A 41,814-nucleotide genomic window follows, 5' to 3' on the forward strand; every position below is an offset into this window, starting at 1 on the left:
ACCCGCCGGACCCGTCGGGCCCATGGGTCCCGTCGGGCCGGTGTCGCCCGAGCCCGGGAAGTCGTCACAGAACGGCACTGTGGTCTGCGTCGAGATGTAGCGGGCGCTCATCCAGCCGCTGCCATTGGACAGCAGGTACCAGAACGAGTTCCCGTCGACGTTCTGGCCGACCACCTTGCAGGCGATGGAAACCACGCCGCCGGACGGCACGCTGCCCACGATCTGCGACTGGGTGGTGGGACCGCTGCGGATGTTCTGAGAGATCTGGGAGGTGACCGTCCCGGACACGCTGGCCGCCACTCGGCTGGCCATCAATCGGTTGGCCGCCTGCGAACCCGTGGGGTTCGGCGCTGCGTGAGCGATGTCCATGGGGCACAGCGCCAGGGTCATACCCAGCGACATGGCACCCAGGGTTGAACGGGACAGAATGTCCCAGCTTCTCGATTTGTGCATCTTCGGATTCCTTACCGGGTCTGCGTGGATCGGAGCCGTGACTGTGACAGCCGCAACGGGGCAAGGGCATATGCGCCACGCCGATGATCTACCGTCCGAGTGCTGACAGCTCCCCTTGTGAGTGAGTAAAGCTTCGACCATCTGCCCCTATTCGCATATTAGTTAGGCACGTTGGTTATTTGGCCCGGCCACCTACGCACCCCCGAGAATTCCGTGTCGCGTCGCGACCACCGGATTCCGGCGCACTAGCGTCGCTTTTCTCGGTGACCGGATCGGCCGATCCCGTACACCGCACCAATTCGCCATGGAGTGTTACTCCACAGAAAGCCAGATTGGGAGATGTATATGACAAATCTGATCGACCGTCCTACCGAAGAACGGCCACCCGCCCTGCACCGCAAGCCGTCGATCTGCCTGTGCATGATCGTCAAGGACGAGGCGAAGGTCATCGAGCGATGCCTGAACTCCGTACGCGACCTGGTGGACACATGGGTGATCTCCGACACCGGCTCCCATGACGGAACACAGGAGCTGATCCGCGCCACGATGAAGGGGATTCCGGGAGAACTCCACGAGGACCTCTGGGCCAACTTCGGCCACAACCGCACCCTGAACATCCAACGCGCACGCGGCAAGGCCGACTATCTCCTGCTCATCGACGCCGACATGGCCGTCCGACGGGAGGGCCCACTGTCCGAACTGTCCGAACTGAGCGCCGACTCCTACATGTTGCGCCATCTCGGTGCCCTCGAATACCGCATCCCCCGGCTGGTCAAAGGGGACATCCCATGGCGCTACGAGGGCGCGACCCACGAATTCCTGACCACCGCGCAACAGCACACCGTTGCCGATCTCTCGGCCCTCAGCATCGAGCATTTCGCCGACGGCGGCTCGCGCGGGGACAAGTTCACCCGGGACGCCCGCCTGCTGCGCGAAGACCTCAAGCGCAACCCGGACAATCCCCGCACGGTCTTCTACCTCGCGCAGACTCTCCGCGACATGGGTGAGACCCGGGAAGCGATCGCGTCGTACGAACGTCGGGCCGGCATGGGCGGATGGGAGGAGGAGGTGTATTACGCCCTGCTGCAAGTGGGAGTGCTCAAGGCCGACTCCGGTGACTGGCCCGGCGGCATGGACGCTCTCACCCGCGCATGGGAGAGCCGACCGCAGCGATTGGAGGCCTGCTACGAACTGACCTGCCGGCTAAGGAAGATGGGGCGCTATCAAGCGGCCAACGCGGTCGCCGTCGCCGGTCTCAATCGCCCTGTCCCCGAGGACTGGCTGTTCATGGAGCCCTGGATCTACAGCTGGGGCCTGCTCTTCGAGCACTCCATCACCTCCTACTGGACCGGCGACGCGCGCGGATCACTGGCTTCCTGCGATCGCCTCCTCGCCCTGCCGGACCTTCCGGCCGAATACCGCGAACAGACCATCAACAACCGGAAGTTCGCGGCCGACCTGGTCGCCGCACGCTCCCGCCGGTCGGCACCCGCCACCTTTGCCCGCCCGAAGACCGCATGACAGGCGCGCGGGACGGCTGAGGGGAAACCGGGAGAGGCGCGGAACAGGTCCGGCCCCGGTGACCATGTGCCGCCGCTCGCGCGGTCACTTCCGGTACAACGCCTCGATCTCCTTCTCGAAGTCCCGTGCGATCACATCCCGTTTCAGCTTCAGCGACGGCGTCAGGTGCCCGCTGTCCTCCGTGAAGTCCCCCGGCAGCACAGCGAACTTGCGGATCGATTCGGCACGCGAGACCAGACGGTTGGCCTCGTCGACCGCGCGCTGGAGCGCGCTGTGCAGCTCCTCGTCCGCCACCAGTTCGCGGATCGGCACGTCCTGCTTCTTCTTCATCTGCCGCCAGTGGGCGAGCCCGTCCGGCTCCAGGGTGATCAGGGCGGTGATGAACGACCGGTTCTCACCGACCACCATGCACTGGCTGACCAGCGGGTGGGCGCGCAGCCAGTCCTCCAGCGGTGCCGGGGCGACGTTCTTGCCGCCGGAGGTGATGATGATGTCCTTCTTGCGGCCGGTGATCGTGAGGTAACCGTCCTCGTCCAGCGCACCGAGGTCGCCGGTGGCGAACCAGCCGCCCTCGTGTACGGGTACGGCCTCGCCGCGTTCGGTGTCCCAGTAGCCCTGGAACACCTGGCCGCCGCTGAGCAGCACCTCGCCGTCGTCCGCGATCCGTACGGCGGTGCCCGGCAGCGGCCAGCCGACGGTGCCGAGGCGCGGTTTGAGCGGTGGGGTGACGGTGGCGGCCGCGGTGGTCTCCGTCAGGCCGTAGCCCTCGAAGATCTCGATGCCGGCGCCCGCGTAGAACGAGGCGAGCCGGCGGCCCAGCGGGGAGCCGCCGCAGATCGCGTACCGGACGTGTCCGCCGAGTGCGGCCCGGATACGGCGGTAGACCAGAGGGTCGTACAGGGCGCGGGCCGCCCGGAGGACCGGGCCGGGGCCGGGGCCCGTGCCGTGTTCGGCGGCCTCGACGGCCTGTCCGTACCGCTGGGCGATTCTCGCGGCGCGGTCGAACGACGATGCGCGGCCCATCTTCTCGGCCGTGGCGCGGCCGGTGTTGTAGACCTTCTCCAGTACGTACGGGATGGCCAGCAGGAACGACGGCCTGAACCCGGCCAGGTCGGCCAGGAGGTCCTCGGTCTGGATGGACGGGGCGTGGCCGAGGCGGACCCGGGCGCGCAGACAGCCGATCGCGACCATGCGTCCGAAGACGTGGGAGAGGGGGAGGAAGAGAAGCGTGGACGCGGGGTATTTGCTGACCGACTTGAAGACCGGGTGGAGGAGTTCGATCGCGTTGTCGACCTCGGCGAAGAAGTTGCCGTGGGTGAGGACGCAGCCCTTGGGGCGGCCGGTGGTGCCCGAGGTGTAGATGAGGGTGGCGGGGGTTCCGGGTTCCAGCGTGGCGCGGCGGGCGGTGACGGCGTCGTCGGGGACGTTCCGGCCGAGGCTCTTCAGCCGGCCGAGCGCGCCCGTGTCGAACTGCCACAGGTGGGTGAGGTCGCCGAGCTGCTTGCGTTCCTGGCTTATCAGCCGGCCCTGGTCCGCGGTCTCGACGGCGCAGGCGACGGCGCCGGAGTCCTGGAGGATCCAGCGGGCCTGGAAGGCGGAGGAGGTCGGGTAGATGGGGACGGTGACGAGTCCGGCGGCCCAGGCGGCGAAGTCGAGCAGCGTCCATTCGTAGGTCGTACGCGCCATGATCGCGATCCGGTCGCCGGCGCCGAGACCCTCCGCGACAAGGCCCTTGGCGACTGCGAGCACCTCGTCGGCGAACTCCGCCGCCGTCACGTCCTGCCAGCTGCCGTCCGGCTGCTTGCGGCTGAGGACGGCGTCGGCGGGGGCCTCGCGCGCATTGTCGAACGGGATCTCGGCGAGGGAGCCGCGGCGGACGGGGGGTGCGGCGGGGGGAACGGAGACCTGTTGCACCGAGCCGTCGGCGGCTCTGACCTTGGTCGGCTCGACGAGGGTGGGGGCGGCGGCGGTGGGTGGCGTGGACATGTGCGGCTCCTCAACGTGGGTCGGGCGGGGCGCCGGGTCCGTCCGGCGGCCGGTTCGTCCTCAATCGCCGGACGGGCTCGAAAGATGTCCTCAATCGCCGGACGGGCCGGAGTTCGGCGCCTGTCCGGTTCGGTGCGTCACGGGCGTTCGAGAATGGCTGTGACGCCCTGGCCGCCGGCTGCGCAGATCGAGATCAGGCCCCGGGACGGGGCGTCGCGTTCAGCGAGGAGTTCGGCGAGGGTGGCGACGATTCTGGCGCCCGTTGCGGCGAACGGGTGGCCGGTGGCGAGTGATGAGCCGGTGATGTTGAGCTTGTCCCGGTCGACGGGGGCGAGGCCTTGTTTCTCCCAGGCCGCGAGGGTGGCCAGCACCTGGGAGGCGAAGGCCTCGTGGATCTCGAACAGGTCGAAGTCCTCGATGGTGAGCCCGGCGCGTTCCAGCATGCGCGGTACGGCGTACGCGGGTGCCATCAGGAGGCCGTCGTCGCCGTTCACGTAGTCGACGGCGGCCGTCTCGTGGAGCGAGAGGTAGGCGAGCGGTTCCAGGTCATGGGCCCGGGCCCAGTCCTCGCTCGCCAGCAGCACGGTCGCGGCGCCGTCCGTGAGCGGGGTGGAGTTGCCCGCGGTCATCGTCGCGTCGGGGTGGTCGGTGCCGAACACCGGCTTCAGCGTGGCGAGTTTCTCGACCGTGGAGCCCGGGCGCAGGTTCTGGTCGCGGGTCAGGCCCCGGAACGGGACGACCAGGTCGTCCAGGAAGCCGCGTTCGTACGCGGCCGCGAGGCGCTGGTGGCTGGTGGCCGCGAGGAGGTCCTGGTCCTCGCGGGTGATGCCCCAGCGGCGGGCGGTGACCGCCGCGTGGTCCCCCATCGAGAGGCCGGTGCGGGGTTCGGCGTTGCGCGGGATGTCCGGGACGAGGTGCCGGGGACGCACCCCCGCAAGTGCCTTGATCCTGGCTCCTGCTGATTTTGCCCGTCGGGCGGTGAGCAGCAGTTTGCGCAGCTCGTCGTTGACGCCGAGGGGAGCGTCGCTCGTGGTGTCCGTCCCGCCCGCGATTGCCGAGTCGATCGTACCGAGCATGATCTTGCCGGCGGCGGCGATGACGGCCTGGAGGCCCGTACCGCAGGCCTGCTGGATGTCGTACGCGGGGGTGCGCGGGTCGAGTGCCGAGCCGAGTACGGTCTCGCGGGCCAGATTGAAGTCGCGGCTGTGCTTGAGGACCGCGCCCGCGACGAACTCGCCGACCCGTTGCCCCTGGAGTCCGAACCGCTCGACCAGGCCGCCCAGCGCGGCGGTGAGCAGCTGCTGGTTGGAGACCTGTGCGTAAGGGCCGTCGGAGCGCGCGAACGGAATGCGGCTGCCGCCGATGACCGCGACCCTGCGGGGCTGCGGGAGTGCGAGGGGGATCATCTCGACCAGCTCCTGACTCTTGAGTAACCTTACTCTGGAGTAAATCTACGACCGAGCAGGGAGTCTGGACAATGGCCGACCGCTATCTGCACTTCACCGGCACAGCACCCGGCCGTTTTCTGACCCGGAGGCTCGGCCTGCCGCAGCCCGCTCCGTTGCGCCGCTGGTCGTTGGAGACCCGGTCGCTCGACGGCCCGCTGCTGCACCTCACCGCCGGGGACTCCGCTGTCACGGAGGAACTCGGCGCACTTCTCGCGGCGACCGGACTCGAAGTCACCGGGCGCGCCGAACGTCCTGCGGGGATTGTGCTGGATGCGACGGCCGTTGGCACCCCCGGCGGCCTCGGTGATGTCCATGCGGCCCTGCACCCGGTGGTCCGCTCACTGGCGCCGGGCGGGCGCATCGTGGTGGTGGGGGTGCGGCCGTCGGCCGGCGACCATCACCAGGCCGCCGCCCAGCAGGCCCTCGAAGGGTTCGTACGCTCACTGGGCAAGGAGATCGGCAGGGGCGCCACCGTGCAGCTGCTCCGTATCGCACCGGATGCCGTCGCCTCCGCCGGGTCCACCCTCCGCTTCCTGCTCTCGCCCCGGTCCGCGTACATCAGTGGTCAGGTGATCGAGCTGACCTCGGCCACGCCCGATCCCGTGGCCGACTGGGCGGCACCGCTCGCCGGGCGCACCGCGCTGGTCACCGGTGCGGCGCGCGGCATCGGTGCCTCGGTCGCCTCGGTGCTGGCCCGGGACGGCGCCCAGGTCATCTGCCTCGACATCCCGCAGGCAAAGGACGAGCTGACCCGTACCGCCGACCGGCTCGGCGCCACCGCGCTGCCGCTGGACATCACCGCGGCGGATGCCGCGGAACGGATCGCCGCCGCGGCCCCCGGCGGTCTCGACGCCCTCGTCCACAACGCGGGCATCACCCGCGACCGCCGGCTCGCCAACATGCCGTCCGACCGCTGGGACTCGGTCATCGACGTCAACCTCGACAGCGTGCTGCGCACCACGGACGCCCTGCTCGGGGCGGGCACCGTCAACCGCGGGGGCCGGATCGTCGCCACCGCGTCCATCGCCGGTATCGCGGGCAACAACGGCCAGACGAACTACGCGGCGAGCAAGGCGGGCATCATCGGCCTGGTCCGTTCGCTGGCTCCGCGCGCCGCCGCCGACCACGGTGTCACGGTCAACGCGGTGGCCCCCGGCTTCATCGAGACGAAGATGACCGCGGCCGTCCCCCTCTTCATCCGGGAGGCGGGCCGCCGGATGAACTCCCTCTCGCAGGGCGGCCTCCCGGTCGACGTCGCCGAGACGACCGCCTGGTTCGCCCAGCCGGCGTCGACGGCCGTCAACGGTCAGATCGTGCGGGTCTGCGGCCAGAGCCTGCTGGGTGCGTGACCCCATGCCGAATCTGAACGTGACACTCGTACGGGCAGCCGTCACGTCCCCGTTCAAGAGGGCCGGCCGGCCGGGCGCCACCGCGCCCGGCGACCGGGCGGTGCTCCCTGCCGCACCGATCGCCCCCGGCCCCCTCGCCTCGTACAGCCGGATCTGCGGCTTCTCCGAGTCGGGCACGCTGCCGCTCACCTATCCGCATGTACTGGGCTTCCCGCTCGCCATGCGGCTGATGACCGCCCGGAGGTTCCCGCTGCCGGTCGTCGGGCTCGTCCACACCTGGATCGAGATCACCCGCCACCGGGCCCTGCACTCGACCGATCCGCTCGAACTCACGGTGTACGCCGATGGGTTGGCCCCTCACCGGCGCGGCACCGAGGTCACGATGGTCACGGAGGCGCGGCTGGCGGGCGAGCTGGTCTGGGAGTCCCGCAGCGGCTATCTCTCCCGGCATGCGACAGGCGCAGCCCCCACCGCGGGGGACGCGGCCCCGGCCGTGGAGCTCCCCGCCGTTGCCGAGTGGCGGCTCCCCGGTGATCTGGGGCGTCGTTACGGCGCCGCGTCGGGCGACCGGAACCCCATCCATCTGTATCCGCTCACCGCCCGGCTCTTCGGCTTCCCCCGGGCCATCGCCCACGGCATGTGGACCGTCGCCCGCTGTCTGGCCGAGGCGCCGCAGCCCCATGAGATCCGTCGGGTACGGGCCGACTTCAGGGCCCCCGTCCTGCTGCCGGCCACCGTCACCTACGCGGCGGACTCCACCGGCTTCCAGCTGCGCGGCGCGGGCCGCATCCACCTCACCGGGACGACACTCAGCGCGCCCGGCCCGCAGACGGGGCCGGCGGCTGCCACGGACGGCCGTTCATAAGGTTCTCCAGGCCCGCCCAGGAGAAGTTCATCAGGGTGGCCGCGGCCTCCTTCGCCGAGACGCCCGGGGTCTCGTTCGCCCACCCGGCGAGCGACTCCGCGGCCCCCACGAGCGCCTGCGCCAGCCCTGACACATCGCGGTCGGGGAGCGCCGGATCGTGGTGCGCCTCGCGTGCCGCGGCCCCGATCAGACCCGTCACGAACGCAACGATCTCGTCCCGCATCACCGTGACCTCGGTGGCGAAGGGCTCCCCGTGCGTGCGCGCCTGGCGGTGCAGCACCGCCCAGCCGTCCGGATGCTCCGCCGTGTGCGTGAAGAACGCGCGCAGCCCGGCCCACAGCTGCCGATCGGCCGGAAGCCCCGGCTCCGCCCCCGCCCGCACCGCGTCGACCAGCGCTTTCGCCTCGCGCCGGATACAAGCGGTGAAAAGTTCCTCCTTGGAGTTGAGGTACAGGTAGACCAGTGGCTTGGAAACCCCGGCCAGCTCGGCGATCTCGTCCATCGAGGCGGCACGGTATCCGCGCTGACCGAAGGTCTGCACGGCGGCGTCCATCATCTGCTGCTCACGCACGGCACGCGGCATCCGTTTGCTCTTCACAGCACCCACGTCGGTTTCCTCCCACCCCCGCTGTCCTGCTCCTCGGCAAGAGTACGGCGCAGGCCCCTCGCGCGTCGTACGGAGAGGGCTTCCGCAACCGCCGAGTGGCCGGTTCGTACCCTCGACGAAAGTCATGTCTCTCAAGGCCCGGGATCACCCTGTGGTGGGACAGCGGTTCCCCCCTGCGCGCGATGCTCCCGCACGGCCGGATCCGTAGCGTCTTCACCATGATCAGTCTTCGCAGCCGGATCACGGCCACGGCGATCACCCTGGCCGTCCTGCTCGCCTCACCCACGACCGCCTTAGCCGCCCCAGGTCCCGGAACCCGTCCCGATACGACCCCTGCGGCGCACGCCGCCACCGGACCGTCACTCGAAGTCCCCCGGCCGACCGGACCTTACGCAACGGGCCGGGACACCTTGCATCTGACCGACCGGAGCCGCCCGGCCCCCTGGGTCCCGGCGGCGGGCGCCCGGCAGTTGATGGTGTCGGTCCACTACCCGGCCCGGCCCGGCAGCGGCACGACGACCGCGCCGTACATGACCACGGACGAAGCCCGGCTGATGCTGGCGGCCCGCGGTCTGGAGGACGTGGTCCCCGCGACCACGGTCAGCGCCACCCTCACCCACGCCCGCCTGGCCGCCCGCCCGGCACCCGGCCGGTTCCCGCTGGTGGTGCTCTCCCCCGGCTTCGGCACGCCGCGGACAACACTGACCGGCCTGGCCGAGGACCTGGCCAGCCGTGGATACGTCGTCGCGACGGTCGACCACGCGTACGAGTCCACCGGCACCACCTTCCCCGGCGGGCGCCTGCTCACCTGTGCCGCCTGCGAACAGACCGCGACGACGGGGATTGCAGCCGTGGCCACGGGGCGGGCCAAGGACCTTTCCTTCGTACTGGACCGGCTGACCGGCCGTCACCCGACCTGGCGTCACGCCCACATGATCGACCCGGGCCGGATCGGCATGGCCGGTCATTCCATCGGCGGCAACGCCACCGCCTCGACGATGGCCGTCGACCACCGGGTGCGCGCCGGGGTCGACATGGACGGCACGTTCTTCGACCCGGTCCCCGCCGGCGGACTCGGCGGCAGACCGTTCCTGATGCTCGGCACCGCCTCCGACCACCGTCCCGGCGGTGAGGACGAGAGCTGGGACGAGGGCTGGGCGCGGCTGGACGGCTGGAAGCGCTGGCTGACCGTCACCGACTCCGGCCACTTCACCTTCACCGATGTCCCCTCACTGGGAGGCCAGTTGGGCATTGTCGACCCCGAGGCACCGCTCTCCGGCGAACGCTCGATGCGGATCACCCGGGACTATGTCGCGGCCTTCTTCGATCTGCATCTGCGGGGCACGCCCCAGCCTCTCCTGGACGGCCCGACACCGGACAACCCCGAGGTCGGGTTCCAGCACTGATCCGGCCTGGACGGGACAAGGCACGTCGCGTCGCGTACGCACCTGGTGCTCGGAGCCCGAGTGCCACGTGCGTGCGGTAGTGCGGGCACCGGGTGGAGCCGCCGTGCTCACAGCCCAGCGCACTCGCCCAGGTCCAGCGAGGCCTGCACGGCAGCGGTACGGGTCCGCAGCCGCGCCGCCTCACCGCGGAGCACCGCCCGCCGCTGCCGCCCTCCGGCACCACGGCTGCGAACCGCTCCGGGCAGGAGCGGGCACCGCCGTCCCGGCCGGAGCCCGCGCAACGGCGAGCGCCCCCGGTCCGTCGACGGACCGGGGGCGCTCGCCGCAAGCCGAGTCGTTACGCGGCGACCGGCACGCGCTGCGGCTCGGCGTCACGTACCTCGGTGTCTTCCACCGGGGAGGACGAGGCCGAGTTGTACGCGTCGTGGTCGAGGATCTTCTCGCGGGCCGAGACGATCACCGGGACCAGCGCCTGACCCGCCACGTTGGTGGCCGTACGCATCATGTCCAGGATCGGGTCGATGGCCATGAGCAGACCGACGCCCTCCAGCGGGAGGCCCAGCGTCGACAGCGTGAGGGTCAGCATGACCGTCGCACCGGTGAGACCGGCGGTGGCCGCGGAGCCGATCACCGAGACGAACGCGATCAGGACGTAGTCACCGACACCCAGCTGGACGTCGAAGATCTGCGCGATGAAGATCGCCGCCAGCGCCGGGTAGATCGCGGCGCAGCCGTCCATCTTGGTGGTCGCGCCGAACGGGACCGAGAAGGAGGCGTACTCCTTCGGGACACCGAGGCGCTCGGTGACCTTCTGGGTGACCGGCATCGTGCCGACCGAGGATCGGGAGACGAAGGCCAGCTGGATCGCCGGCCAGGCGCCCTTGAAGAACTGCAGCGGGCTGAGCTTGGCGACCGTGACGAGCAGCAGCGGGTACACCCCGAACAGCACCAGGGCGCAGCCGATGTAGACGTCGGCGGTGAACGTCGCGTACTTGCCGATCAGGTCCCAGCCGTAGTCGGCGATCGCGTAGCCGATGAGGCCGATGGTGCCGATGGGGGCGAGGCGGATGACCCACCACAGGGCCTTCTGGAGCAGCTCCAGGACTGACTCGCTGAGGGTGAGGATCGGCTGGGCCTTCTCGCCGAGCTGGAGAGCTGCGATACCGGCGACGGCCGCCATGAAGACGATCTGGAGCACGTTCAGCTCGGTGAACGGCGTGATCACGTTGTCCGGGATGATGCCGGTCAGGAAGTCGAGCCAGGAGCCCGCGTGCTCCGGCAGCTTGCCGTCCTTCGGGGTCAGTCCCGTACCGGAACCCGGGTTGGTGATCAGGCCGATCGCGAGGCCGATGGCGACCGCGATCAACGAGGTGATCATGAACCAGAGCAGGGTACGGGTGGCCAGCCGGGCGGCGTTGTTGACCTTGCGCAGGTTGGTGATCGACACCAGGATCGCGAAGAAGACGAGCGGCGCGACGGCCAGCTTCAGCAGCTGGACGAAGATGTGACCGACCTTGTCGAGCGTGGTGTAGAGCCAGTTGATGTCGTATGTACGGGCAAGCCACCCGAGTACGACACCGAGTACGAGACCGGCGACTATCTGGGCCCAGAACGGGACCTTGGGTATACGGAAACCGGAGCCGGAGCCGGACGGACTGTCGGTCTCGGCGGCGGACGCGGGATTCGCGGACACGGACACACTCCTGACGTGACGCATCGGGGCGCACGGGGACGCCGTGCGGGGGGACGGGGGTGCGGCGCCCGCGTCAGGGGCGGCGCCGCTGCATGGTGCCGGTTCAGACGTTGCGGCAACAGACCGCGGACATACAGCGGCATAGATCGACGTGCAGGCGCTCCACGAGCGGGACGCTCGCGGCGAATCGATGGCGCACTGCTGTCTTCATGTCGAACACGTTAACACTTGAACTTTGAGAACCTCAAAGGTCTTCTTTGGGCGAGAACACAGGCCCGGCGCACCCGGCGCACCTGCGGGAACGACGAAACCCCAGTACAGGAGCGCTTGCTCCGGCACCGGGGTCTCATACGGAAACCGTGCGGGGTGTGAGGAACCTTACGTAGCCCTTACGTCACCCTCACCGGGTCGTCACTGGGTGACGTGGTCCTCGCGGGTCCGGTTCGCTTCGAGCCGCGCCTTCGTGCGGTCGACCGTGGACACGATCTGCGCGGACATCTCGTCACGCTGCTTGCGCAGCAGCACATAGCTGAGCGGCGCGGACAGGACCAGCGCGAGCAGGATCACCCAGACGAAATTGGAGCCACCCGCCCCCGAGGGAAGCAGACCGAAGTGGACGGCCACAGCTGCGAGGGCGAAGCAGCCGACGAAGATGCTGAGGCGCATCGCGGTGTACCGAATCGTCGCGCTCGGCTTGGCAGCGGACACAGTTGGCCCCTCTCTACGTACGACAGTCCTGCGATCCTGCCCGACCAGTGAAGCATGCCCCGGAATCGATCACTTCGGAGGGCTGCACCAAAAGGGGGTCCGACGGGGCCGCCCGCCTGTCCGGCGAATCGGGGCCGGGGCCTCAGCCGAGCGGCAGCAGCATGATGATGTCGTCGCGGTCGTCCCCGTCCGCCACCCGTATCGCGTCGGGCACCCGCCCGACCTCCTTGTACCCGCACGAGGCGTAGAACCGGTCGACACCGGTGCCGCCGCGGCAGGTGAGCCGGATCGCCTCCATCCCCTCCATCCCGCGCGCGGCCTGTGCCGCGGCGTCCATCAGGTCGCGCCCGTAGCCCTTGCCCTGATGGCGGGGGTGGACCATCACCGTGTAGAGCCAGAGCCAGTGGGTCATCAGCCGGTGTGTGTTGAAGGCCAGGAAGGCCGTGGCCGCGACGGCGCCCTCCTCGTCGTGACCGACCAGCAGCCGGGTCCGCCCCTCGGCCATGGCGACCAGGTGCTTGACCAGTTCGGGCCGGACGTCGTCGGCCGTGACGGGCGGTACGAAGCCGACCGCACCGCCCGCGTTGGAGACATCGGTCCACAGCTCGGCGATGCCGTCCCGCAGGGTGCGGTCGAACTTGGGGTCCAGCTCAAAAGTAAGCGCCATAGGCGCAGATTAACTATTACCGATCCATCGCCTCAAGCCTTGTCCAGTACGCGAGAAAGCCCCGGCCGGCGGCCGGGGCTCCCACACATCCGAACTACTGACGACGCGACAGGCCGGACAGGTCAGACGCGCATCGGCTGCGGCGACTCGCGCCGCTCCGCGTCCGGGCCCGGGTACTCGCGGATGATCTCGTACCGCGTGTTGCGCTCGACGGGCCGGAAGCCCGCGTCACGGATCAGGTCCAGCAGATCCTCACGGCCGAGCTTGTTCGGCGTGCCGTAGTTGTCCGCATCATGCGTGATCTTGTACTCGACGACCGAGCCGTCCATGTCGTCCGCGCCGTGCTGCAGCGCGAGCTGGGCGGTCTGCACACCGTGCATCACCCAGAAGACCTTGACGTGCGGGACGTTGTCGAAAAGGAGCCGCGAGACCGCGAAGGTCTTCAGCGCCTCGGCGCCGGTCGCCATCGTCGTCCGCGCCTGGAGCTTGTTGCGGACCTTGCCGTCCTTCATGTCCACGAAGTCGTGCTGGTAGCGCAGCGGGATGAAGACCTGGAAGCCGCCGGTCTCGTCCTGCAGCTCGCGCAGTCGCAACACGTGGTCGACGCGATGACGCGGCTCCTCAATGTGCCCGTACAGCATCGTCGCCGGGGTCTTCAGACCCTTCTCGTGGGCGAGGCGGTGGATGCGCGACCAGTCTTCCCAGTGGGTGTTGTGGTCCACGATGTGCCGGCGGACCTCCCAGTCGAAGATCTCCGCGCCGCCACCGGTCAGCGACTCCAGACCGGCCTCGATCAGCTCGTCGAGGATCTCGGAGGCGGAGAGCCCGGAGATGGTCTCGAAGTGGTGGATCTCGGTGGCGGTGAACGCCTTGAGGGAGACCTGCGGCAGGGCCTCCTTCAGCGCACTGAGGGAGCGCGGGTAGTAACGCCACGGCAGAGTGGGGTGCAGCCCGTTGACGATGTGCAGCTCGGTGAGGTTCTCGCCCTCCATCGCCTTCGCCAGCCGGACGGCCTCCTCGATGCGCATGGTGTACGCGTCCTTCTCGCCCGGCTTGCGCTGGAACGAGCAGTACGCGCACGACGCGGTGCACACATTGGTCATGTTGAGGTGCCGGTTGACGTTGAAGTGCACGACGTCGCCGTTCTTGCGCGTACGCACCTCGTGCGCGAGGCCGCCGAGCCAGGCCAGGTCGTCCGACTCGTAGAGGGCGATGCCGTCCTCACGGGTCAGCCGCTCCCCTGCGCGGACCTTCTCCTCCAGCTCGCGCTTGAGCCCAACGTCCATGCGGCTGCCTCCCAGTTGTCGACGCGCTGTACCTTTCCCGGTGCTACCGGGCGAAACCCCCGGCCACCCGGGGGCTCCACCACGTTACGCCTACGCCTCCTCGGGAAGTTCCCCGACCCGGTTCTCCCACTTGGTGGAGAGCACGATCGTGGTACGCGTGCGCGAGACGCCCTTCGTACCGCTGAGCCGGCGGATGGTCTTCTCCAGGCCGTCCACGTCACCGACCCGCACCTTGAGCATGTACGAGTCGTCGCCCGCGATGAACCAGGCGTCCTCGATCTCCGCGAGGTCCTTCAGCCGGCGCGCCACATCCTCGTGATCGGCGGCGTCGGAGAGCGAGATACCGATCAGAGCCGTGACCCCGAGCCCCAGGGACGCGGCGTTGACGGTGGCGCGGTAGCCGGTGATTACACCGGCGGTTTCCAGCCGGTTGATGCGGTCGGTGACGCTGGGCCCGGAGAGCCCGACGAGCCGCCCCAGCTCGGCGTACGAGGCCCTGCCGTTCTCCCTGAGGGCCTGGATGAGCTGCCTGTCCACCGCGTCCATGTGACTGAAACCTTCCATTGTTCAGCAGTACCGCGAGTTTACGTGTAGAATCTAAGGTATGCAGGCTTCAGCACCTGCAAATCTTTCCGAACATCCAAAAAATGCTTTCGAATCTTCAGGAGTGAGAACACCGTGTACACGATCGAGATGGCCTACGCCCGAATGCGCGAGCTGCAGGATCTGGCCAACCGCTCGCGTGCCCACCAGCCCGCCGCCGCGCACCGGGTCGACAAGACCCGCACCCCGCGCGCCAAGAAGAAGCGCTGACCACAGGCTCAGTCTCCGGAGCCGTGAGAGCCGCCACCGAGCTCTCCCTCCCATCGGCGGTACAGGTCGTGCGGCACCCCCGCCGCGTCCAGCACCCGCCCTGCGACGAAGTCCACCAGATCCTGGATGTGCGTCGCCCCCGCATAGAACGCCGGAGAGGCGGGCAGCACGACGGCGCCCGCCTCGTCCAGGCTCACCAGATGCTTCAGCGTCTGCCCGTTCAGCGGTGTCTCCCGCACCGCGACAACCAGCTTCCGCCGCTCCTTGAGCGTCACGCTCGCGGCCCGCTGGAGCAGGTCCTTCGAGAGTCCGAGCGCCACCCCGGCCACACATGCCGTCGAAGCCGGGACGATCAGCATCCCCTTCGCCGGGTACGACCCCGAGGACGGCCCGGCGGCAAGATCACCGGCCGCCCAGTGCTGTACCCCCTCGACGTCCACATCGAAGGTGTGCGGCTTGCCGTCCGCCCCTCGCGCCAGCCAGCTGCGCAGATCCTCCTGCCAGTGCGCGTCGCGGAACGCGATCCCGGTCTCGTCCAGCAGCGTCAGCCGCGACGCCCGGCTCACCACCAGATCGACGCTCTCCCCCGCGGCCAGCAGACCGCGCAGCACGGCGGCGGCGAATGGGGTGCCCGAAGCGCCTGAAACCCCGACAATCCAAGGCTGCCGCTGGTGCTGACTCACTGAAGTCCCGGAATCCACACAGCCGAGCCTATCCGGCTGCCCGAACCCGGAACCGAGTAAGGTGCCTCAGCCGTTCTGAGGGGTGGAAACAGGGGCGACACAGGAGACCGGCAGGGGGCCGCGATGGCCGCATCGTCAGATCGAATTGCACCGGCGTGGAGCACGGGCGACCGCGCGAAGGCTGCGGCCAAGCTGATGCTGGGCTGGGTGGCGTTCCTCTGGATACTCGAGGTCGTCGACGTGTCGAGTGGCCACTCACTGGACACGTACGGGATCGAGCCGCGCCGGCCCGGCGAACTGCTGGACGTCGTGCCCGCGTCCTTCATCCACTTCGGCTTCGGCCATGTCGCCTCCAACAGCGTGCCGCTGCTGGTCTTCGGCTTCCTGGCCGCGCTGGGCGGCATACGCCGGTTCGCGGCCGTGGCCGCGCTGATCATCGTGGTCGACGGTCTCGGGGTCTGGCTGGTCTCGCCGGCCGGCTCCAACACGGCGGGCGCGTCCGGACTGGTCTTCGGCCTCTTCGGCTATCTGCTGGTCCGCGGCTTCGTGGACCGCAGAGTGCTGGACATCGGCGCCGGGCTGGTGATCGGCGCGATATGGGGCTCGTCGATACTGCTGGGGATCTCCCCCGCCAACACCTCGGTCAGCTGGCAGGGCCACCTGTTCGGACTGGCGGCGGGCGTGGCGGCGGCGTTCGTCTTCCGCCGCCGCCGGAGCACGGCGACACCCGCCCAACCGCTCATGCCGTAGGGCCTGTCCGGCTCAGACCGTCAGACCCCGCACCAGCAGATCCAGCAGCGCGCACGCGAACAGCGCTATTCCGATGAACCCGTTGACCGAGAAGAACGCCCGGTTCAGCCGGGACAGATCGTGCGGCCGCACCACCCGGTGCTCGTACACGAAGGCGACGGCGACGATCACCATGCCGATCCAGTAGAACAGGCCGGCCTCCGTGGCCAGCCCGAACCAGACGAGCAGCCCGGTCGTCACCGCATGGCAGACCCGCGCACCCCACAGCGCGGCCGGAATCCCGAACCGGGCCGGCACCGACAGCACCCCGTGCGCCCGGTCCGCCTGGACGTCCTGGCAGCCGAAGATCAGGTCGAAGCCACCGATCCAGATCCCGACCGCGAGACCGAGGATCACCGCGTCCCACGACCAGCTGCCTGTCACGGCCAGCCAGGCGCCGATCGGCCCTATGGCCTGCGCGATCCCCAGGATGGCGTGCGGGTAGTGGGTGAACCGCTTCCCGTACGGATAGACCACCATCGGCACGACGGCGACCGGCGCGAGCGCCAGACAGAGCGGGTTCAGCAGAGCCGCCGCCCCGAGGAAGACGACAACGGCGACGAGCGCCCCCGTCCACGCCGACTTCACGGACACCGCCCCGGTGACCAGTTCCCGGCTCGCGGTGCGCGGGTTACGGGCGTCGATCTCCCGGTCGATGATCCGGTTGCAGGCCATCGCGAACGTCCGCAGCCCCACCATCGCGATGGTGACGAGCAGCAGCGTGACCCAGTGGATGGACTTGTCCGCCTGGAACATCGCGGTCAGGGCGGCGATGTACGCGAAGGGCAGCGCGAAGACCGAGTGCTCGATCATCACGAGCCGCAGAAACGCCTTGACCTTGCTGTTCGGTTGTACGGGCCCTGAGCCCAGTGCTGCTTCGGCGGCGCTCACAGTCCGTATTCCTTCCACCGGCGGTCGACCTTCGCCGCCGTCTGCGGGTCGGACTCGACCATGTCCGGCCAGCCCCCGTCCCGGGTGTAACCCTCCTCGGGCCACTTCTTCGTCGCGTCGACGCCCGCCTTGCCACCCCAGAACTGCTGGTAGGAAGCATGGTCGAGATGATCGACGGGCCCCTCGGTGACGGTGAGGTCGCGCGCGTAGTCCGTATTGCCGAGCGCCCGCCACGCCACCTCGTGCAGATCGTGGACGTCGCAGTCGGAGTCCACGACGACGATCAGTTTGGTCAGCGACATCATGTGCGCACCCCAGATGGCACTCATCACCTTCTGGGCGTGCTTCGGGTACTTCTTGTCGATCGAGACGATCGCACAGTTGTGGAAGCCGCCAGCCTCCGGCAGGTGGTAGTCCACGATGTCCGGCACGATGATCTTGAGCAGCGGCAGGAAGAACCGCTCCGTGGCCCGCCCCAGCGGCCCGTCCTCGGTCGGCGGCCGGCCCACCACGATCGACTGCAGCAGCGGACGCTTCCGCATGGTCACGCAGTCGATGGTCAGTGCGGGGAACGGTTCCTGCGGCGTGTAGAAGCCGGTGTGGTCGCCGAACGGCCCCTCGGGAAGCATCTTCCCGGGCTCCAGCCACCCCTCGATGACGACCTCCGCCTGCGCCGGGACCTGCAACGGCACGGTCTTGCAGTCGACCATCTCGATCCGCTTGCCCTGGATGAACCCGGCGAAGAGGTACTCGTCGATGTCCCCCGGCAGCGGCGCGGTGGAGGCGTACGTCACCGCGGGCGGTGCCCCGAACGCGATGGCGACCGGCAGCCGCTCCCCACGCTTGGCGGCGACCTGGTAGTGGTTGCGGCTGTCCTTGTGGATCTGCCAGTGCATCCCGATGGTGCGCCGGTCGTGACGCTGGAGGCGGTACAGACCCAGATTGCGCACGCCCGTCTCCGGGTGCTTGGTATGGGTGAGCCCCAGGTTGAAGAACGATCCGCCGTCCTCGGGCCAGGTGAAGAGCGCGGGCAGCTGATCCAGATCCACGTCGTCGCCGGTGAGCACGACCTCCTGCACGGGCGCGCTCTCGGACTTCACCTTCTTCGGCGGTACATGCACCATCGAGCCGAGCTTCCCGAACGCCTCCCGCACCCCGACGAAGCCGTGCGGCAGCTCCGGCTTGAGCAGCCCGCCGATCCTGTCGCTGATATCGGCGTACGACTTCAGCCCGAGCGCCTTGAGCAGCCGCTTGTCGGTCCCGAAGACGTTCATGGCCAGGGGCATCGAGGACCCCTTGACGTTCTCGAAGAGCAACGCGGGCCCGCCCGCCTTGTTCACCCGGTCGACGATCTCGCCGACCTCCAGATACGGGTCGACCTCGGCCTTGATGCGCTTGAGCTCGCCCTCGCGCTCCAGGGCCCGGAGGAGGGAACGAAGATCGTCGTAAGCCATGCCGTCCAGTTTGTCATCACCGTTGGCGATCACCCGGGGTGCCCCACCTCAGCACCCCTCACGGAACGCGGATGCGCCCGTGTCCGCCCGGGACGGTACGGCGGAAGGCGGCCTGCGCCGTGTCGAGGAGGTGGCGCAGGCGAAGGCCGTCCGGGGCGACGGCGGTGACCAGCGCGGCGGGACCGGCGAGCGGTGTCAGCACGGCCTGGCCCTCCTCCGGGGAGCCGCCGAGCAGTTGGACTTCGAGGGGCGACTCCTCGAAGTCCGGGTCGACGATCAGGAGCTGTCCGGCCGCGCGGTGGCCGGCGAGGACGGCGGGGCCGTCCCAGCCGGGTGCACCCGGTCCGTACTCGGCCTGTTGGTCCAGCAGAGTCCGCCCACCGCCTCGGACGGTGAGACGCGTCGCCACATGGCCGGGAGATTCGCCCGTGCGTCCCAGGATCTGTTCCTCGCGCAGTACGAGCCGCGCGGTGGGGGCGAGATCGACGGTCCAGGTCTGGCGCAGATCGCTGCCGCCCGCGCAGATCAACGGCTTGGGGAGCCAGTGGAGCTGTGCGTGCTCCCCTGCCGTCAGATGCACGTCGTACGTGGCGTGCTCGGAGGTCGGGCCCCGCAGGGCGAGGGTCGCGGCGGCGGAGGTGATGTGCAGCGCCGCGCCCTGCTGGGCGCTCGCTTCGATACGCAGCCGGTCACCGCCGAGAGGGGCACTCATCGCGCCGACGATGCACACCCGCGCCTCACTACCGTGCGAGCGCAGGCGGCGCAGTTCGAAGGGCCCGTCGCCGTCGAGGACGGGCAGCGTGGTGGTGGTGCCGCCGGCAGTTGCCGCGATGCGGGCGGTGGCACGTACGCCCACGGCAGTCCGCCCGGAAGCCGCCGCGGCCGGCGGGGGTGCGAGGGTCATGCGGGGCCTGCGGTCCAGTCGGTGAGGCGCTCGCGGACCCAGTCGGCAACCGGCTTCGCACCGCCCTCGGTCTTGAGGGAGGTGAAGGCGACGGGGAGGTGACCGCGCTGGACCTCGGCGTCGCGCGCCATGCTCTCCAGGTCGGAGCCGACGTAGGGGGCGAGGTCGGTCTTGTTGATGACGAGGAGGTCCGAATTGGTGACGCCGGGGCCGCCCTTGCGCGGGATGTCGTCGCCGCCCGCCACATCGATGACGAAGATCTGGGCGTCGACCAGACCCTTGGAGAAGGTGGCGGTGAGGTTGTCGCCGCCCGATTCCACCAGGACCAGGTCGAGGGGGCCGATGGCGTTCTCCAGGTCCTCGACGGCTTCGAGGTTGGCGGAGATGTCGTCCCGGATCGCGGTGTGCGGGCAGGCACCGGTCTCCACCGCGGTGATCCGCTCGGCGGGCAGTACCGCCTCGCGGAGCAGGAATTCGGCGTCTTCGCGCGTGTAGATGTCGTTGGTGACCACGGCGATGGAGAGCTCGTCGCGCAGCGCCCGGCACAGGGCTGCGACGGTGGCGGTCTTGCCCGAGCCGACCGGCCCGCCCAGGCCGATCCGCAGGGCACGCCGGGTGCCGTCGGGGCGCCGGGGTTCAGCGCTGTAGGTGTGGCGTTCGGGGAACGTCTCTGCGTGGTCGAGGTGCATACGGGCTCCAGTCGTGCGTGGTGTTCCGTGGTCATGGGTGTCAGGAGGCGAAGAGGCGTACCGGCCAGGCGGCGTGTTGCTGCGCGGTGATGTCCAGCAGCGGCGCGGAGGCGGCGGGCAGGGCGTCGAACCCCTCCTCGGGGATGCGCCCGGCGGCCGCGGCCGCCGCGGCGGCGGTCCGGTCGAGGTCGGGGGCGAGGCGGGCGAGGACGGCGGTGGCGTCGAACGGGTCCAGACTCAGCAGCCGGACCGCCGCCGTGGCCGGCCCGCTGACGGTTTCGTACGCCACCGCATACGCGGCATCCAGCGGTGCCAGCCCGGCCGACCGCGCGGCCAGACCCAGCACCACCGGCTGGTGCGCGCCGCGCGGCCGGGCCGCGGCCAGCGCATCCAGCTCGGCCGACGGCCAGGTCGCGCGGGCGGCCCGCATCATCTGCCGCCCCAGCTTGCGGGCAGTGGTCCGCAGCGCCTGCACCGGAGTACGGGCGTCGGCGGCCTCGTCCAGCGCCGACGGGTCGTGGCCCGCGGCGGCCGCGGCGGCCAGTGCCGCCGCGACCAGACCCGCGGTGTGCAACCGCCCCCGGCAGAATTCCTCCAGCGAGTCCGCATCCTTGATCCGGCCCGCGGCCACGGCCGGCTCGGCTCCGCCGGAGTGCGCGTGCCCTCCGGCGGGGAAGCGGCCGTCGGCCAGGACGAACAGCGCGGCGCGGCTCATATTTCGCAGGTCACCTTTCGTCACTCGTCTTCGAAGCTCACGCTTCACAGCTCGCGGCCCGATTCGTCCCGCGCGGTCCTCTTCCGGGATCTCAGAAGAGGAAGTACCGCTGTGCCATGGGGAGCTCACGGGGATAGTTCCGCTCGACGATCTGGCCATCGATGCAGGTCGTCACGTCCTCCACCTTTGCGCCCCCGACGATCACCTCGAAGGTGTCGGGGTCGATCCGGACATCGGGGGTGGCGCTGTTCTCCTTCATGTCCGCCTTGCCGATGTCACGTGTGCTGCTGATGGCCTTGAACTGCTTGCCCAGCGGGAGACGTTCGGGCAACCCGTTGTCGATGGCCCGTTGGGTGACGAAGTTGAACGAGGTGGAGCGGGGCGCCAGGCCCGTGGCACCCCACATGGCGCGGGGCAGGACCGGCTGCGGGGTCGGGATGGACGCGTTGGCGTCGCCCACCTGCGCGTACGCGATCTGCCCGCCCTTGATCACCTGGTGCGGCTTGACCCCGAAGAACTTCGGCTCCCACAGCACCAGGTCGGCCAGCTTGCCGGGCTCCACGGACCCGACCACTGCGTCGATTCCCTGGGCGATCGCCGGGTTGATGGTGTACTTCGCGACGTACCGCCGGGCTCGCCTGTTGTCGGCGCCCACCGGCCGCCCGCCCTCCGGCTCTTCACCCTCCGGCCGCTTATCACCCTCCAGGAGGCCCCGCCGCGTCTTCATGACGTGCGCGGTCTGCCAGGTACGCATGATCATCTCGCCGATGCGGCCCATGGCCTGGGCGTCGGACGACATGATCGAGATGGCACCGAGGTCGTGCAGGATGTCCTCGGCGGCCATCGTGGAGGGCCGGATCCGGGAGTCCGCGAACGCCAGGTCCTCCTTGATCTTCGGGTTGAGGTGATGGCAGACCATCACCATGTCGAAGTGCTCCTTGACCGTGTTGATGGTCAGTGGCCGAGTGGGGTTGGTGGAGGCGGGCAGCACATTGCCCTCATGCACCATCTTGATCATGTCGGGGGCATGGCCGCCGCCCGCGCCCTCGACGTGGAAGACGTGGATGGAGTGGCCGTCGATGGCCCGAATGGTGTCGTCGACGAAACCCGCCTCGTTCAACGAGTCGGCGTGGAGTGCGAGTTGGACTCCTGTCTGCCGGCAGACCTCCAGACACTTCTTGATGACCGCCGGCGTTGCGCCCCAGTCCTCGTGGATCTTGAAGCCGATGACACCCGCGTCCACCTGGTCGTACATGGACTCCTCCGACATCGTGGCGCCCTTGCCGAGCAGTCCGACGTTGACGGGGAAGGAGTCCAGCGCCTCGAATGTCCGGGCGAGGTGCCAGGACCCGGGTGTGACGGTGGTGGCCGTGCTGCCCTCCGCAGGTCCCGTACCGCCGCCGATGAGCGTGGTCACGCCTGCGGACAGCGCCTCACCGACCTGCTCGGGGCAGATGAAGTGGACGTGCGTGTCGACCCCGCCCGCGGTGAGGATCTTCCCGTTGCCCGCGATGACCTCGGTGTCGGGGCCGATGACGAAGTCCGTGGGGATCGGGCCGACGTCGTTGTGGTTGCCGGCCCCCTCGTGGAGGGGGTCCATGGTCTCGTCGTTGTACGCCTTGCCGAGCGCGGTGATGCGGCCGTCGCGGATGGCGACATCGGCCTTGACGATGCCCCAGTGGTCCAGGACGACGGCACCGGTGATCACCGTGTCCGGGGGCCTGACGACCTCGCCGCCATCGGACCCGCCAGGGCCTCCCGGCTCGTCGGCACCGGCCGGGTCGCGCGGCGCGATGGACTGCCCCATCGACTCACGAATCACCTTGCCGCCGCCGAAGACCATCTCGTTCCCACTGCGCCCGGGGCCGCCCGCCCAGTCGTCCTCGATCTCGATCCGCAGCTCCGTGTCGGCGAGCCGGATGCGGTCGCGGACCGTCGGGCCGAACCGGTCCGCGTACGCGGACCGGGTCAGGGGATCGGAGCGCTCGGGGGGCTCCGGGCAGCAAGGACACTCGGCGAAGTCAGTCATTGGACTCTCCTGCGACCTCACCGAACGGGCCCTCGGTGTTGTCGAGTGAACCGTCGATCTTGCCGGGCAGACCGTCGATCCTTTCGCGCAGGCCATGGACCAGTCGCTTGCCCTCGATGGGTACGAGTTCGACCTCTTCGGTGATGCCGGGTTCGAAGCGTACGGAGCTGCCGGCCGGGACGTGCAGGCGCTTGCCCCAAGCGGCCTCGCGGTCGAACTCCAGCCCGGAGTTGGCCTCGGCGAAGTGGTAGTGGGAACCGACCTGGACGGGACGGTCACACGGGTTCTCGACGGTCAGGGAAGTGATCTCACGGCCCTCATTGAAGGGCACGAGCCTGTCTTCCGGCTTCGTGGAGTAATCGACCTGCCCCGGGGAGACGAGCCCCTCTTCCTCCTCGCCCGCCTCCGGCAAGGGGTCGTGGATGGTGACCAGCTTCGTACCGTCGGGGAACGTGGCCTCCACCTGAACGTTCTTGATCATCTCGGGGATGCCCTCCATGACCTCCTTCCGGGACAATAACTTCCGTCCGGATGACATGAGTTCGGCGACGGTTCTGCCGTCCCGGGCCCCCTCGAGGACATGCACGGTCAACAGCGCAACCGTCTCGGGGTAGTTGAGCCGCACCCCCCGGGCCCGGCGCTTCTCGGCGACGTCCGCCGCCAGATGAATCATCAGGCGCTCTTGTTCATGTGGAGTCAGGTGCACAGCCATTCCCCTGCGTTCGCCCTGCCCAGGGCTTCTGCCGTGGGCGCTTGCGTTGGGACCCGGCCACGCACCATCGGCAGTGCGGACGGAGTCTCCACGACTTCACGCCCGCACCGTCGGCGCGGCACTGCTTCCTCGGCCGTCCCGGCCCCAACCCCTCGTGGAACCATCATGATCACGTCGGTGGAACCGGAAACGAGCACAGCCCGACCGCCGCCGATATGAGTGACAGTCGGGCCGATACGCCCGAACCCGAGACTCCCCTGTGGTTCAATCACGGCCGCCTGGTCACCCAGTGGCCATCAACGCCGGAAGGCTCCGCGCGGTATTCAAGGCACTTACGGCCTGTGAACATCTTCGGGCTCCGTTCCCCGCCCCGCCGACCTGCCCTGCTGGAGCCGTCCACTCCGGCTCTCGGCGATCCGCAGCGCATCGGTCAGGCACTCGGCCAACCGGGCGGCAGCGAAGCGGAGTTCCGTCACCGTCGCGCCTGCGGCGGCAATGATCGGCCTGGCGCAGTCGAGGACCTCGGCCCCCATGCCAAGTTGCACGACCTCCATCTGATCCGCGACGCGCGAAACATATCCATGACCGTCCGTACGCAGATAGCACGGCCCGCCATCCGGCCTGGCCCATGGAAGTAACCGGGCGCTGGTGGAATCGAGTTGCTCTGGGGAGCTCATGAATCGGAGGCTGGACCGGTTGACCGGTCCAGTCAGGTCGGCGGCGTCGACGAGGTGGTACGGCGGTCCGGGAGTCGTCCCGGGCGCTCAGGGACCGGTGGCCTCGTCGCCGCGGCGGGCATCAACCGTTATGCCTCGCTGTTCGAGCACACCGCCTTTGCCCACCTCGACCGCCCGGCCCTCCAGGACGGCATCGGCCGCATCCTGGCCACCGGTTCGCACGACGGGAAGAAGGGATTCACCGAAGCGCACTTCCACACCGGTCCCGAGCTGGAGGCGGAAATGCGCGAGGCCGGCTTCACCGACATCCGGGTATACGGCGTCGAGGGCCCCGCCTGGGCGCTGCTGAAAGCGACCGAGCAGCATACCGGTGAGTCACTCACCGGATCACGGATGTTCACCTCCGCGCTGGCCGCGGCCCGCATGGCGGAGCCGTACCCCGACCTGCTCGCCGCCGGTTCCCACCTGCTCGCCGTGGGCCGTAATTGACACCGGCTACTCTGGGCCCGTCACCGGGGCGGGACAAGCCCCGCCATCTCTCCGCAGGGGGACCTTTCCACCATGTTCCGGGCCCTGATCTATCTCCTGCCTCTGGCGCTGACGATCTACGCGTTCATCGACTGCCTGAACACCCCCGAGGACGAGGCCAAGCACCTGCCGAAGATCGCCTGGGTCTTCATCATCCTGCTGTTCTGGATCGTCGGCCCGATCGTCTGGCTGGCCGCGGGCAAGATGCGCCAGGTGCCCGCCGGGGGACGTACGCCGTCGGAGTGGCACCGCAATCACCGCTCGCAGTGGGTGGCGCCGGACGACAATCCGGAGTTCCTGAAGGCGCTGAAGGAAGAGAACAAGAAGGACGAGTCGCTCCTCAAGGACTGGGAGGCGGATCTGCGCCGCCGTGAGGAGGAGCTCAAGCGTCGCGAGAGCGGGGCGGGGCCGGAGGAGTCGGCGCCACCCGCTTCGTAATCGCGAAGGGCCGGCCGGCCCTTGTCGGCGGCCCGTGCATGTCGTTGGACACGCTGCGGCCGTCGTGGGTGCCGGGAATCGGCTGTCCGCACGGTGCAGAGTGGGCGCGTGAACGACTACCGCGCCATGCTCGCCACCGCCCTGGCCGAGGCCCGTGCCGGGCTCGCCGAGGGCGGCATCCCCATCGGTGCCTCGCTCTACGGGCCGGACGGCAGCCTCCTCGGCCGCGGCCACAACCGTCGCGTCCAGGACGGCGATCCGTCCATGCACGCGGAGACGGCGGCGTTCCGGGCGGCCGGGCGGCAGCGCTCGTACCGGGGCACGACGATGGTGACGACGCTCTCCCCGTGCTGGTACTGCTCCGGCCTCGTGCGGCAGTTCGGGATCTCGCGGGTGGTGATCGGCGAGGCACGGACCTACCCCGGCGGGCGCGACTGGCTGGCTCGGCACGGGGTGGAGATCGTGCTGCTCGACGATGCCGAATGCGTCGCACTCATGCGGGACTTCGTTCGGGACCATCCCGACGTGTGGAACGAGGACATCGGCGTCGGCTGATTTACCGCCCCGCGTCCCCGATCGTTCGAAAATCTTCACCTTGCCCCAACACCCTGCCGATATCCTTCTGTTGACGGCGTGACAGATCGGGTGGGACATCGGCGCTGGGGGTGCTGTGGAGAGAGAGCTGTACGGGCGCGAGGCGATCTTCGGCAACGACGGACTTGCGGCGCGTCTGACAGGTCTCACTCCGTACGGCTCCGCCCGGGTCGCCTACGAGCACCGTGACGATCCGCCGGTCGCCGTGCTGACCGGCGGCCGCGGCATGGGAAAGACGGCCGCGCTCAAGCAACTGCGCCATCTGTACCGGGAGATCACCCCGGTGGCGCTGGTCGACTGCGAGGCCGTCGTGCCGCCCGCGGACCCGGGCCCCGGCTGGACTCCGGTCACCGGGGCGCTGCCGGAGCTCGCCACCCAGCTGACGGCGAAGGTGCGTGCCGCGCGGCCGGTGCAGTTTCCCCGGCTGAGCCTCGGGCTCGTGGCGGTCGCCTCGATCTCCTGGACGCGGGAGGACGAGACGCGGGCACAGCGGGATCTGCAGTCGCTCGGCCCGGTGCTGGCGACCGTCGACACCCGTGGGGACGCGGCGACGGGCTGGGTCACCAAGGTACTGACGAAGCTGGCCGCGAGTGCCTTCGACTCGGTGGTCCCGCTGGCCGGGATGGTCGCCGAGGCGACGATCGAGACGGTGCTGGAGGAGACGTTCAGCCGGTTCCAGCGGCGTTCGGTGGACTGGTACGGGAGTTATCCGCACGCGGGCGGCAGCGGCAGGATCGGGCTGAGGCAGCTGGCGGTCGATTTCGAGCGCGGCGGCGATCTGCGCCGTCGGGCCGAGGATCATCTGGTTCTCGCACTGGTCGCGGATCTGGTGCGGGCGTACGGGGGTCTGGCGCGGGGTGCGCGCCGGGGCCGTCCTGTGCTGCTGCTGGACAACGCGCACACGTTGCTGGGCCGGCAGCTGGTCGAGCCGGTGCTGCGGCAGCGGGCCTCCGGGGTGCGCGATCAGATCGCCCTGTTCGCCTCCTCGCGCGCCCGTGACCACGAGGGGCTGAGCCATGCGGTGCGCCGGCGGCTGCCCGAGGTGGCGCACGGCTCGCACTGGGTCCGCGGTTCGGAGGTGACGTCCGGGATTCTGGCCGTGGAGCTCACCGCGCTGGGCCCGGCACACGTACAGGCGGCGTTCGACCGGCACGATCCGGTGGGCCGTACCCCTGCCGGGCTGGCACGTGGGGTGCACCGGCTGACGGGTGGGCGCCCGCTGGGTGCGGCGCTGTTGGCGCAGGCGGCGGGCGAGGCGCTGGTGCCGGGGACGCCGCGGCCGGGTGCGTCGCAGCCGGGTGCGTCGCAGCCGGGTTCACTGGTGCCGGGGGCGCTGCTGGACCGCACGGTGGAGCTGCGTGAGGACCGGGCGCCGGTGCGGGTCGCGGACGAACTGCTGGCGCGGCTGCTGCCTGGGCAGCAGCTCGACGTACTGAGTGTGCTGGCCGCCGCGCACGGTGAGGAATCGGCGCGGCTGCTGGCCACGGCCCGGCTGCGCGGCCGGTCGCTGGACGGCGATGTGGCACTGCAGGTGCGGGACGTGCTGCGGGCGCAGGACTGGCCGGTCGGTCCCGAGTACTTCGTCGCCGATCCGCTGCTGCGTGCGCTGCTGCTGCACCGGCTGCGGTTCCAGGACGACGACCATCCGTACTACGCGGTGTGGCGTGCGGTGCACGAGACGCTGCGCACCGCGTACGCGCCCGGGGGCCGCTGCCCGAGCGTCCCGCACCGGCTGCACCAGGAGCTGGTGCTGGGCAGGACGAGGGAGTGTGTGACGCATCTGCGGGAGCGGTTCACCGACGGGGATGTCACCGCCTGGCTCGGCTCGTTGCGGTTCATCGCCTCGGCCCCGTATCCACGTCCGCCCGGTTATGCCGGCCCCGATCCACGGCGGGCGGTCGCGCTCGGCCGTGAGGCGGCCGGTTCGCTGCCGGACGGGGAGACGGGGCTCGCGGGGCTCGGCGAGCGCGCCGTGGAGCTCCAGTTGCAGCTGCGCCGGCTGCTGCACGCCGTATGGCTGTTGTCCGATCCACTGGCTCTGCCGGACGAAGAGGTGATCGACAAGATGGCGCACGAACTGCGACAACTGTCCGGCAGGCATCCGACGGGCAACAGCGTGCTGTGGGACGCGGCGACGCACTGGCCGCAGGACATCAGGGCCTGGCGGCCCCTGTCCATGCCGCCGGGCACGGGCGGAAGCGGGCAGAGGCGGGGGAACGGTGGCTCGGATGCTTAATCCACTGCGTTATCGCGTCTGGTACACGGCGAGGCAGAAGGTGGTCACCACTGTGGTGGCCGGCGCCCTGGTCGTCACGTCCGGCTGGTACGGCATCGGCCGGCTCACCGCCCCCGAGGACCGCTCGTGCGCGAAGGGTGTCGAGCGGCCGCAGGGCAGCGACGAGTGCATAGGTGTCTCCGGCGACGGCTACGACTTCGGGCGGCCGAAGCTGACCGAGGTCGCCGCGGCCATCGCCCGGGAGAACGACACCCTGAAGCCCGGCCGGTACGCGACGGTCGCTCTGCTGCTGCCGCTGACGTCGACGGACGAAGCCATGCAGACGAAGATGCAGCGCGAGCTGCAGGGCGCGTTCGCCGAGCAGTACCGGGCCAACCATCTGTCGAACGAGCAGGTGCCGAAGATCCGGCTGGTTCTCGCCAACACGGGGAAGAACAACCTGCTGTGGCAGCCGACGGTGGACCGGCTGAAGAAGATGACCGGGGCCCCGGACCATCTGCGGGCCGTGTCGGGGGTCGCCACCAGCAGTACGCAGGTCAGGTCGGCGGTCAAGGAGCTGACCGCTGCGCACATCGCGGTCGTCGGTACCACGATCACCGCCGACGACATCGCCAACGGCCCGGGCGGCGACCCGTTCCCCGGCCTGGCGCGGGTGTCGCCGACGAACCGGGACGAGGCGCGGGCGCTGGCGCACTTCGGGAAGGTGAAGGCGGACAAGGCGCTGCTGGTGCAGGACACCCGTACCGGGGACCACTACACGGACACACTGCGGGCGGCGTTCACCTCGCTGGTGAAGGGCACGCAGTACGAGCCGCAGCTGTTCACCTCGCGCAAGGACCCCAACGACGAGGGCACCACGGCCAACACGTTCCAGCAGATCACACACCTCATCTGCGACACGGATGCGGAGACGGTGTTCTTCGCCGGACGCCACACCCAGCTGCGGCAGTTCATCAACGCGCTCGGGGCCCGCGGCTGCCAGAGCCGCCCGTTCACGATCCTGACCGGCGACGAGGGCTCGTACCTCGGCAGCGACAAGAAGCTCGACCGGGGCGCGCTGCGCCGCAAGGTGACGGTCCGCTACGCCTCACTGGCACACCCGGACGCCTGGGCGGCGGCGAAGGGGAAGGGCGCAGCGGCGACGGGCGGTTCCCCGGCGGACTACCGGAGCTTCCTGGACCTGCTGGCCACGGTGGCGAAGAAGCCCGTGGGCCCGATCGGTCCGACCGGTCACCAGAATCTGACCGACGGCCAGGTCATCATCGCGCACGACGCGATGTCGCTGGCGGTGCACGGCATCCGGCAGGCGACCCCGGACGGCAAGCGGCTTCCGCAGCTCTCGGATGTGGGTGAGCAGTGGCCGCGGGTGAAGGGTTCGCTGCGGGTGCCGGGGGCCAGTGGCTGGATCTGCCTGGACAACCACGGGAATCCGTACAACAAGGCGGTGCCGGTGGTGGAGCTGGCGCCCGAGGACGCCCGTCAGCGGTTCGTGGCGATCGCCTGGCCCGAGCGCACGCCGCCGGACCCGAAGTGCCTGCCGCCGTCCTCGGCACCGTGACGCCGTGTCACCGCTCGGCCGCCGCGTACTCCTCGCGCAGCCCCGCCCACCGGACCGGGGTCCACTTCGACCAGTCGGCGGGGTATCCGTCGAGCGCGTCGACGAGGTAGCCGAAGTGGTCGTGCCAGCCGGCGAGGCAGTCCATGCGCAGCTCGTCGTCGCCCCGGAACTCATTGGTGAAGCGCAGCAGCACATGGTCGCCGCGCGGTGGCTCCAGATGGAAGCGGATGCGGCCGTGGAGTCCTTCGAGGGTGTATTCGGCGACCCGTTCGATGTCCCAGGCGGTGACGGTGCCGGAGGCGACCGTGGCTTGCCCGTCCCGGTCGGTGTTCAGCCAGCGCAGCGTGACGGCCCCGCCGATGCGCGGTTCGAACGGGTCGGCGGAGGCGAGCCAGCCGGGCAGCCCCTCGGAACTGGCAACGGCTGCCCACACCCGCGGGACGGGGTGGGGCAGCCGTAGCGTGAACCGCAGAGTGTGCCGGTCACCCTGGGTTTCGCTGGTGCCACGCTCGATGACGGGGGTCGCATCGGTCATGGTTCCAGCGTGGCCCGGTGGCGCGGGATCCGCACCCGTACGGGATGGGGGCCGGTCAGACGCCTGCGTAGGAGTGCTTGCCGGTGACGAAGATGTTCACGCCGTAGTAGTTGAAGAGCCAGCAGCCGAAGGCGATCAGTGCCAGGTAGGCGGCCTTGCGGCCCTTCCAGCCTGCGGTGGCGCGGGCGTGCAGGTAGCAGGCGTACGCGACCCAGGTGATGAAGGACCAGACCTCCTTGGGGTCCCAGCCCCAGTAGCGGCCCCATGCGTCGCCCGCCCAGATGGCGCCCGCGATGATCGTGAACGTCCACAGCGGGAAGACCGCGGCGTTGATGCGGTACGAGAACTTGTCGAGCGTCGAGGCGGCGGGCAGCCGGGAGAGCACGGACTGGGCGAACGAACCGGGCTGCACACCGCTCGCCAGCTTGCTCTCGTAGCTGTCGCGGAAGAGGTAGAGCAGGGTGGCGACCGCACCGATGTAGAAGACGGCGCCGCAGATGATGGCGGTGGAGACGTGGATCCACAGCCAGTACGAGTGCAGTGCGGGCACCAGCTGGTCACTGGAGGTGTAGAGCACCGTGGTCGCGATGCCGAGGTCCAGCAGGACGGTGGTGACCAGGAGCAGCCCCATCCAGCGGACGTTCTTCTTCAGCGCGAGGAGGATCAGGTACGCGGCGACCGCCACCGTGGAGAAGGTGATGGAGAACTCGTACATGTTGCCCCAGGGGGCACGCTGCACGGACAGCGCGCGGGCGAGGACACCGCCGGCCTGGACGAGGAAGGCGAGCACGGTCATGGAGACCGCCATGCGTCCGTACAGGTCGCCCTTGAAGGTCCCGCCGGCCGCGCCGGGCCCGTCCGGGACGTCGCGGGTACCGGCCGCGGAGCGCGTGATGATCTTCGGGCGGTCGAGCACGGCGGTGCCGCCGCCCTTCTCCGCGACCTGCACCTTCACCGTGGCGGCGGCCGCGCCCTCGGCACCGGTCAGCGCGGCGGCGGTGCGGCCGACCTTGCTGCGGCTGCCGAACACCCATTCCGCGATGTGCGCGAAGAAGGCCAGGGTGTAGACGGCCATCGACGAATAGATCAGCACATTGCTGGTGTGCGCCAGGTTCTCGTTGGTTGCGGCGGCGAGATTCACTTCTCAGCCCCTTCGGCAGGTTCTTCGGAGGATTCTTCGACGGAGTCGGAATCGGAGTCGGAGCGGGGTTCGGATCCGGGGTCGGTGTCAGGGCCGGGCGCGGTGGGCGCCACGGCGTTGAGCGTGACCGCGAGATCGGCCAGCTCCTCGGGAAGCTTCGCGGACTCGCTGCGACCGAGACCCGCCATTTCGACGACGGTGACGCCGTCCGCACCGCGCACGGCCCGCACCCAGATGCGGCGCCGCTGGATGAACAGCGAGCCCGCGAGTCCGGCGATCGCGGCGATGGCACCGGTGAGCGCCCAGCCGCTGGCGGGCTGCTCGGAGATCTGGAAGCTGGCCCACTCCTCGACGCCCTCGAAGGTGACCGAGCCGGCGCCGTCGGGCAGCTTCATCGTGTCGCCGACCGCCAGGCGCTGCTTGAGCTGGTTGTTCTTGCTGTCCTTGAACTCCTTCATCTGGGACTTGTCCAGCTGGTACACGTTCTGCGGCAGTCCGGAGTCGACGCCGAGGCTGCCGTAGTAGCCGTTGAGGGCGAGCACGGGCATGTCGGCGGCCGGGAACTGCGAGAACATCGTGCCCTTGCCGTCGCCCGCGAAGGTCGGCACGAAGAAGGCCTGGAAGCCCAGCTGGGTCTTCTTGCCGTTCTTGTCGCGGTAGCCGTCCATCACCTTGATCGCACCGGTCGAGGTGACGTTGTTGTCGATGGGCAGCAGCGGCACGGCGTTCCGGTAGACCTCCTTGCCGCTGCCGTCCTTGACGGAGACGACGGGCGCGTAGCCGTGCGCGTTCAGATAGACCTTGGTGCCGTCGACGACCAGCGGCTCGTTGACCTTGATCACGGTCTTCTGCGGCTTGCCGTAGGCGCCCTTCGTATACGTCACATGGGCCTCGTAGGTCCGGGGCGTACCGATCTGGGGGCCGCTGCGCTCGTACGTACCGATGAACTCGTCGAGCTTGAAGCTGAACGGGGCGAGCGAGTCGCTGTCGAACAGCGAACCCGACTTGAAGTCGTCGTACTGCGTCAGCGTGTTGGAGAAGCCGTCGCCCTCGACGATCAGCTTGCCGCCCTCGGACTTGAAGAGCTGCCCGAAGGCGAACGCCACCAGCATCACGATCAGAGCGATGTGGAAGATCAGGTTCCCGGCCTCGCGCAGATAGCCCTTCTCCGCGGCGACCGCGTCCCCCGCGGTGTGCGCGCGGTAGCGGCGCTTGCGCATCATCGCGAGCGCGGCCTCTCGGACCTGCTCGGGCTCGGCCTCGGTGCGCCAGGTGGTGTAAGCGGGCAGCCGGGTCAGCCGCTTGGGAGCGCCCGGCGGGCGGCTGCGCAGCTGGCCCACGAACTGGCCGGTGCGCGGCACGATGCAGCCGATGAGCGAGACGAACAGCAGGATGTAGATCGCGGAGAACCACACCGAGCTGTAGACGTCGAAGAACTGAAGCTTCTCGTAGATCGGCGTGACGGTGGTGTGGGCGTCCTTGAAGGTCTGCACCTTCAGTTCGTCGACGCTGTTCTGCGGGATCAGCGAGCCGGGGATGGCGCCGAGCGACAGCAGGAAGAGCAGGATCAGCGCGACCCGCATCGAGGTGAGCTGCCGCCAGAACCAGCGGACCCAGCCGATGATGCCCATGGCCGGCAGACTGGCCGCGCTCTCCTCGCGCGGGGCGGTGGAGAGCTGGGAGCCGGCCGCACCGAGTTCGCGGGCGTTCTCCCGGTCCTGCTCGTCCCGGATCTCCCGCTCGTCCCGGCGCTCGCGCTCCGGGGCCGGGTTGGACTTGGTGTTGCTCATGGAACTCAGATCCCCACCGTGAAGCCGTCGGACCAGCCCTGCAATTCCTGCATCATGCTGTCCCACACACCGGTCAGCAGGAGCAGCCCGGTCGCGATCATCATGACGCCGCCGATCCGCATGACCCATGCGTAGTGGCGCTTGACCCAGCCGAAGGCGCCGAGCGCCTTGCGGAAGGCGACCGCCGCGAGCACGAAGGGCAGGCCGAGCCCGAGACAGTACGCGACGGTCAGTATCGCCCCGCGTCCGGCAGTGCCCTGTTCCATCGCGAGGATGCTCACCGAGCTCAGCGTCGGGCCGAGGCACGGGGTCCAGCCGATCCCGAAGAGGGCGCCCAGCAGCGGTGCGCCCGCCAGCCCGGTCACCGGCCTCTTGTGGATGCGGAATTCGCGCTGCGTCATCCACGGCATCAGGCCCATGAAGAAGATCCCCATCAGGATCATCAGCACGCCGAGGATCTTGGAGAGCGTCCCGCTGTGCTCCTGGAGGGTCTGGCCGAAGAAGCCGAAGAGCGCGCCGCCGGAGACGAACACGGCGGTGAAGCCGAGCACGAAGAGCGAGGCACCCGCGACCATGCGCCCCCGCTTGGCCTGCGCCAGGTCGGTGCCACTGACGCCGGTGACGTAACTGAGGTAGCCGGGCACGAGCGGCAGGACGCACGGCGAGAAGAACGAGACGATCCCACCGAGTACGGCGATGGGCAGGGCGACGACCAGCGCCCCGTTCAGGACGGTCAGGTTCTCGCCCTGGACCGCGGCAAGGGTGAGCACGGAATCACTTCTCCGCGATCAGCGGGTCGATCATCTTGTGCAGCTTGGTGGCGTCGAGCGCGGTCAGGGAACGGGCGGCGATCTTCCCGTCCCGGTCCAGGACCACGGTCGACGGAATGGACTGCGGACGCAGCGTGCCCTTGGGGAAGCGGAGCATGAGCTTGCCGGTCGGGTCGAAGAAGCTCGGGTAGGTGACCCCGTAGTCCTTCTCGAAGCTGATCGCGGGGTCCTTCCGCGCGTCACGCGTATTGATCCCGACGAACTGGACACCCTTGCTCTGCGTCTCCTTCGCCACCCTCGCGAAGTACTGGGCCTCCAGACGGCAGGGGCCGCACCACGAACCCCACACGTTCAGCACGACGACCTTGCCCTTGTAGTCGGCGACGTCGAGCTGCTTGCCGTCGAGGGTCTCACCGTCGAGCTTCGGGGCGGCCTGGCGGTCGCCCTTGGCCACGGTGGAGATTCCGCCACTGCCCGTGACGAAGTGGGTATTGCCACCACCGCCGGCCTTGTTGCCGTCCCCACCGCACGCGGTCAGCGTGAGTGCGAGTGCGACGGCCGCTGCGGGGGCGGCGAGCAGGGTGAAGCGGCGTCGGGATGCGCGGCCATAGCTCATGTGAAAAGTTTCGCATGGCGGTTCCGGCGATCTCGGGCACCCCCCTCGGTGCCCGTAAAGCCCGTTGTCAGGCCTGTTTAAAGAAGGCGTTCCAGCCACCTTCGGGCGACTGCCCGACTCCCAGCGTACGGAGCTTGTCGAGCACGGCCGGAGTCTGGACGTCGAGCCAGTCGACGAACTGCTTGAAGGAGACGAGCCGCACATCCGGCTTCCCCGCTATTTTCTTGAGCGCTTCCTCGACCGCGTCCATATATATGCCGCCGTTCCACTCCTCGAAGTGGTTTCCGATGTAGAAGGGCGCGCGATTCGTCGTGTACGCACGGTTGAAACCGGCGAGATACGACTGGGTGGCCTGCTTGCGCCAGCCCGGATAGCGCGAAGGCATGCCCTTGGTCGAATTCACCGACTGGTTGGCGAGGATGTTGTAGTCCATCGAAAGGACTTCGAAGGAGTGCCCCGGGAACGGCATGCCCTGCAGCGGCAGATCCCAGACGCCCTGACGCTTCTGGGGCCACACCTGGGTACCACCGGGCGAGCTGGCGTCGTAGCGCCAGCCGAGCTTGCGCGCCGTGGGCAGCAGATTGTCCTGGCCGAGCAGACAGGGAGTGCGTCCGCCGACCAGTTCCTTGCGGTAGTCGAAAGGCAGCGGATCGAGGTCGCTCCAGCCGGTGTTGGTGCGCCATTCGGTGACGAAGGAGACCGCCTGATCGATTTCGCTCTGCCACTGGGAGGCCGACCAGTTCGCGACCGATCCGGAGCCGCCGCAGAAATGCCCGTTGAAGTGGGTGCCTATCTCATGCCCGTCGAACCAGGCCTGCCGGACGCACTTCAGCGTCTCCTTGATGTGGTCATCGGTGAGATAACCGATGTCGGAAGCACCGATCGGGTTGTTGGGCGGCCGGTACTTGGACTTCTTCGACTCGGGCAGCAGATAGAGGCCGGAGAGGAAGAAGGTCATGGACGCATCATGATCCTTGGCGAGTTCCAGAAAGCGCGGGAAGAGCCCGTTGCCGACCTCACCCGCCCCGTCCCAGGAAAAGATCACGAACTGCGGTGGCGTCTGCCCGGGTTCGAGCGGAACCGGCGCGGAAGGCTGGTGCGGCTGCTTCCCGGTGTCCGCGGTGGAACCGTCCCCTATCTCGCGAACGTCCTTCTTCGCAGGCCCGGTTCCCCGAGTGTGCCCGTCGGCACCCTTCTCCCCCGCGGCCCCCGTGTCAGCACCCGGCCGGACCGTATCGGAGGAACCGCACCCCGCCAGGCCGATGGCGGCCGCGGTCCCGAGCCCGGCTCCGAGCAGACCCCTTCGGCTGATGTCGCGCATGAGTTCCCCATCTGCGGTCGTTTTGCCTCAAGTCCATACAAACTGGCAGTGGCTTAGATGAGGGAAGCAGCACAGAGGTTCCGCTGATTAACATATTTTTCTTTGCGCGACCAGACCTCGGCCTTGACCGAATGCATGGCTGAGCAGGCTGGACGCGGCGGGAGCAGGGCTCAACCGCCGACGGAGTGATCAATCACTGAAGGGGACTCAGTCCCCGGCCTCGGGTCGCCGGTCCCGAGGCGGCGGCAGGATCGCCGGCCTTGGGACGGCAGCAAATCGCCGGACGGGCGGAAAATCAAGCCCGTCCGGCGATCGAGGACAGAACGGCAACCGGACGGCCGGGGCCCGGCGCACCCCCACCGGCCCCGGGCCGGCTACGCGCCGAACGCCTTCGACTTCCCCTTCACCGGCTTCGCGCCGGCCCGCAGATGCGCCGGCACCAGATCCCGCGCCGGCTCCGTGTACCCGACCGACACGATCTTGTCGCCCTGGTACGTGAAGCTGGTCAGCGACGCGAGCGTGCACTGCCGCTTGCGCGGGTCGTGCCACAGCCGCCGCCGCTCCACGAAGCTGCGCACGATCCAGATCGGCAACTGATGGCTGACGCACACCGCCTCGTGCCCGCGTGCCGCGTCACGCGCGGCGTCCAGGGCGCCCATCATCCGTACGACCTGCTCGATGTACGGCTCGCCCCACGACGGCCGGAACGGATTCGTCAGGTGCTTCCAGTTGTCCGGCTTGCGCAGCGCCCCGTCGCCGACCCCGAAGGTCTTGCCCTCGAAGACGTTGGCGGCCTCGATGAGCCGCTCGTCGGTGGCCAGGTCGAGGCCGTGCGTCTTGGCGATCGGTGTGGCCGTCTCCTGGGCGCGCTCCAGCGGGGAGGCGACGACATGGGTGATGTCGCGGCCTTCCAGGTGCTCGGCGACCCGGTCGGCCATCTGCCGGCCGAGCTCGGAGAGGTGGTAGCCCGGGCGGCGCCCGTAGAGCACGCCCTCCGGGTTGTGCACCTCGCCGTGCCGCATCAGATGGACGACGGTGATGTCCTTGCGGCTTCCGTTCTCGCTCATGCGGTGGCCTCCGATGCGGCGCGGGCAGCGGCGGGCAGGGCGGCGGCGATGCGCTCGACGGCCTGCGTGTCGTGGGCGGTGGAGACGAACCAGGACTCGAAGGCGGACGGCGGCAGGTAGACGCCCTGGGACAGCAGCGAGTGGAAGAAGGCGGTGAAGCGGAAAGCTTCCTGCTGCTTCGCGTCCTCGTAGTTCCGCACCGGCCGGTCGGTGAAGAAGACGGAGAACATGTTGCTCGCCGCCTGCACGGTGTGCGCCACGCCTTCCTTGGAGAGCGCCTCGCCGACCAGGCCGCGGATCTCCGCGGAGACCGCGTCCACCTTCGTGTAAGCGGCGTCGTCGAGCAGCCGCAGCTGGGCGAGACCGGCGGCGGTGGCGACCGGGTTACCGGAGAGGGTGCCCGCCTGGTAGACGGGACCGACCGGGGCGAGATGCGCCATCACGTCCGCACGCCCGCCGAAGGCCGCGGCCGGGAAGCCGCCGCCCATGACCTTGCCGAAGGTCATCAGGTCGGGCCGCACCCCGTCGATGCCGAACCAGCCGGCCTTCGAAGTACGGAAACCGGTCATGACCTCGTCGGAGATGTAGAGCGCACCGTTGGTGGCGCAGATCTCCTTGAGTCCGGCGTTGAAACCGTCCAGCGGCGGTACGACGCCCATGTTGCCCGGCGACGCCTCGGTGATCACACAGGCGATCTCGCCGGGCTGCGCGGCGAACGCCTCCCGCACGGCGTCCAGGTCGTTGTACGGCAGCACGATCGTGTCGCCGGCCTGCGCACCGGTGACCCCCGGGGTGTCCGGAAGGCCGAAGGTCGCGACTCCGGACCCGGCGGCGGCGAGCAGTGCGTCGACGTGGCCGTGGTAGCAGCCGGCGAACTTCACCACCTTGGCCCGGCCGGTGAACCCGCGGGCGAGACGGATCGCGGACATGGTCGCCTCGGTGCCGGACGACACCAGCCGCACCTGCTCCACGGGCTCGACCCGGGCCACGATCTCCTCGGCGAGCGCGACCTCGCCCTCACCGGGCGTACCGAACGAGGTGCCGCGGGCGACAGCCTCCTGGACTGCGGCGATGACCTCGGGGTGGGAATGGCCGAGGATCATCGGCCCCCACGAGCACACGAGGTCGACATACTCACGGCCATCGGCGTCGGTGAGGTACGGACCGGCACCGGACACCATGAAGCGGGGCGTACCGCCCACGGCCCGGAAGGCACGGACGGGAGAGTTCACGCCGCCGGGCGTCACGAGGGACGCGCGGTCGAAAAGCGTCTGCGAAACTGGGGCGTCATAGGGAAAGCTCACACAAGCCATGGTGTCAGAGCCACGGACGGTCTTGCGGACAGGTGTTTCACCGCACGCCCGTGGGGGAGGTCACTGACACGATGATCGGGTTGCGCGGCGGGGGCTGTGTCTCCTAAGTAGTAGTCGGGTGGATGAGATATGCATCGCGGTGGCGGAGTGGGCGAAGGGACCGACGACCTGGGGCCCGAGCCTGCCCGGCGGGGTCGGCACCGGCGTGAGGCGGAACGCAAGCAGGGCATACAGGCCGGTGGTGCGCAGGGTGTCGGAGCCGGAAGCAGGAGTGGTGGCCGGGTGGGGGTGACCTACAAGTATTTCGGTGCCCCCGACGGGGCGACCGCGGCACGCGTGCCCATTTCGATGCGCCCCGAGGAGCTCGGCGGCGACGAACTGGGCATGGGCGGCATGTTCACCAAGATCAAGCCGGAGACGGTGGCGGCGATGGTCCTCACCGGCATCCAGGGCATACCCCTGCACAAGGTCCCACCGCTGGAATTGGTCGTACTGCACCCCGACTACGCGGTGGTCAAGCTCCCGATGACGGTCGTCGACCCGCTGCGCGGCGTCGGCGAGGAGACGGTGGGTGCCGCAGCCTTCATCTGGTCCACGGTCCCGGACCGCGGCGGCCCGCGCGACGCGTTCAACGTCTACCAACTGCTGCACGAGTGGCAGGATTTCAGCCATCGCCTGCATGACGCGGGACATCAGGCGTACTGCCTGGTCTGGCCCTGAACCGGATTTCCATTCAGTACGGACGGCCCTCCGGAGAGGTTGCCCGGGGGCTGTCCGGGAACGCCCGTCGGGCCGCGTCGCCGACGAACACTTCGAGACGGTGCGGAAGCGACTCGCTGCCGCACCCGCAGCCCACGATCGGACCACCCACACCGCAGGCCGGGCCCAGGGACCGGTCCGGCGTCACTTCCGCGGTGCCGGCCGGGGTGCTGAACACCCGGGCCCGGCCGACGGATTCGGCGTCACCGCCGCTTTTGCGGGTTGGGTCAGCCGGCCCATCGTCCGGAGAGGAAGGTGACGGCGAAGACGGTCATCAGGGGTGCTGCGATGACGAGGTAGGCGGTCTTGATGCGGGCGTTTCGCAGGCTCCAGGCAGCGAGGCCGGTCCACAGGGGCCACCACAGGAGGGTCGCGCGGGGGATGGATGTGTACCAGTAGGAAGTACCCAGGGCCCACAGGCTGAGGCCGATGTACACGGCTTCCGGCCAGCGTCGCTGTCGGATCAGCAGGCCGCACAGGCCGATGCCGACCAGCATGGTGAGGAGTTCGGCCTGGCTCATCAGGGCGTACCCGGTGCTCTGGGAGTGTCCGAAGGCGGCGTGCCAGGTGTTCTGCCAGGCTTCCCAGGGGGCGTGGAAGTCGCGGTACCAGCCGCGTTCCTCGGCGTGTTTCCAGGCCATCCAGTCGCCGGTGTGCGTGTGCAGGTACCAGCTGTAGAGAAACGGCGGGAGCGCGGGCAGGGCCAGCCAGGGAAGACGTCGCCAGTGGGCCGGGGTGCGGGCGGTGACCAGGAAGTGGACCGCGAGGGCCGCGGCGAGGAAGAGGCCGCTGACACGGACGGTGGTGGCCAGGCACGTCAGGGCGGCTGCGAGCGGCCAGTTGAGGCGCTGGGCGGCCAGCCAGGCCGGCAGGGCCAGGGCGAGGAAGAGCGCTTCGGTGTAGCCGGCGGCCAGGAAGACCGCGCACGGGGAGAGCAGGAAGAACAGGGCCGCGCGCCGGCCCGCGTCGTCCTGTGGCAGGTGCAGCCGGGCGATCCGGGCCAGGGCCAGCACGGCGACGCCTCCGGCGACGAGAGAGATCAGCGCACCGGCCGCGGGCCAGCTCGGAATGATGGTGTGGACGGCCCGCAGTACGAAGGGGAAGCCGGGGAAGAAGGCCTCCCTGTTGTCCCAGCCGGATATCCAGGGGCCGGACTGGCCCGGGAAATAACCGTCCTGGGCTATGTGCAGGTAGTGCCACCAGTCCCACCGCTGCCACGGTGAGAAGAACGAGGCGGCGTGGCGGGTCTGACGGTCGTCGGCGAACAGCCAGCGGGTGCAGTAGGCAATGATCCAGATGCCCACGCGGGTCAGCAGGTACAGCCACAGCACCTCGCGGTCGGCGGGCTTGAGCCGGAGGAACAGCCGCCGGAGGAACAGCCGGTCGAAGGATGTCGTGCTCGGTGACGGGGTGTCGCGGGGCGATCCGGGAGCGGTCCCGGTCCGGGCGGGCGGACGCTCACGCTGCCGGTGGGGGGATGAAAGGCTCACAACAGAATCTCCTGGGTCGAATGTGCGCGTACCGAACGGCCCCGGGCAGGCGTCACCCGGGGCACGGAAAGCGGGAGGTCAGCGGGGCGGGTTGCTCTGGCTCCGGGTGGGGGTGGCCGATGCGCTCCGGTCGGGGGACGCGCTGCTCGCCGGCGGCGGGCTGGTGCGGGGCGCGGAGGGCAGGGAGGACACAGGAGAGGGCCGGGGGGTGGAAGGAGTGGTGGCCGGGACGGTGGTTCCGGTGCTGTCGGGCAGGAGTGCGGCCACGGCCGCACCCGTGCCGGAAAAGACCAGACAGACTCCGACAGCCAGCGCAACGATCCGGCGCCTGCGCACCTGCTCCGCGCGCTCGGTGATGAATGAGAGCGGAGCGGAACGGGCGCGGGACTGGCCGGTGGCGGCAGCCTCCTTGAACAGGGACCGCAGCGGGTCTTGGGGTTCAGACACAGGGCCCCTCCTCGGTACGCGGATCCTGCAGACGATGCGAGAGCGTGACCCGGCCCCGGGCCAGATGCGTCTTGACGGTGCTGGCCGCCAGACCGGTCTCCGCGGCGATCTGCTCGACGGTCAGATCGCATACGTAGTACAGGGCCAGCGTGCGGCGCTGTTTGGGTGGCAGATCCCGCAGCACTTCCACCAAGGCCACCGACTCCGGGCCAGGAGCCTCCATATGGGGCGGGGCGCCACTGCGCCGCCAGGCATCCGCCATACGGCGCCGCCCGCGCCACCGGCTCACCGCCAGTCGCCAGGCGACCGTACGGATCCACGCCTCGGGCTGCCCGTCACGGTCGAGCTGACGCCGTCGGCTCCAGCCCTTGACGAAAGCTTCCTGCACCACGTCCTGCGCCTCGTGCTGGTCGCCGAGAATCACAAACAACTGCCCCGTCAGCCGGGCGGCCGTCTGCGCATAGAACTCTTCGAACTCCTCGACGGTCAACAATCAGCTCCTGGATCTCCTCGGTCTCACCGGGCATACGCCCGGCACCCCGCATCCGGACGACACCGAAACCGAAATGATCGGCGTGATGGTCATCACACAGACCCGACGGTCCGGGGTGTCGGATTTCGGTCTACTCGGCCCGCTCCCACAAATGATCGCCTGTGCGCGTTCCGCGAAGACCCGGAGCCCACCCCGTTTCCGCAGGTGCGCGCAGGTCGAAGCCCTCGGAGCCCGCGCGTTGCGCGACGGGGTTCCGAGGGACTGCCGCCATGGATTCGAGGCTCCGGAAGCCCCCTCCGCACCAGGCGGACACCGAAGGGGCGGGCCCCCACCCCAGAGGTGTGTGCGGCCCGCGGGGGGGCGGGGGAGGGCG

40 protein-coding genes are annotated in these 41,814 nt (G+C 69.3%); 12 read left to right on the forward strand and 28 right to left on the reverse strand.

Annotated elements, in window-relative coordinates; translation table 11 throughout:
- A partial coding sequence (locus tag ACFVYE_RS24115) for an SH3 domain-containing protein (RefSeq protein ID WP_389607351.1) occupies positions 1–390 on the reverse strand: 390 nt, incomplete at its 3' end.
- A 408-nt stretch (positions 391–798) separates the two neighbouring features.
- Between ACFVYE_RS24115 and ACFVYE_RS24120 the strand changes: the two genes are divergently transcribed.
- A complete protein-coding gene (locus ACFVYE_RS24120) occupies positions 799–1,974 on the forward strand; it encodes a glycosyltransferase (RefSeq protein WP_383960431.1) in 1,176 nt (391 codons plus the stop codon).
- 84 nt (positions 1,975–2,058) lie between these two features.
- Here ACFVYE_RS24120 and ACFVYE_RS24125 read toward each other — a convergent pair whose 3' ends face one another.
- Both ACFVYE_RS24125 and ACFVYE_RS24130 read right to left on the reverse strand, forming a co-directional pair.
- Positions 2,059–3,960 carry an AMP-dependent synthetase/ligase gene (locus tag ACFVYE_RS24125; protein ID WP_383960428.1) on the reverse strand — a complete coding sequence of 634 codons (1,902 nt, stop codon included), beginning with the start codon at positions 3,958–3,960 and terminating at the stop codon, positions 2,059–2,061.
- Between the two features lie 137 nt (positions 3,961–4,097).
- Entirely contained in the window at positions 4,098–5,366 is a 1,269-nt protein-coding gene (locus ACFVYE_RS24130) for an acetyl-CoA C-acetyltransferase (protein ID WP_383960425.1), read from the reverse strand.
- Positions 5,367–5,437: 71 nt separating this feature from the next.
- Between ACFVYE_RS24130 and ACFVYE_RS24135 the strand changes: the two genes are divergently transcribed.
- Both ACFVYE_RS24135 and ACFVYE_RS24140 read left to right on the forward strand, forming a co-directional pair.
- Entirely contained in the window at positions 5,438–6,757 is a 1,320-nt protein-coding gene (locus tag ACFVYE_RS24135; RefSeq protein WP_383960422.1) for a 3-oxoacyl-ACP reductase, read from the forward strand.
- A gap of 4 nt (positions 6,758–6,761) precedes the next feature.
- Entirely contained in the window at positions 6,762–7,622 is an 861-nt protein-coding gene (locus ACFVYE_RS24140; protein WP_389607353.1) for a MaoC/PaaZ C-terminal domain-containing protein, read from the forward strand.
- Here the strand turns inward: ACFVYE_RS24140 and ACFVYE_RS24145 are convergent.
- Positions 7,567–8,205 carry a TetR/AcrR family transcriptional regulator gene (locus ACFVYE_RS24145; protein WP_389607369.1) on the reverse strand — a complete coding sequence of 213 codons (639 nt, stop codon included), beginning with the start codon at positions 8,203–8,205 and terminating at the stop codon, positions 7,567–7,569. The genes ACFVYE_RS24140 and ACFVYE_RS24145 overlap by 56 nt on opposite strands.
- Before the next feature lie 242 nt (positions 8,206–8,447).
- Here ACFVYE_RS24145 and ACFVYE_RS24150 point away from each other — a divergent pair, with 242 nt between their 5' ends.
- Complete coding sequence (locus ACFVYE_RS24150; RefSeq protein ID WP_389607354.1) at positions 8,448–9,635, forward strand: alpha/beta hydrolase; 1,188 nt, start codon at positions 8,448–8,450, stop codon at positions 9,633–9,635.
- A 337-nt stretch (positions 9,636–9,972) separates the two neighbouring features.
- Here the strand turns inward: ACFVYE_RS24150 and ACFVYE_RS24155 are convergent, their stop codons facing one another.
- The 5 genes from ACFVYE_RS24155 to ACFVYE_RS24175 form a co-directional block, all read right to left on the reverse strand.
- A complete protein-coding gene (locus ACFVYE_RS24155; RefSeq protein WP_383960414.1) occupies positions 9,973–11,328 on the reverse strand; it encodes a dicarboxylate/amino acid:cation symporter in 1,356 nt (451 codons plus the stop codon).
- Positions 11,329–11,739: 411 nt separating this feature from the next.
- A complete protein-coding gene (locus tag ACFVYE_RS24160) occupies positions 11,740–11,994 on the reverse strand; it encodes a DUF4229 domain-containing protein (RefSeq protein ID WP_383960512.1) in 255 nt (84 codons plus the stop codon).
- A gap of 184 nt (positions 11,995–12,178) precedes the next feature.
- Complete coding sequence (locus ACFVYE_RS24165; protein ID WP_383960411.1) at positions 12,179–12,703, reverse strand: GNAT family N-acetyltransferase; 525 nt, start codon at positions 12,701–12,703, stop codon at positions 12,179–12,181.
- 122 nt (positions 12,704–12,825) lie between these two features.
- Positions 12,826–13,989, reverse strand: coding sequence for an aminofutalosine synthase MqnE (gene mqnE / locus ACFVYE_RS24170; RefSeq protein ID WP_383960408.1), 1,164 nt, complete (start codon positions 13,987–13,989; stop codon positions 12,826–12,828).
- A gap of 90 nt (positions 13,990–14,079) precedes the next feature.
- Positions 14,080–14,535 (reverse strand): Lrp/AsnC family transcriptional regulator, encoded by a 456-nt coding sequence (locus tag ACFVYE_RS24175; RefSeq protein WP_327368074.1) that lies wholly within the window; start codon positions 14,533–14,535, stop codon positions 14,080–14,082.
- A gap of 132 nt (positions 14,536–14,667) precedes the next feature.
- On the opposite strand from ACFVYE_RS24175, the gene ACFVYE_RS24180 reads away from it, so the two are divergent.
- Positions 14,668–14,802 (forward strand): hypothetical protein, encoded by a 135-nt coding sequence (locus ACFVYE_RS24180; protein WP_266360696.1) that lies wholly within the window; start codon positions 14,668–14,670, stop codon positions 14,800–14,802.
- 8 nt (positions 14,803–14,810) lie between these two features.
- Here ACFVYE_RS24180 and ACFVYE_RS24185 read toward each other — a convergent pair whose 3' ends face one another.
- On the reverse strand, positions 14,811–15,485 hold the full coding sequence (locus tag ACFVYE_RS24185) for a UbiX family flavin prenyltransferase (RefSeq protein ID WP_383960405.1): 675 nt from the start codon (positions 15,483–15,485) through the stop codon (positions 14,811–14,813).
- 123 nt (positions 15,486–15,608) lie between these two features.
- Between ACFVYE_RS24185 and ACFVYE_RS24190 the strand changes: the two genes are divergently transcribed.
- Positions 15,609–16,235: a rhomboid family intramembrane serine protease gene (locus ACFVYE_RS24190; RefSeq protein ID WP_383960403.1), complete on the forward strand. Its 627-nt coding sequence runs from the start codon at positions 15,609–15,611 to the stop codon at positions 16,233–16,235.
- 12 nt (positions 16,236–16,247) lie between these two features.
- Here ACFVYE_RS24190 and mqnP read toward each other — a convergent pair whose 3' ends face one another.
- The 7 genes from mqnP to ACFVYE_RS24225 form a co-directional block, all read right to left on the reverse strand.
- A complete protein-coding gene (mqnP, locus tag ACFVYE_RS24195) occupies positions 16,248–17,165 on the reverse strand; it encodes a menaquinone biosynthesis prenyltransferase MqnP (protein WP_383960400.1) in 918 nt (305 codons plus the stop codon).
- Complete coding sequence (locus tag ACFVYE_RS24200) at positions 17,162–18,619, reverse strand: menaquinone biosynthesis decarboxylase (protein ID WP_389607355.1); 1,458 nt, start codon at positions 18,617–18,619, stop codon at positions 17,162–17,164. Before ACFVYE_RS24200 ends, mqnP begins: the two co-directional genes overlap by 4 nt.
- A 58-nt stretch (positions 18,620–18,677) precedes the next feature.
- Positions 18,678–19,523, reverse strand: coding sequence for an urease accessory protein UreD (locus ACFVYE_RS24205; RefSeq protein WP_389607356.1), 846 nt, complete (start codon positions 19,521–19,523; stop codon positions 18,678–18,680).
- Positions 19,520–20,212, reverse strand: coding sequence for an urease accessory protein UreG (ureG, locus tag ACFVYE_RS24210; protein ID WP_383960391.1), 693 nt, complete (start codon positions 20,210–20,212; stop codon positions 19,520–19,522). The genes ACFVYE_RS24205 and ureG overlap by 4 nt, the downstream gene beginning before the upstream one ends.
- A 40-nt stretch (positions 20,213–20,252) precedes the next feature.
- The gene (locus ACFVYE_RS24215) at positions 20,253–20,927 is read right to left on the reverse strand and encodes an urease accessory protein UreF (RefSeq protein WP_383960388.1); all 675 of its coding nucleotides are present in this window, start codon (positions 20,925–20,927) and stop codon (positions 20,253–20,255) included.
- 91 nt (positions 20,928–21,018) lie between these two features.
- Entirely contained in the window at positions 21,019–22,956 is a 1,938-nt protein-coding gene (locus tag ACFVYE_RS24220) for an urease subunit alpha (protein WP_383960386.1), read from the reverse strand.
- Positions 22,949–23,668, reverse strand: a complete 720-nt coding sequence (locus tag ACFVYE_RS24225) for an urease subunit gamma (protein WP_383960383.1) — start codon at positions 23,666–23,668, stop codon at positions 22,949–22,951. The genes ACFVYE_RS24220 and ACFVYE_RS24225 overlap by 8 nt, the downstream gene beginning before the upstream one ends.
- Before the next feature lie 659 nt (positions 23,669–24,327).
- On the opposite strand from ACFVYE_RS24225, the gene ACFVYE_RS24230 reads away from it, so the two are divergent.
- From ACFVYE_RS24230 to ACFVYE_RS24250, 5 genes are all read left to right on the forward strand, one after another.
- Positions 24,328–24,834, forward strand: a complete 507-nt coding sequence (locus tag ACFVYE_RS24230; RefSeq protein ID WP_389607357.1) for a hypothetical protein — start codon at positions 24,328–24,330, stop codon at positions 24,832–24,834.
- 72 nt (positions 24,835–24,906) lie between these two features.
- Positions 24,907–25,311, forward strand: a complete 405-nt coding sequence (locus tag ACFVYE_RS24235; protein ID WP_114245120.1) for a PLD nuclease N-terminal domain-containing protein — start codon at positions 24,907–24,909, stop codon at positions 25,309–25,311.
- A 126-nt stretch (positions 25,312–25,437) separates the two neighbouring features.
- Positions 25,438–25,866 carry a nucleoside deaminase gene (locus tag ACFVYE_RS24240; RefSeq protein WP_389607370.1) on the forward strand — a complete coding sequence of 143 codons (429 nt, stop codon included), beginning with the start codon at positions 25,438–25,440 and terminating at the stop codon, positions 25,864–25,866.
- Positions 25,867–25,981: 115 nt separating this feature from the next.
- Positions 25,982–28,141, forward strand: a complete 2,160-nt coding sequence (locus ACFVYE_RS24245) for a hypothetical protein (RefSeq protein ID WP_389607358.1) — start codon at positions 25,982–25,984, stop codon at positions 28,139–28,141.
- On the forward strand, positions 28,134–29,699 hold the full coding sequence (locus ACFVYE_RS24250; RefSeq protein WP_389607359.1) for a hypothetical protein: 1,566 nt from the start codon (positions 28,134–28,136) through the stop codon (positions 29,697–29,699). The genes ACFVYE_RS24245 and ACFVYE_RS24250 overlap by 8 nt, the downstream gene beginning before the upstream one ends.
- Before the next feature lie 7 nt (positions 29,700–29,706).
- On the opposite strand, the gene ACFVYE_RS24255 is transcribed toward ACFVYE_RS24250, so the two are convergent.
- The 8 genes from ACFVYE_RS24255 to hemL form a co-directional block, all read right to left on the reverse strand.
- Positions 29,707–30,234: an SRPBCC domain-containing protein gene (locus tag ACFVYE_RS24255; RefSeq protein ID WP_389607360.1), complete on the reverse strand. Its 528-nt coding sequence runs from the start codon at positions 30,232–30,234 to the stop codon at positions 29,707–29,709.
- Between the two features lie 55 nt (positions 30,235–30,289).
- Positions 30,290–31,375, reverse strand: coding sequence for a c-type cytochrome biogenesis protein CcsB (gene ccsB / locus ACFVYE_RS24260; protein WP_389607361.1), 1,086 nt, complete (start codon positions 31,373–31,375; stop codon positions 30,290–30,292).
- Positions 31,372–33,165 (reverse strand): cytochrome c biogenesis protein ResB, encoded by a 1,794-nt coding sequence (locus ACFVYE_RS24265; RefSeq protein ID WP_389607362.1) that lies wholly within the window; start codon positions 33,163–33,165, stop codon positions 31,372–31,374. Before ACFVYE_RS24265 ends, ccsB begins: the two co-directional genes overlap by 4 nt.
- 5 nt (positions 33,166–33,170) lie before the next feature.
- Positions 33,171–33,935, reverse strand: a complete 765-nt coding sequence (locus ACFVYE_RS24270; RefSeq protein WP_383960364.1) for a cytochrome c biogenesis CcdA family protein — start codon at positions 33,933–33,935, stop codon at positions 33,171–33,173.
- Between the two features lie 4 nt (positions 33,936–33,939).
- The gene (locus tag ACFVYE_RS24275; protein WP_383960361.1) at positions 33,940–34,551 is read right to left on the reverse strand and encodes a TlpA family protein disulfide reductase; all 612 of its coding nucleotides are present in this window, start codon (positions 34,549–34,551) and stop codon (positions 33,940–33,942) included.
- Positions 34,552–34,618: 67 nt separating this feature from the next.
- Positions 34,619–35,872: a hypothetical protein gene (locus ACFVYE_RS24280; RefSeq protein ID WP_383960358.1), complete on the reverse strand. Its 1,254-nt coding sequence runs from the start codon at positions 35,870–35,872 to the stop codon at positions 34,619–34,621.
- Positions 35,873–36,246: 374 nt separating this feature from the next.
- Positions 36,247–36,939 (reverse strand): histidine phosphatase family protein, encoded by a 693-nt coding sequence (locus tag ACFVYE_RS24285; protein ID WP_327274596.1) that lies wholly within the window; start codon positions 36,937–36,939, stop codon positions 36,247–36,249.
- Positions 36,936–38,252, reverse strand: a complete 1,317-nt coding sequence (gene hemL / locus ACFVYE_RS24290; RefSeq protein WP_389607363.1) for a glutamate-1-semialdehyde 2,1-aminomutase — start codon at positions 38,250–38,252, stop codon at positions 36,936–36,938. The genes ACFVYE_RS24285 and hemL overlap by 4 nt, the downstream gene beginning before the upstream one ends.
- A 129-nt stretch (positions 38,253–38,381) precedes the next feature.
- On the opposite strand from hemL, the gene ACFVYE_RS24295 reads away from it, so the two are divergent.
- Positions 38,382–38,972, forward strand: a complete 591-nt coding sequence (locus tag ACFVYE_RS24295; protein ID WP_383960350.1) for a hypothetical protein — start codon at positions 38,382–38,384, stop codon at positions 38,970–38,972.
- A gap of 266 nt (positions 38,973–39,238) precedes the next feature.
- On the opposite strand, the gene ACFVYE_RS24300 is transcribed toward ACFVYE_RS24295, so the two are convergent.
- The 3 genes from ACFVYE_RS24300 to ACFVYE_RS24310 all read right to left on the reverse strand — a co-directional run bounded on the left by ACFVYE_RS24300 (position 39,239) and on the right by ACFVYE_RS24310 (position 41,438).
- On the reverse strand, positions 39,239–40,501 hold the full coding sequence (locus tag ACFVYE_RS24300) for a mannosyltransferase family protein (protein ID WP_383960347.1): 1,263 nt from the start codon (positions 40,499–40,501) through the stop codon (positions 39,239–39,241).
- A 78-nt stretch (positions 40,502–40,579) separates the two neighbouring features.
- Positions 40,580–40,948, reverse strand: a complete 369-nt coding sequence (locus ACFVYE_RS24305; RefSeq protein ID WP_383960344.1) for a hypothetical protein — start codon at positions 40,946–40,948, stop codon at positions 40,580–40,582.
- Positions 40,941–41,438 (reverse strand): SigE family RNA polymerase sigma factor, encoded by a 498-nt coding sequence (locus ACFVYE_RS24310; RefSeq protein WP_383960342.1) that lies wholly within the window; start codon positions 41,436–41,438, stop codon positions 40,941–40,943. Before ACFVYE_RS24310 ends, ACFVYE_RS24305 begins: the two co-directional genes overlap by 8 nt.
- Between the last annotated feature and the right edge of the window lie 376 nt (positions 41,439–41,814).

The sequence above is a fragment of the Streptomyces sp. NPDC058239 genome, from assembly GCF_042882185.1.
In the GTDB taxonomy this organism is placed as follows: domain Bacteria; phylum Actinomycetota; class Actinomycetes; order Streptomycetales; family Streptomycetaceae; genus Streptomyces.

Excerpts from the sequence above, each read along its gene's own strand:
- ACFVYE_RS24120 (WP_383960431.1), top strand. The coding sequence starts at position 799 with ATGACAAATCTGATCGACCGTCCTACCGAAGAACGGCCACCCGCCCTG.
- ACFVYE_RS24125 (WP_383960428.1), bottom strand. The coding sequence starts at position 3,960 with ATGTCCACGCCACCCACCGCCGCCGCCCCCACCCTCGTCGAGCCGACC.
- ACFVYE_RS24130 (WP_383960425.1), bottom strand. The coding sequence starts at position 5,366 with ATGATCCCCCTCGCACTCCCGCAGCCCCGCAGGGTCGCGGTCATCGGC.
- ACFVYE_RS24135 (WP_383960422.1), top strand. The coding sequence starts at position 5,438 with ATGGCCGACCGCTATCTGCACTTCACCGGCACAGCACCCGGCCGTTTT.
- ACFVYE_RS24140 (WP_389607353.1), top strand. The coding sequence starts at position 6,762 with ATGCCGAATCTGAACGTGACACTCGTACGGGCAGCCGTCACGTCCCCG.
- ACFVYE_RS24145 (WP_389607369.1), bottom strand. The coding sequence starts at position 8,205 with ATGCCGCGTGCCGTGCGTGAGCAGCAGATGATGGACGCCGCCGTGCAG.
- ACFVYE_RS24150 (WP_389607354.1), top strand. The coding sequence starts at position 8,448 with ATGATCAGTCTTCGCAGCCGGATCACGGCCACGGCGATCACCCTGGCC.
- ACFVYE_RS24160 (WP_383960512.1), bottom strand. The coding sequence starts at position 11,994 with ATGCGCCTCAGCATCTTCGTCGGCTGCTTCGCCCTCGCAGCTGTGGCC.
- ACFVYE_RS24165 (WP_383960411.1), bottom strand. The coding sequence starts at position 12,703 with ATGGCGCTTACTTTTGAGCTGGACCCCAAGTTCGACCGCACCCTGCGG.
- mqnE (WP_383960408.1), bottom strand. The coding sequence starts at position 13,989 with ATGGACGTTGGGCTCAAGCGCGAGCTGGAGGAGAAGGTCCGCGCAGGG.
- ACFVYE_RS24175 (WP_327368074.1), bottom strand. The coding sequence starts at position 14,535 with ATGGACGCGGTGGACAGGCAGCTCATCCAGGCCCTCAGGGAGAACGGC.
- ACFVYE_RS24190 (WP_383960403.1), top strand. The coding sequence starts at position 15,609 with ATGGCCGCATCGTCAGATCGAATTGCACCGGCGTGGAGCACGGGCGAC.
- ACFVYE_RS24200 (WP_389607355.1), bottom strand. The coding sequence starts at position 18,619 with ATGGCTTACGACGATCTTCGTTCCCTCCTCCGGGCCCTGGAGCGCGAG.
- ACFVYE_RS24205 (WP_389607356.1), bottom strand. The coding sequence starts at position 19,523 with ATGACCCTCGCACCCCCGCCGGCCGCGGCGGCTTCCGGGCGGACTGCC.
- ureG (WP_383960391.1), bottom strand. The coding sequence starts at position 20,212 with ATGCACCTCGACCACGCAGAGACGTTCCCCGAACGCCACACCTACAGC.
- ACFVYE_RS24215 (WP_383960388.1), bottom strand. The coding sequence starts at position 20,927 with ATGAGCCGCGCCGCGCTGTTCGTCCTGGCCGACGGCCGCTTCCCCGCC.
- ACFVYE_RS24220 (WP_383960386.1), bottom strand. The coding sequence starts at position 22,956 with ATGACTGACTTCGCCGAGTGTCCTTGCTGCCCGGAGCCCCCCGAGCGC.
- ACFVYE_RS24225 (WP_383960383.1), bottom strand. The coding sequence starts at position 23,668 with ATGGCTGTGCACCTGACTCCACATGAACAAGAGCGCCTGATGATTCAT.
- ACFVYE_RS24235 (WP_114245120.1), top strand. The coding sequence starts at position 24,907 with ATGTTCCGGGCCCTGATCTATCTCCTGCCTCTGGCGCTGACGATCTAC.
- ACFVYE_RS24240 (WP_389607370.1), top strand. The coding sequence starts at position 25,438 with ATGCTCGCCACCGCCCTGGCCGAGGCCCGTGCCGGGCTCGCCGAGGGC.
- ACFVYE_RS24250 (WP_389607359.1), top strand. The coding sequence starts at position 28,134 with ATGCTTAATCCACTGCGTTATCGCGTCTGGTACACGGCGAGGCAGAAG.
- ACFVYE_RS24255 (WP_389607360.1), bottom strand. The coding sequence starts at position 30,234 with ATGACCGATGCGACCCCCGTCATCGAGCGTGGCACCAGCGAAACCCAG.
- ACFVYE_RS24265 (WP_389607362.1), bottom strand. The coding sequence starts at position 33,165 with ATGAGCAACACCAAGTCCAACCCGGCCCCGGAGCGCGAGCGCCGGGAC.
- ACFVYE_RS24275 (WP_383960361.1), bottom strand. The coding sequence starts at position 34,551 with ATGAGCTATGGCCGCGCATCCCGACGCCGCTTCACCCTGCTCGCCGCC.
- ACFVYE_RS24280 (WP_383960358.1), bottom strand. The coding sequence starts at position 35,872 with ATGCGCGACATCAGCCGAAGGGGTCTGCTCGGAGCCGGGCTCGGGACC.
- ACFVYE_RS24285 (WP_327274596.1), bottom strand. The coding sequence starts at position 36,939 with ATGAGCGAGAACGGAAGCCGCAAGGACATCACCGTCGTCCATCTGATG.
- hemL (WP_389607363.1), bottom strand. The coding sequence starts at position 38,252 with ATGGCTTGTGTGAGCTTTCCCTATGACGCCCCAGTTTCGCAGACGCTT.
- ACFVYE_RS24295 (WP_383960350.1), top strand. The coding sequence starts at position 38,382 with ATGCATCGCGGTGGCGGAGTGGGCGAAGGGACCGACGACCTGGGGCCC.